The 55,714-nt window shown below is 50.1% G+C and carries 60 protein-coding genes, 1 tRNA gene, 1 other RNA gene and 1 pseudogene (1 of these 63 cut by a window edge); 27 read left to right on the top strand and 36 right to left on the bottom strand.

Going from position 1 to position 55,714, the window contains the following annotated elements:
• The 11 genes from ACT6RZ_RS11690 to ACT6RZ_RS11640 all read right to left on the bottom strand — a co-directional run.
• Window positions 1–1,270 carry the 5' portion of an O-linked N-acetylglucosamine transferase, SPINDLY family protein gene (locus ACT6RZ_RS11690; protein WP_444702275.1) on the bottom strand. It extends 503 nt beyond the left edge of the window, so only the first 1,270 of its 1,773 coding nucleotides appear in the window; it begins with the start codon at window positions 1,268–1,270; its stop codon lies beyond the left edge, outside the window.
• A complete protein-coding gene (mnmC, locus tag ACT6RZ_RS11685; protein ID WP_444702274.1) occupies window positions 1,267–3,225 on the bottom strand; it encodes a bifunctional tRNA (5-methylaminomethyl-2-thiouridine)(34)-methyltransferase MnmD/FAD-dependent 5-carboxymethylaminomethyl-2-thiouridine(34) oxidoreductase MnmC in 1,959 nt (652 codons plus the stop codon). Before mnmC ends, ACT6RZ_RS11690 begins: the two co-directional genes overlap by 4 nt.
• 37 nt (window positions 3,226–3,262) lie before the next feature.
• Window positions 3,263–4,549, bottom strand: a complete 1,287-nt coding sequence (locus tag ACT6RZ_RS11680; protein ID WP_444702273.1) for a class I SAM-dependent methyltransferase — start codon at window positions 4,547–4,549, stop codon at window positions 3,263–3,265.
• Entirely contained in the window at window positions 4,546–5,385 is an 840-nt protein-coding gene (locus ACT6RZ_RS11675) for a DUF1365 domain-containing protein (protein WP_444702272.1), read from the bottom strand. The genes ACT6RZ_RS11680 and ACT6RZ_RS11675 overlap by 4 nt, the downstream gene beginning before the upstream one ends.
• Window positions 5,382–6,626, bottom strand: coding sequence for an NAD(P)/FAD-dependent oxidoreductase (locus ACT6RZ_RS11670; protein ID WP_444702330.1), 1,245 nt, complete (start codon window positions 6,624–6,626; stop codon window positions 5,382–5,384). The genes ACT6RZ_RS11675 and ACT6RZ_RS11670 overlap by 4 nt, the downstream gene beginning before the upstream one ends.
• Before the next feature lie 8 nt (window positions 6,627–6,634).
• Window positions 6,635–7,576 carry an acyl-CoA desaturase gene (locus ACT6RZ_RS11665; RefSeq protein ID WP_444702271.1) on the bottom strand — a complete coding sequence of 314 codons (942 nt, stop codon included), beginning with the start codon at window positions 7,574–7,576 and terminating at the stop codon, window positions 6,635–6,637.
• A 91-nt stretch (window positions 7,577–7,667) separates the two neighbouring features.
• The gene (locus ACT6RZ_RS11660; protein ID WP_444702270.1) at window positions 7,668–8,192 is read right to left on the bottom strand and encodes a lipocalin family protein; all 525 of its coding nucleotides are present in this window, start codon (window positions 8,190–8,192) and stop codon (window positions 7,668–7,670) included.
• 35 nt (window positions 8,193–8,227) lie between these two features.
• Window positions 8,228–8,932 (bottom strand): DUF6134 family protein, encoded by a 705-nt coding sequence (locus ACT6RZ_RS11655; protein ID WP_444702269.1) that lies wholly within the window; start codon window positions 8,930–8,932, stop codon window positions 8,228–8,230.
• A complete protein-coding gene (locus ACT6RZ_RS11650; protein ID WP_444702268.1) occupies window positions 8,929–9,699 on the bottom strand; it encodes a DUF1295 domain-containing protein in 771 nt (256 codons plus the stop codon). Before ACT6RZ_RS11650 ends, ACT6RZ_RS11655 begins: the two co-directional genes overlap by 4 nt.
• Window positions 9,696–10,250 (bottom strand): DUF2878 domain-containing protein, encoded by a 555-nt coding sequence (locus ACT6RZ_RS11645; RefSeq protein ID WP_444702267.1) that lies wholly within the window; start codon window positions 10,248–10,250, stop codon window positions 9,696–9,698. Before ACT6RZ_RS11645 ends, ACT6RZ_RS11650 begins: the two co-directional genes overlap by 4 nt.
• 15 nt (window positions 10,251–10,265) lie before the next feature.
• Window positions 10,266–11,309: an SAM-dependent methyltransferase gene (locus ACT6RZ_RS11640; protein ID WP_444702266.1), complete on the bottom strand. Its 1,044-nt coding sequence runs from the start codon at window positions 11,307–11,309 to the stop codon at window positions 10,266–10,268.
• A 173-nt stretch (window positions 11,310–11,482) separates the two neighbouring features.
• On the opposite strand from ACT6RZ_RS11640, the gene ACT6RZ_RS11635 reads away from it, so the two are divergent.
• From ACT6RZ_RS11635 to ACT6RZ_RS11620, 4 genes are all read left to right on the top strand, one after another.
• A complete protein-coding gene (locus ACT6RZ_RS11635) occupies window positions 11,483–13,279 on the top strand; it encodes a pyrroloquinoline quinone-dependent dehydrogenase (protein WP_444702265.1) in 1,797 nt (598 codons plus the stop codon).
• Between the two features lie 358 nt (window positions 13,280–13,637).
• Complete coding sequence (locus ACT6RZ_RS11630; protein ID WP_444702264.1) at window positions 13,638–16,856, top strand: response regulator; 3,219 nt, start codon at window positions 13,638–13,640, stop codon at window positions 16,854–16,856.
• Window positions 16,853–17,215, top strand: coding sequence for a response regulator (locus ACT6RZ_RS11625; RefSeq protein WP_444702263.1), 363 nt, complete (start codon window positions 16,853–16,855; stop codon window positions 17,213–17,215). Before ACT6RZ_RS11630 ends, ACT6RZ_RS11625 begins: the two co-directional genes overlap by 4 nt.
• A 65-nt stretch (window positions 17,216–17,280) precedes the next feature.
• Window positions 17,281–18,357, top strand: a complete 1,077-nt coding sequence (locus ACT6RZ_RS11620; RefSeq protein WP_444702262.1) for a response regulator — start codon at window positions 17,281–17,283, stop codon at window positions 18,355–18,357.
• A gap of 54 nt (window positions 18,358–18,411) precedes the next feature.
• On the opposite strand, the gene ACT6RZ_RS11615 is transcribed toward ACT6RZ_RS11620, so the two are convergent.
• Window positions 18,412–18,651 carry a hypothetical protein gene (locus ACT6RZ_RS11615; RefSeq protein WP_444702261.1) on the bottom strand — a complete coding sequence of 80 codons (240 nt, stop codon included), beginning with the start codon at window positions 18,649–18,651 and terminating at the stop codon, window positions 18,412–18,414.
• Window positions 18,652–18,894: 243 nt separating this feature from the next.
• A complete protein-coding gene (locus ACT6RZ_RS11610) occupies window positions 18,895–19,200 on the bottom strand; it encodes a hypothetical protein (RefSeq protein ID WP_444702260.1) in 306 nt (101 codons plus the stop codon).
• A gap of 169 nt (window positions 19,201–19,369) precedes the next feature.
• Between ACT6RZ_RS11610 and ACT6RZ_RS11605 the strand changes: the two genes are divergently transcribed.
• From ACT6RZ_RS11605 to ACT6RZ_RS11570, 8 genes are all read left to right on the top strand, one after another.
• On the top strand, window positions 19,370–19,633 hold the full coding sequence (locus ACT6RZ_RS11605) for a hypothetical protein (protein WP_055871928.1): 264 nt from the start codon (window positions 19,370–19,372) through the stop codon (window positions 19,631–19,633).
• A gap of 73 nt (window positions 19,634–19,706) precedes the next feature.
• Window positions 19,707–20,654: a rolling circle replication-associated protein gene (locus ACT6RZ_RS11600; RefSeq protein WP_444702259.1), complete on the top strand. Its 948-nt coding sequence runs from the start codon at window positions 19,707–19,709 to the stop codon at window positions 20,652–20,654.
• 75 nt (window positions 20,655–20,729) lie between these two features.
• Window positions 20,730–20,921, top strand: coding sequence for a major capsid protein (locus ACT6RZ_RS11595; protein WP_444702258.1), 192 nt, complete (start codon window positions 20,730–20,732; stop codon window positions 20,919–20,921).
• A gap of 60 nt (window positions 20,922–20,981) precedes the next feature.
• Window positions 20,982–21,314 (top strand): hypothetical protein, encoded by a 333-nt coding sequence (locus tag ACT6RZ_RS11590; protein WP_444702257.1) that lies wholly within the window; start codon window positions 20,982–20,984, stop codon window positions 21,312–21,314.
• Window positions 21,315–21,339: 25 nt separating this feature from the next.
• Entirely contained in the window at window positions 21,340–22,686 is a 1,347-nt protein-coding gene (locus ACT6RZ_RS11585; RefSeq protein WP_444702256.1) for a virulence factor TspB C-terminal domain-related protein, read from the top strand.
• Complete coding sequence (locus ACT6RZ_RS11580) at window positions 22,683–22,952, top strand: DUF2523 family protein (RefSeq protein ID WP_444702255.1); 270 nt, start codon at window positions 22,683–22,685, stop codon at window positions 22,950–22,952. The genes ACT6RZ_RS11585 and ACT6RZ_RS11580 overlap by 4 nt, the downstream gene beginning before the upstream one ends.
• On the top strand, window positions 22,949–24,142 hold the full coding sequence (locus tag ACT6RZ_RS11575) for a zonular occludens toxin family protein (RefSeq protein WP_444702254.1): 1,194 nt from the start codon (window positions 22,949–22,951) through the stop codon (window positions 24,140–24,142). Before ACT6RZ_RS11580 ends, ACT6RZ_RS11575 begins: the two co-directional genes overlap by 4 nt.
• A 203-nt stretch (window positions 24,143–24,345) precedes the next feature.
• Complete coding sequence (locus ACT6RZ_RS11570; RefSeq protein ID WP_444702253.1) at window positions 24,346–24,633, top strand: hypothetical protein; 288 nt, start codon at window positions 24,346–24,348, stop codon at window positions 24,631–24,633.
• 488 nt (window positions 24,634–25,121) lie between these two features.
• Here the strand turns inward: ACT6RZ_RS11570 and ACT6RZ_RS11565 are convergent, their stop codons facing one another.
• The 6 genes from ACT6RZ_RS11565 to ACT6RZ_RS11540 form a co-directional block, all read right to left on the bottom strand.
• A complete protein-coding gene (locus ACT6RZ_RS11565) occupies window positions 25,122–26,351 on the bottom strand; it encodes a zonular occludens toxin domain-containing protein (RefSeq protein WP_444702252.1) in 1,230 nt (409 codons plus the stop codon).
• Window positions 26,348–26,617 (bottom strand): DUF2523 domain-containing protein, encoded by a 270-nt coding sequence (locus tag ACT6RZ_RS11560; protein ID WP_444702251.1) that lies wholly within the window; start codon window positions 26,615–26,617, stop codon window positions 26,348–26,350. Before ACT6RZ_RS11560 ends, ACT6RZ_RS11565 begins: the two co-directional genes overlap by 4 nt.
• Window positions 26,614–27,897: a virulence factor TspB C-terminal domain-related protein gene (locus ACT6RZ_RS11555; protein ID WP_444702250.1), complete on the bottom strand. Its 1,284-nt coding sequence runs from the start codon at window positions 27,895–27,897 to the stop codon at window positions 26,614–26,616. The genes ACT6RZ_RS11560 and ACT6RZ_RS11555 overlap by 4 nt, the downstream gene beginning before the upstream one ends.
• Before the next feature lie 524 nt (window positions 27,898–28,421).
• Window positions 28,422–28,613 carry a hypothetical protein gene (locus ACT6RZ_RS11550; RefSeq protein WP_444702249.1) on the bottom strand — a complete coding sequence of 64 codons (192 nt, stop codon included), beginning with the start codon at window positions 28,611–28,613 and terminating at the stop codon, window positions 28,422–28,424.
• A 70-nt stretch (window positions 28,614–28,683) separates the two neighbouring features.
• On the bottom strand, window positions 28,684–29,643 hold the full coding sequence (locus ACT6RZ_RS11545; RefSeq protein ID WP_444702248.1) for a rolling circle replication-associated protein: 960 nt from the start codon (window positions 29,641–29,643) through the stop codon (window positions 28,684–28,686).
• Window positions 29,644–29,715: 72 nt separating this feature from the next.
• Entirely contained in the window at window positions 29,716–29,997 is a 282-nt protein-coding gene (locus tag ACT6RZ_RS11540; protein ID WP_444702247.1) for a hypothetical protein, read from the bottom strand.
• Window positions 29,998–30,162: 165 nt separating this feature from the next.
• Between ACT6RZ_RS11540 and ACT6RZ_RS11535 the strand changes: the two genes are divergently transcribed.
• The gene (locus tag ACT6RZ_RS11535) at window positions 30,163–30,474 is read left to right on the top strand and encodes a helix-turn-helix domain-containing protein (RefSeq protein WP_444702246.1); all 312 of its coding nucleotides are present in this window, start codon (window positions 30,163–30,165) and stop codon (window positions 30,472–30,474) included.
• Window positions 30,475–30,502: 28 nt separating this feature from the next.
• Here the strand turns inward: ACT6RZ_RS11535 and ACT6RZ_RS11530 are convergent, their stop codons facing one another.
• Complete coding sequence (locus tag ACT6RZ_RS11530) at window positions 30,503–31,426, bottom strand: DNA-binding protein (RefSeq protein WP_444702245.1); 924 nt, start codon at window positions 31,424–31,426, stop codon at window positions 30,503–30,505.
• Between the two features lie 237 nt (window positions 31,427–31,663).
• On the opposite strand from ACT6RZ_RS11530, the gene ACT6RZ_RS11525 reads away from it, so the two are divergent.
• On the top strand, window positions 31,664–32,077 hold the full coding sequence (locus ACT6RZ_RS11525; protein ID WP_444702244.1) for a hypothetical protein: 414 nt from the start codon (window positions 31,664–31,666) through the stop codon (window positions 32,075–32,077).
• Between the two features lie 75 nt (window positions 32,078–32,152).
• On the opposite strand, the gene ssrA is transcribed toward ACT6RZ_RS11525, so the two are convergent.
• Window positions 32,153–32,518, bottom strand: a transfer-messenger RNA (tmRNA) gene (gene ssrA, locus ACT6RZ_RS11520).
• An 81-nt stretch (window positions 32,519–32,599) separates the two neighbouring features.
• On the opposite strand from ssrA, the gene ACT6RZ_RS11515 reads away from it, so the two are divergent.
• Window positions 32,600–33,469 (top strand): prephenate dehydrogenase, encoded by an 870-nt coding sequence (locus ACT6RZ_RS11515; RefSeq protein WP_444702243.1) that lies wholly within the window; start codon window positions 32,600–32,602, stop codon window positions 33,467–33,469.
• Between the two features lie 14 nt (window positions 33,470–33,483).
• Window positions 33,484–34,764: a 3-phosphoshikimate 1-carboxyvinyltransferase gene (gene aroA / locus ACT6RZ_RS11510; RefSeq protein ID WP_444702242.1), complete on the top strand. Its 1,281-nt coding sequence runs from the start codon at window positions 33,484–33,486 to the stop codon at window positions 34,762–34,764.
• Here the strand turns inward: aroA and ACT6RZ_RS11505 are convergent, their stop codons facing one another.
• Entirely contained in the window at window positions 34,765–34,983 is a 219-nt protein-coding gene (locus ACT6RZ_RS11505; protein ID WP_444702241.1) for a DUF2061 domain-containing protein, read from the bottom strand. It abuts the gene before it with no gap.
• Window positions 34,984–35,072: 89 nt separating this feature from the next.
• On the opposite strand from ACT6RZ_RS11505, the gene cmk reads away from it, so the two are divergent.
• The 9 genes from cmk to ACT6RZ_RS11460 all read left to right on the top strand — a co-directional run bounded on the left by cmk (window position 35,073) and on the right by ACT6RZ_RS11460 (window position 41,960).
• Window positions 35,073–35,741 (top strand): (d)CMP kinase, encoded by a 669-nt coding sequence (gene cmk, locus ACT6RZ_RS11500; protein ID WP_444702240.1) that lies wholly within the window; start codon window positions 35,073–35,075, stop codon window positions 35,739–35,741.
• Between the two features lie 219 nt (window positions 35,742–35,960).
• Complete coding sequence (rpsA, locus tag ACT6RZ_RS11495) at window positions 35,961–37,427, top strand: 30S ribosomal protein S1 (RefSeq protein WP_444702239.1); 1,467 nt, start codon at window positions 35,961–35,963, stop codon at window positions 37,425–37,427.
• A 15-nt stretch (window positions 37,428–37,442) separates the two neighbouring features.
• The gene (locus ACT6RZ_RS11490; RefSeq protein ID WP_379029822.1) at window positions 37,443–37,727 is read left to right on the top strand and encodes an integration host factor subunit beta; all 285 of its coding nucleotides are present in this window, start codon (window positions 37,443–37,445) and stop codon (window positions 37,725–37,727) included.
• A gap of 169 nt (window positions 37,728–37,896) precedes the next feature.
• Window positions 37,897–39,126, top strand: coding sequence for a lipopolysaccharide assembly protein LapB (gene lapB / locus ACT6RZ_RS11485; protein WP_444702238.1), 1,230 nt, complete (start codon window positions 37,897–37,899; stop codon window positions 39,124–39,126).
• 32 nt (window positions 39,127–39,158) lie between these two features.
• Window positions 39,159–39,854 (top strand): orotidine-5'-phosphate decarboxylase, encoded by a 696-nt coding sequence (gene pyrF, locus ACT6RZ_RS11480; protein WP_444702237.1) that lies wholly within the window; start codon window positions 39,159–39,161, stop codon window positions 39,852–39,854.
• A 112-nt stretch (window positions 39,855–39,966) separates the two neighbouring features.
• Window positions 39,967–40,275 carry a ComEA family DNA-binding protein gene (locus tag ACT6RZ_RS11475; protein WP_444702236.1) on the top strand — a complete coding sequence of 103 codons (309 nt, stop codon included), beginning with the start codon at window positions 39,967–39,969 and terminating at the stop codon, window positions 40,273–40,275.
• A gap of 303 nt (window positions 40,276–40,578) precedes the next feature.
• Window positions 40,579–40,968 carry a hypothetical protein gene (locus tag ACT6RZ_RS11470; protein WP_444702235.1) on the top strand — a complete coding sequence of 130 codons (390 nt, stop codon included), beginning with the start codon at window positions 40,579–40,581 and terminating at the stop codon, window positions 40,966–40,968.
• Window positions 40,969–41,003: 35 nt separating this feature from the next.
• Entirely contained in the window at window positions 41,004–41,600 is a 597-nt protein-coding gene (locus ACT6RZ_RS11465) for a hypothetical protein (protein ID WP_444702234.1), read from the top strand.
• A 138-nt stretch (window positions 41,601–41,738) separates the two neighbouring features.
• Window positions 41,739–41,960, top strand: coding sequence for a hypothetical protein (locus ACT6RZ_RS11460; RefSeq protein WP_444702233.1), 222 nt, complete (start codon window positions 41,739–41,741; stop codon window positions 41,958–41,960).
• Window positions 41,961–42,092: 132 nt separating this feature from the next.
• On the opposite strand, the gene ACT6RZ_RS11455 is transcribed toward ACT6RZ_RS11460, so the two are convergent.
• From ACT6RZ_RS11455 to ACT6RZ_RS11430, 6 genes are all read right to left on the bottom strand, one after another.
• Window positions 42,093–42,569: an arsenate reductase ArsC gene (locus ACT6RZ_RS11455; protein ID WP_444702232.1), complete on the bottom strand. Its 477-nt coding sequence runs from the start codon at window positions 42,567–42,569 to the stop codon at window positions 42,093–42,095.
• Between the two features lie 16 nt (window positions 42,570–42,585).
• Complete coding sequence (arsB, locus tag ACT6RZ_RS11450) at window positions 42,586–43,632, bottom strand: ACR3 family arsenite efflux transporter (protein ID WP_444702231.1); 1,047 nt, start codon at window positions 43,630–43,632, stop codon at window positions 42,586–42,588.
• Window positions 43,632–44,090, bottom strand: a complete 459-nt coding sequence (locus ACT6RZ_RS11445; RefSeq protein ID WP_444702230.1) for an ArsI/CadI family heavy metal resistance metalloenzyme — start codon at window positions 44,088–44,090, stop codon at window positions 43,632–43,634. The genes arsB and ACT6RZ_RS11445 overlap by 1 nt, the downstream gene beginning before the upstream one ends.
• The gene (locus tag ACT6RZ_RS11440; protein ID WP_444702329.1) at window positions 44,087–44,428 is read right to left on the bottom strand and encodes an ArsR/SmtB family transcription factor; all 342 of its coding nucleotides are present in this window, start codon (window positions 44,426–44,428) and stop codon (window positions 44,087–44,089) included. The genes ACT6RZ_RS11445 and ACT6RZ_RS11440 overlap by 4 nt, the downstream gene beginning before the upstream one ends.
• Before the next feature lie 450 nt (window positions 44,429–44,878).
• Entirely contained in the window at window positions 44,879–45,454 is a 576-nt protein-coding gene (locus tag ACT6RZ_RS11435) for a GNAT family N-acetyltransferase (RefSeq protein ID WP_444702228.1), read from the bottom strand.
• Window positions 45,455–45,739: 285 nt separating this feature from the next.
• Window positions 45,740–45,829: transfer RNA gene (locus tag ACT6RZ_RS11430), tRNA-Ser, on the bottom strand.
• 358 nt (window positions 45,830–46,187) lie between these two features.
• Here ACT6RZ_RS11430 and exaC point away from each other — a divergent pair.
• Both exaC and ACT6RZ_RS11420 read left to right on the top strand, forming a co-directional pair.
• Window positions 46,188–47,708, top strand: coding sequence for an acetaldehyde dehydrogenase ExaC (gene exaC / locus ACT6RZ_RS11425; protein ID WP_444702227.1), 1,521 nt, complete (start codon window positions 46,188–46,190; stop codon window positions 47,706–47,708).
• Window positions 47,709–47,818: 110 nt separating this feature from the next.
• Window positions 47,819–48,196 carry a DUF779 domain-containing protein gene (locus ACT6RZ_RS11420; protein WP_444702226.1) on the top strand — a complete coding sequence of 126 codons (378 nt, stop codon included), beginning with the start codon at window positions 47,819–47,821 and terminating at the stop codon, window positions 48,194–48,196.
• Between the two features lie 46 nt (window positions 48,197–48,242).
• Here the strand turns inward: ACT6RZ_RS11420 and cheZ are convergent, their stop codons facing one another.
• The 8 genes and pseudogenes from cheZ to ACT6RZ_RS11380 all read right to left on the bottom strand — a co-directional run.
• Window positions 48,243–48,929, bottom strand: coding sequence for a protein phosphatase CheZ (cheZ, locus tag ACT6RZ_RS11415; protein ID WP_444702225.1), 687 nt, complete (start codon window positions 48,927–48,929; stop codon window positions 48,243–48,245).
• A gap of 2 nt (window positions 48,930–48,931) precedes the next feature.
• Window positions 48,932–49,330 (bottom strand): chemotaxis response regulator CheY, encoded by a 399-nt coding sequence (gene cheY, locus ACT6RZ_RS11410; protein WP_055831421.1) that lies wholly within the window; start codon window positions 49,328–49,330, stop codon window positions 48,932–48,934.
• Between the two features lie 111 nt (window positions 49,331–49,441).
• The gene (locus ACT6RZ_RS11405) at window positions 49,442–50,515 is read right to left on the bottom strand and encodes a protein-glutamate methylesterase/protein-glutamine glutaminase (protein WP_444702224.1); all 1,074 of its coding nucleotides are present in this window, start codon (window positions 50,513–50,515) and stop codon (window positions 49,442–49,444) included.
• Between the two features lie 27 nt (window positions 50,516–50,542).
• On the bottom strand, window positions 50,543–51,151 hold the full coding sequence (cheD, locus tag ACT6RZ_RS11400; protein ID WP_444702223.1) for a chemoreceptor glutamine deamidase CheD: 609 nt from the start codon (window positions 51,149–51,151) through the stop codon (window positions 50,543–50,545).
• A gap of 2 nt (window positions 51,152–51,153) precedes the next feature.
• Window positions 51,154–52,050: a CheR family methyltransferase gene (locus ACT6RZ_RS11395; protein ID WP_444702222.1), complete on the bottom strand. Its 897-nt coding sequence runs from the start codon at window positions 52,048–52,050 to the stop codon at window positions 51,154–51,156.
• A 54-nt stretch (window positions 52,051–52,104) separates the two neighbouring features.
• Entirely contained in the window at window positions 52,105–52,812 is a 708-nt protein-coding gene (gene fae, locus ACT6RZ_RS11390; protein WP_444702221.1) for a formaldehyde-activating enzyme, read from the bottom strand.
• 54 nt (window positions 52,813–52,866) lie between these two features.
• Window positions 52,867–54,957 carry a methyl-accepting chemotaxis protein gene (locus tag ACT6RZ_RS11385; RefSeq protein WP_444702220.1) on the bottom strand — a complete coding sequence of 697 codons (2,091 nt, stop codon included), beginning with the start codon at window positions 54,955–54,957 and terminating at the stop codon, window positions 52,867–52,869.
• A 345-nt stretch (window positions 54,958–55,302) separates the two neighbouring features.
• Window positions 55,303–55,714: pseudogene (locus tag ACT6RZ_RS11380) on the bottom strand (methyl-accepting chemotaxis protein); the annotation flags it as partial.

Raw genomic sequence — 55,714 nt, 5'->3', positions numbered from 1 at the left:
CCTCGGCTGTGATTTTAAAACTCTGGTTAAAACTGCAAAACACAAAGCCTTGTTCGGGTAAACCGTGCTGCGCTCGCGTGCCTGCCCCGGCTTGCGGGCGTTGCGCATTATTTGGCTGGTAGCAAGGCAAAGTGACAGACCGCTCGGCAAAATCGCCTTGGCTGATGGTCTCATCGATCAGGATGACATCGAACAGCGCCTGGCCATTCAGCTTGCCCATACTGCCCGGATAACCCAGCCAGTTGATATGGCAGCGTGCCGGGCGGTAAGCCGCAACACCACTGCGGCTATTCTGTGTGAACCCGGTCAGGTCTATCAGGCAATCTATATCCGCTGCCCGCATATGGGCAGCGACTTCTGCATCATTCAGGCCAGCGATCTCGACCCAGTGGTCTGCGGCTGCGATAAATGCCGCCCGCTCACTTGAAGCATCGTCTCTGGCCTGGCTATATAAACTCACTTCAAAATGGTCGCGGTCATGGCTGGCGATCACATCGGTGACCAGGTAAGCCAGTGGATGTCTGCGGAAATCTGCCGAAAGATAGGCCAGGCGTATCTTCTGGCCTGGGCCACGCACCGCTGGCGCCGCCAGTGGCTGAATATGCCCGTAATGTTGCTGTGCCCACAAACTCGCACATTGCAATTGTTCTGCATCGCTGGTGCCAGGCATGGCCAGAAACGCAAATGGCGGGATCTGTGCTTGTGGCTGCTGCTTTAATGCCATGCGTACTTCAGCTATCGCCTGATCCAGGCCTTGCCAGTCGGCCATATGCTGCTTCTGGTGTATCCAGTGCACTTTAGCATGCAGTAACTGCGGATCATGTTTCAGCGCCTGCGCATAAGCGGCCACTGCCAGCGCCAGCTGACCTGTTTCGCGGTAGGCATTGCCCAGGTTGTTATGTGCATCGGCATCTGCCGGGTTCAGGGCCAGTGCCTGCTGGTAATGCGTGATAGACTCGCTATGCAGCCCCAGCTTGCGCAGGCTGTTTGCCAGGTTGAAGTGCACATCAGCCTGTTGCTGGTCCTGTTGCAATGACTGCCGAAAATGATCGGCGGCCAGTGCTTCATCGCCGCGCTGGCTGGCGGCATTACCCAGCTGCATTAAGATCTGCGGGTGACCAGGGGCCAATTGCAAGGCCTGGGCAAAGGACTGGTAAGCAGCTTCGGCTTGTTTGAGTGTCAGGTAGCTGCGCCCCAACTCGTAATGCAGGGCAGGGTCCTGTGGCGCTCGCGCCAATTGCTGCTGCAACTGCCTGATCGCTGGCGTCATGCTGCCACCTGGTCTTTAAACGGCTGTAAAAGCTGCTTCCAGCCCAGTTGCCTGAACAAATGGCGTTGTGGATGCAGCCCTGCCCAGAAGCTCTCTTCTGTCAGTTGCGGCAAGTGCAGATCAAAATCTCGCAACAGGCGCCTGGCCAACACAGCGGCGCAATAAGGCGCGGTCATCAGGCCTTTGCTGCCATGCGCGACATGTACGTATAGCCCTTGTGCGGCTGGCAAATCAGAAAAATCAGGGCTGGCACTTGAAGTCAGGTCGGCGGTTGGCAGCAATGGTCCGACATAGGGTAAATAATCCGGCGAGCCACAGCGGCTTGAAGCCCGGGCATAAGTCACTTCGGCCGACCCGGCCTGGTCAAACTGCGGGCTTAAACTGCGTAGCATATTCAAATTTGACTGATTGTCCTCATCACGTAACGCAATATCGGCATCGCCTGCTGCAAATGTGGCCCCCATGGCATGCGCACCATCATGCAAAGGGGTAAGGTAGCCCTCACCACATAAAATCGTTCTCAGGGGCTGCATGGCAGCTTGCGTGGCTATCATACCCATCTGCCCGCGTACCGGGTTCAGCCACATGCCGCTGTCTGGCAGCAAGGTCGCGGCATCTGCTGCATTGGCGACTATCACTGCAGCAAACCCGACATGGTTTTGCGTAGCAGACTGCAACTGCCACGCATTATCCTGCCTGGCCAAGCTATGGATCTCCTGCTGCAGATGCACATGTATATTTGCATGCGCAAGCATAGTCCGGCAGGCCTCGCCGGGGTTCACCCAGGCGGCCTCGGCAAAATACAGGCAGTCTGAGGTCAGGCTCACACCCGCCAATGCGCTGGCCTGTGCTGCATCCACCTGTGTTAACAGGCCGAGTGCACCGTAACGCGCCGCTACTTTTTGCACGCGCTTCTGTTCGCGGGCACTGCTGCCAGATTGCAACAATCCGCAGGTTTTAAAAGCATCCTGATTCAAGCCCAGATTGGCATAATGGCGCAGACTAAAGCTGTAGCTGCGCAAGGCCAGCTGGTCATTCATTGGTTTTTCGGCGTTCAAGCGTGGGTAGAGCATGCCGCGCGGGTTGCCTGAAGCGCCGTTAGCGATCTGGTCTGCCCGGTCGAACACATGGACTTCGCAGCCAGATGCCGCCAAAAACCAGGCACTACTGCTGCCGGCGATACCGGCGCCTATCACCGCCACTTTGGGCAGTGCCGGCTGCTGCCGGGTTTGTGCCGATTGCCACACCCCGGCCAGCATGTCGCGTTTGGCACCATAGCCGGTTTTCTTTTCAACCAGGAATCCGGCAGCCTGCAAACCACGCCGCACAAAGCCGGCACTGGTGAAGGTGGCAAAAGTCGTGGCCGGGCGCGAACACCTGGCCATGCAATCAAATAACGCTGACTGCCACATTTGAGGATTTTTGGAGGGCGCAAAGCCATCCAGGAACCAGGCATCTGCCATCACATCCAGTTCAGGCAATACTAGCTCCGCGTCTGCGATATACAAGGTCAGACTGGCCGAGAAAGCGGGTAATTGCAGCTGATTGATACCAGGCTGCAACAAGCGATACTGCTGGCACAAGGCCTGGCTCAGCTCGGTCAATTCCGGGAAATGCGCGTGCGCCTGCTGTAGATCCTGCAGGGTAAAGGGCGCGATCTCGATACTGACAAAATGTAAATGGGCGCCAGCCGGCGCATATTGCCGCCATAGCTGCAGGGTGGCCAGAAAATTCAGTCCGCTGCCGAAACCGGTTTCAACGATGACAAAGTGACTGGGTTTATCCACAGCAAGCTGCTGCCAGCGTTGCTGCAAAGCGTTATGTTGCAGAAACACATGGCGGGTCTCGGCCAGCCCATGCTGGGGATGCTCAGCGCTGGCAGAAAAATAAACATCATCGAATTGAGTGGAGTAGGGCAGACCCTCGCGCCACTCCAACACTGCGTGGGTAGTCATAGGCTGGCAATTTTATCATGCCCTGACGACTGCGCGGCTACACCCGTTTAAGCGCGCGATAGCCAGGTTTGGCCAGCAGCAAATGGGCGTCACCCAGGGCGCACTCGGCAAAGCCGCCTTCACAATAGCTCAGGTAGAAATCCCACATGCGGATAAACGTTTCGCTGTAGCCTAATTGCCTGACCGCAGAAATATGGGCAAAAAAGTTTTCCCGCCACAGGCGCAAGGTGGTGGCGTAATGCAGCCCTATATCCTGCAGGTCTACCAGGCGTAAATCACTGGCGCGCGTCATACTGGCCAGCAGGGCGGTGTTGGAGGGGATATTCGAGCCAGGGAAGATATAGCGCTGGATAAAATCCACAGAACGGATGGCGCTCTGGTAGCGCTGATCGGTGATGGTGATTGCCTGTATCAGGGCCACGCCGTCGGCTTTAAGCAACTGGCTGACTTTTTTGAAATAGGTATCGTAATACTGGTGGCCTACCGCTTCTATCATTTCTATCGAGACCAGCTTGTCATATTGGCCCTGCAAGTGGCGGTAATCCTGTTTCAGCAATACGATCTTATCCTGCAGACCTGCTGCTGCCACACGCTGTTTCGCCAGCACGAACTGCTGTTCCGAAATCGTGGTGGTGGTGACATGGCAGCCATAATGCCTCGCAGCATAAATGGCAAAGCCGCCCCAGCCGGTGCCTATCTCCAGCACATGGTCTGTCGCAGATAATTGCAGTTTCTCGCAGATCAGCTTTAGTTTGTGCTCAGAAGCGGTTTGCAAGCTGTCAGTCTCAGCCGCGAACACAGCCGAGGAATACATCATGGTCGGGTCCAGGAAAAGCTGGAACAACCCATTGCCCAGATCATAGTGCGAGGCGATATTTTTCTGGCTGCCAGCCTCACTATTGCTGTTCAGCCAGTGAAAAACCTTGAGCAATGGTTTGCTCAGATACTGGTAACCGCCTTCCAGCGTATCCATCACCGACTGGTTGAGCACCATCAGGCGCACCACATCGGTCAGGGTGTCGGCCTGCCAGTAGCCCAGCATATAAGCCTCGCCGGCACCTATGCTGCCGCCAAAGGCGATCTCGCCATAAAAACGTGGGTCATGCACGGTGATAGTGGCCTGGATCGCCGTTGCACTGCCATCACCGAATACATACTGCTGCTGACCATCTATCAGCGTCAGCTGACCTGTTTGCAGCCTGGCCAGACGCTTGAGCAACTGGGATTTAGCCAGTTGAGCGACCCATTTGGCACGACTTTTTGACTTTAACGGCTTGGTCAACGTGTCTGCGGCTAACGTTTTTGCGCTAGGAATTGAGTTCATGATTCATCACCAGGTTTAGAGTGTTGTTTTGGGTGAGGGTAAAAAGGCATTCTTTTGAGCCATAGGCGCAGGGCTTGCCAATAAATGGCAGCCACCACTTTCAATGTCATCCACGGGTAGCTGAATAGCATACGGTTGAGGCTGGCGGCCTGCCATGGTTGCCGTTCCAGCTTTAAAGTGGCAAAAAACATGGCTTGCTGCTGCCGCCAGTTTTGCATATGCACACTGATCGTGTCGCCCGGGGCTGAAAACTGCCATTGGTAATCTATATCCATAGGCATGAACGGCGAGACATGGAAATCTTTATCCAGTTTGAATAACAGTGACTTATCCTGTTTGACCTCATGCACATAAGCGAACTGCTCTTGCCACGGCGTATTGGTGATATGGCTGACGATGGCCTGCAATTCGCCCTGGCTATCATGGCAATAATAAAAACTGACCGGGTTGAAACATATGCCCCAGTAACGGCAGTGGGTGAGCAGGCCTATGCGGCCCAGCGGGCGCTGACCGGTGTGTGTTTCTACCAGGTCTCGCACGCATAGCTCCAAGGGCTGGTCGGGTGAGCCCAGGTAATCCTGGCGCCTGAAATAGGCACAATTTGGTTTAAGATAAGACCATAAGCTGTTATTTTTAAATAAATAAGGCAGCTCTTCCAGGTCCAGATAAAGCATGAATAGCTGGTAGCGGAAGCCATGCAGCTTGGGTTGCAGGCGTTGATGGCTGATCCAGCCGGTATAAATGGCGCTATGCAATTTTTCACCAGCCAGCTGTTTATTCAAGCTTTGCCCGACGACCGCTGCCTCATCAGGGATCACAGGTGCAGAATGAGTCATAGTAGCGCCGCCTGAAAATGCTGAATGGCTGCCAGCGCACTCACCACGCCATCTTCATGAAAACCATTTTTCCAGTAGGCTCCGGCAAATCCGCTGCGGTTGTGGCCACTGATCTCTGCATGCCTTAACTGGGCTTGCGCACCCGCCAGGGTAAACAGCGGGTGACGATAGTGCAGTTTCTTGATGACTTTGGACTGAGCTATGCCATGGGTGTGATTGAGCGTGACCAGCAAGGGCTCTGCCGAGCGTATGCCTTGCAGGATATTCATATTGTAGGTGACTTGCACCTTGCCGCTAGCCTGCGCCGTGACATGGTAGTTCCAGGCGGCCCAGGCCAGTTTGCGTCTGGGCATCAAGCTGGCGTCCGTGTGCAAAAAAACGCTGTTGTCCTGGTAGGGGATGGCGCCCAGTATCTGCTGTTCTGCCGCTGTGGCTTCAGCACCCAGTATGTGCAGGGCCTGGTCGCTGTGACAGGCAAAAAACACATAGTCAAAACGCTGCTGACCCTGCGCGGTGGTGAGGGTCACGCCATGTGCATCTCTATGCACGGCGGTGACAGCGCAGTTCAGGTGTATGCGGTCTCTATAACCGGCGGTGATTTTTTCCAGATAACTGGCCGAGCCGCCCTTGATGGTGCGCCATTGCGGTCTTTGGTTGACGCTCAGCATGCCATGATGATGAAAAAAACGCACAAAGAAGCGGGCAGGAAACTGCAGCATCTGCTCGGCATCAGTAGACCAGATGGCGGCGCCCATAGGCACGATATAGTCACGCACGAATTGCGCTGAATAGCGGTTTGCTGCCAGATAATCGCCCAGCGTGATCTCGTTGCCAGGCGCCAGCAATGCCAGCGCCTGTTTGTTAAAGCGCAGAATGTCGCGGATCATACGGTAAAAAGCCGGCGAAAGCAGGTTGCGCCTTTGCGCGAACAGGCTGTTGAGCGTCGTGCCGTTATATTCCAGCCCGCTGACTTCATTGCGCACGCTAAAGCTCATCTCACTGTTACGCCAGGCGACGCCAGAGGCAAGCAGCATGCGCTCAAACTCGGGATAGGTCTTGTCGTTGAACACGATAAAGCCGGTGTCTACCAGATGGGTCTGCCCGTCTATGCTTATCTGGTGGGTATGGGTATGGCCGCCGATATAATCATTGGCTTCAAACACCGTCACCTGGTGTTGCTGATGCAGATGGTAGGCAAGTGTATTTCCGGCGATACCACTGCCGATAATGGCAATATTCAGGCCCATGCTTAATGCCCCTTGCCTGCATGCTGGTTACGGATTTCTAGCGGCACCTGTTTGAGATTCCAGATCAGCCCCAGGGCGGCCAATATTTTCAGCCCGTAATAAGTAAAATCCAGCTCCCACCAGTAGAAACCCTGTTTCACTGCACCAGGATAGTGGTGGTGGTTGTTATGCCAGCCTTCACCCAGCGTGAAAATAGCGATCAGCCAGTTATTGCGGCTATGGTCGCGGGTCGCATAACGGCGACTGCCCCAGACATGGGCCAGCGAATTGATGCAAAAAGTCGCATGGTAGAGCACTATGGTTGAAACGACAAAGCCCCACACCAGCAACTGCCAGCCATCCGTGTGTAAGCCAGGTGCGTAGGCGTTTAGCAGCTCGCCCAGGCCATAAATCGCCAGGGCAAGGGCTACCGGCACCAGGCTATCAAACCTGTCCAGCCAGCACAGTTCGCGGAAGCGTGTCAGCTCACGCACGCGTTCAAGCTGGGTCTTAAAGTTGGCGTGGCTTAAAAACCAGCCCAAATGGCTCCAGAGAAATCCATGCTGATGCGGCGAATGAATGTCTTGCGGCTGATCAGCATGTACGTGATGGCTGCGATGATGCGAAGCCCACCATAACGGCCCGCGCTGCACTGCAGTGGCGCCGATCAAGGCGAAGACGAACTGGCCGATGCGCGAAGTCTGAAAGGTCTTGTGCGCAAAGTAGCGATGATAAAAGCCGGTGATGGCAAACATGCGCAGCACATACATGCTGACAGCGAATGCGACTGCGAAGGGGCTCCAGCCGACCCAGAACAGAGCGATCAGCGCGAGATGCAATGCGACAAATGGCAATACCCGCCACCAGTCTATACTTTCACAAGTGGCAGTGGCTGGCGCCTGGTAACGCTGGTTATCCAGCCAGCCGACCAGGCGGCCTAGCAAACCAAAAACATGGTGCTGCATGTTGCTTCCTCTCCAAATCCCTGGCGGCTGTCAGCCAGCAGGGAGGCATTTACCAGCGTTTCATTCGCTGTCATTCAGACCAGCCACTTGTTCACAGCGCCGGTTTGACCGGGGGTGGCACATTCAGGTGCGGGAAGATTTCCAGCTTGCTGATGTCGTATCCCATGGCCTTGATCTTTGCCACCAGCTGGTCAAAGCTGGCCTGGTCCATAGCTGGTTGTCGTGACATCAGCCAGACATAATCGCGTTTGTTTCTGGCGACTATGGTGTGCTGGCCGTCATCGCTCAGGTAGGCGATCAGGTATTCGGACTTGAACGGCCACAAGAACTGCATCTGCCATTCGGCATTGCCGCTGCCAGCCACCACGAAACCGGTCGGGTGATAAACTTTCTGTTTGCCATCGAAACCGCCCTGGTTGAAAGTAAAAGTGGTGGCGATAGAGCCATCTGCATTTCTGTCATAGTGCTCGACCGGGTTATATGGGTCACGCTCCATAAAGGTCGGGATAGCCGCGATCACATACCAGTCGCCCATAAAGCGGTCCACGTCTATATGTGCCACTGTCTGTATCGGCGGCAAGTTTTGACAGCCAGTGAGGCCTAAGATAGATATCATACAAATCACTTTAATTAAAATTTTTAACATATTGATTAAATGAGTTTATAAACGATTTTATAACCTTCGGGCGTCACCGATTCCAGCGCCACCCAGTCGTCTTTCTGGTCATACCAGAGCGTGATGTTCAATTTGTCTTTACCTTTGTAGCGCCCGCGCAGATGGTATTGGCGGGTAGCTGTGTCCTGGCCTTTGACCAGGATATTCTTACTGCCATCATCGGTGACCGTCACATCCAGATATTCGGCATTCTGCGGATTGAGCAGGCGGGTCTGCTTGAGCATCGCCGGGTTCCAGTAGGCAAAGGTCATGATGCAGGCGGGCAATGTCTGCTTCTCGCCGCTGTTTGCCAGCTGCTTATCTGGCTTATCCTGCTTGTCTTGTTTATTTAGGACAAACTGGCCATCTTTCAGTTGCCCACTGACATCCGTAACAGTCTTGTTTTCTTCAGTATGTGCTTTCAGGCTGCTCAGGCATGCGCCTTGCCAGGACTCATCTGCCTGATGCCGGTAGCGATAGGCATTGATAAACAGCACTTTCACATTGAAATCGGCGCGGCTTTGCAACTGCTGGTCGTTCAAAGAAAACGTATGCGTGCCTATCTTCTGTTTATCCAGCCACACCTCAAAAGACCAGTCTTTTGCCTGCACTGATGGCAGCAGGCCCAGCCATAAACTGACGATAGCCAGCAGTCGTGAATTCTTAAGGCGTGTTTTGCGGGTAGGCACTGTTTGCTTCATGCGTCGTGACCGCCTTTCGGCATGCCTGGGATAAAGGCATTGGTATTCTTAATATAGTCGGCATAGCTAGGGCGGCGGCTGTGTATGGTCGTTTCCATCAGGCTGACCCCACTGACTTTGAGCAACAGGAAAGTCATGATCAGCGGCGATATCCATACCCAATGGTCGCCGGTGGCGGCGCCAAACAGGGCGAAACCCCACCAGACCAGGCATTCGCCAAAATAGTTGGGGTGACGGCTGTAGCGCCAAAGCCCGCTATCCAGCACCTGGTTCTCATGCCCGGGCTGGTTGCGAAAGCGCGTCAGCTGGATATCGGCCACCACCTCCCAGTAAAACCCTAGCGCGAACAAAATGGCAGCCGCGCCATCCAGCCACTGCAAAGGCGCCTGGCTGGTCACAGCGGCATACAGCGGGTAAGAGATCACCCAGGCCAGCAGCGCCTGCAAGCCAAAGATGATATAGACACTTTTAAACCAGAAATGCGGTTCATTATTGTTGCGTATGGTGTCATAGCGATGATCTTCCTTGCCCCAGTTGCGCCAGGTCAGAAAAATACTCAGCCGCAATGCCCACAAGCTCACCAATGCCAGCACTAGGCAGGCGCGCACGGATAAGTCATAGTAAAAGATGGCACTGATATAGGCGGTGATCGCCATAAACAGGCTCCACATGCTATCGACATGGCTGTAATGATGGGTAGCAAAGCTCAGCAGCCAGCCACTCAGAGCAAACAACAGTATCGCGATCAGTGCATAGGTATAAATCATGTGTGCCTTATCTCAACGGTGTGGTTAAACGCAACGGTTTGATTAAACGCATAGCGCACCCAAAGCAGTAATGGCATGGCAATGGCCCATTCCAGCGCCACCCAGGCCAGGCTATAGCCGGGGGAGGGTAGACCTACTGCGCCCAGCTGCACTGCACCCAGGTAAGCCAGCGGGCCAAAAATACCGCCAAGCACGGCGGCGAGCAGCGGTTTGCACTGTAACCAGCGCATACTCACATTCAGGGTACAGGCAAAGGCCAGCCATAAGGCGATCATCCATAATGGAATATGGCTGATCCAGCTGTGGTGGTCGTTAAAACTGATCCAGCCCATGCTGTAACCGATCTGGTCGAACAGACTGCCCACTGCTGCGGTGACCAATAAAGGTAAAGCCTGCTGCCAGCTTTCTACCCATTGCAGATGAGCGGCAGTGTATAGCACAACCAGTATGAGTACCTGCCACGCCAAACCCGCTCCGGCGGAAAGCACGCATGCCCACCACAGCAGCTGGAAAGATATAAAATTAAATATAATCAGATTGTTAGAACGCATATCTGATATCAAACTTTACTTCTTTGCAAACAGATAGTGGCTGACCCACCAGGTCTGCCCATGCTGGTATGCAAACAGTTCGGCACATGCCATGAAAAAAATGCGCCAGCGCTGGCGCCAGAGCTCGGCATCCGCCTCACCATAAATGGCTTGCAAAACTGGTGTCAGCGCGGCGCGATTCTGGTCCATATTATCCAGCCAGGCATTGGCGGTCTTTTCATAATGGCTGCCGTTCCAGCGCCATTTATCTATGATCTTGAGATCATCCTGAAAATAAAGCGGCAGATCATCACTAGGCATCATGCCGCCACTAAAGAAATACTGACTCATCCAGTCATCGTCGGACTTGACGTCAAAGGTGTACGGCGCATGCCTATGCACGAAAATATGTTTAAAAAACAGCCCGTTGGGTTTCAGCCAGCGCGCCACTTTGGCATATAACACCTGATAGTTGCGCATGTGCTCGAACATCTCTACCGATACGATACGGTCAAAGCGCTGCTCGGTATCGAATACATTCATATCTGCAGTAATGATATTGAGATTGGCCAGGCCGAGCAGGCTGGCCTGCTGCAGGATATATTCGCGTTGCGAAGCAGAATTGGAGACGCCGGTGATGCTGGCATTCGGATAATGCCTGGCCATCCACAATGTCAGCGCACCCCAGCCGCAACCGAGTTCCAGTATCTGCTGACCGTCCTGGATCAAGGCATGGGCACAGGTTTTAGACAGCGCCAGGTTTTCGGCCTCATCCAGTGTTTCCGTCTCGTCTGACCAGTAACAACTGCTATATTTACGTTGCGCGCCCAGGCAATATTGATAAAAATCTGCCGCGACCTCGTAGTGTTGCGCGTTGGCTTTTTCAGGTAGTGGCGCAATGTCTGCGGTTTGCATCTGCTCGAAAAACTGGATCAGGGCTGCTTGTGCGCTCTCACAATCGTTGTCCTCTATCTCTTCCAATCGGGCCTGGCAGAGTCTCTGTATGCCTTTGCGTATGAGTAGATCTGGTAATAAGCCTTTTTCGGCAAGTTTGAGGGCAAAGGAAGTGGGCAGGCTCATAACTATTATCGCATTAACTAATATTATTTATGTCCATCATAAACCGGCTTTAGTTGCAATGTGATAAATATTTATTTTGCATGGTGGTCACGCAAATAGCCTGTGCACGCAAAAATCCTTTTCAGACGCATTTCGCATGTATACTCACCTGTATAGTCATTGGATATATAGCTATGAATAAACCTCTCATGCGGCAGTTATCAACTTATCTAGGGCTGGCGTCAGTATCGCTGTTGCTGGCTTGTTCCCAGGTCTCAAGGCCGGGCTCGCCTGCGGCACGGAATACAGACTGGCCCAGTTACGGTCTGAATCTGCAAGCGCAACGTTTTTCGCCTTTGTCGCAGATCAACCAGCAGACTGTCGGCCAGCTGGCATCTGCCTGGACCGTCAACACCGGCGTCAAAGCCACTTTCCAGGCGACGCCTATCGTCGTCAATGGCGTCATGTATGTCAGCCTGCCGTTCAACCATGTGCTGGCACTGGATGCCGCGACCGGCAGGCAATTGTGGAAATACACGCATGACCGCAAAGCCGACTGGCCTATGTGTTGCGGGCCTGCCAACCGCGGCGTTGCCGTGTCTGAGGGCAAAGTATTCATAGGCACGGTGGATGCGCGTCTGATCGCGCTGGATGCCGCCAGCGGTAAAAAACTCTGGGATATCGATGTCGCTGCCAATCAGGTGAATACCGAGCAACAAAATACGCTGAATAGCAGTGACCCGAATAAAACCAGGAAAGTCACCGGCGGCACCGGCGTCGGCATTGCCATGGCACCTGTGGTCTACAAACATAAGGTCATTATCGGCATCACCGGCGTAGGCTATGGATTACATATAGACAACCCGACCAGCGATGCGCCTTTGGGCGCGGTGATAGGGGTGACAGGTCGTTATGGGCGCCCGGGTTTTCTGGCTGCCTTCGATGTGAATGACGGCCACCAGCTGTGGCAGTTTGATACTATCCCGGCAAAAGCCTGGGAGGGGGGCTTTACTACCAGAACAGCGGATGGCAGTGTGTTTGAACGTGATATCGCGGCCGAGAAAAACGCCCTTAAAGACTACCCGGATGCGGCCAGGTTTGGCGGCGGTTCAGCCTGGAGCACACCGGCGATAGATAGCAACACCGATACACTTTACTTTGGTACGGGTAACCCGTCACCGCAAATGAACGATGTTTCCAGGCCGGGTGACAATCTGTATACCGTGTCACTGGTGGCGCTGGATACCGAGACCGGGCGCTACAAATGGCATTACCAGCAAGTGCCGCACGACTTGTGGGGCTATGATCTGGCCAGCCCGCCAGTGCTGTTTCAGTACCAGCATCAGGGAAAAGCTATCGCGGCAGTCGGGCAAGCCAGTAAAACCGGCTGGTTCTATATACACGACCGCGCTAGCGGGCAGTTTCTGGCTAAATCCGAAGCCTTTGTGCCACAGCTGAACCTGTTTAAAAAACCTGGTACTGAGGGCACCGTGATCTATCCCGGTATCCTCGGTGGTGCCAACTGGTCACCTGTGAGTGTAGATGAGCGCCAGCACAGGATATTCGTGGCCGCCATGCATAGCCCGATCAAATATACCGTGCACGAAACCGATGCCGGCAACGCACAGAAACCCATGCGCTATGCCGCGAGCGAGCCGACTGAAGATGCGCGCTGGGGCTTGCTGAGTGCGATAGATAGCCAGAGCGGCAAGATCGCCTGGCAGCATAAAACCGAGCAGCCACTGGTGGGTGGTGTGCTGTCTACCGCCGGCGGCCTGCTGTTTTGCGGCGAAGGCAACGGTCGCCTGACCGCTTATGCCAGCGACAATGGCAAAGCGTTATGGCATTACCAGTCCGAATATGGCGTCAATGCGCCGCCCATCACTTACCAGATCGCGGGAGAGCAATACATCGCGGTGGTGAGTGGTGGCAACTCGCTGTTCGGCTTTAAACAGGGTGACCGTATCCTGACATTCAAACTGGCAAAATAAAAAGCGCTGCAGGCTGCAATGGCAGCCTGCTCGCCAATCTCATCGCCACTGCCTGCAGCACAGCTGAATATTTATACGGATAAATATTTAATTTAAGTAAAAATTAGAATTGACAGGTTAATGAGGGGCGAATAAATTAGCATACATGTATCTCGCTCCCACCCTGAAACAAATGGCCTTGGCTGCAGTTGAATGTGCTCTCTCAAGGCGTTTCATATCAAAGCCTTATGAATATTTAGCGGCAGTTGAACGTTTAGCACAACGCAATCTCAAATCGGTGTAAGCACTGTACTGATTAATCCTTGATGTGAATAACAAGATGGGAATCACAAATGCTGGCTAGCAGGTTTATATCGGTATGAGTTCACCACGCACAGAGCGCTGGGCGCTTGAATCCATCATTATCTATGGGTTCATCAGTTTTTTTGCGCTGCTGGTTGTCCTGGGCATCACCAGCATTTTTTACCTGCAACGTTTTTCCGAGACCAACCGCTGGATCACACATACCAACGAAGTCATTTCAAAACTGGATAGAGGCCTTTCGCTCTTCAACCAGCTGGAAGTGTCGCAACGCGGCTTTTTGCTCACAGGTGACGACAGCTCTATCAATCGTCGCGATATCGCTTTGGCTGACCTGCAAAAGGATATTACCGAGCTGGCGGTGCTGACCAAAGACAACAGCTTCCAGCAGAAGCAGATCACGCTGTTAAGACGGCTGATAGACAGGCGACTGATCTACTTTAATCAGCTCGTTGATTCCGCACACCAGGTCCCCATCGCCAAAATGCGGGATATCCTGCGCCAAGACTCCATCCGTCGCGAGGATATGCTGGAGATCCGCGGCGTATTCAGTGCCATGTCGCTGGAAGAGCAGAACCTGCTGGCCGACCGTACCAAGCTGGAACAAGACCATGCCAAAGACTTGCTGACCCTGTTCACCTTTATGTCGGTCGCTATCCTGATCTTTTTCCCGCTGCTGATATGGCGTATCCGGCGTGATCTCAGGATACGCAAGCAAGCCTCGGCTGAACAAAGAAGGCTCACGGATATTCTGGATGCCTCACCCGACCTGATCGCCAATGCCAACCTGCAGGGCGAGTATTTTTATCTGAACAGAGGAGGGCGCAATCTGCTGGGCATAGGTGAAAACGAAGATATCGCCGCACAAGCCATCTCGCGCATGCGCCCGGACTGGGCGACTGAACTCATACATAACAAGGCCATTCCCGCCGCACTGAGTACCGGAGTATGGAGCGGTGAAACTGCCTTTATCAGCCGCACCGGCATAGACATCCCGGTTTCCCAGGTCGTGGTGGTACATAAGGATGCCAGCGGCGTGCCCACGCACTTATCCACGGTGGCCCGCGATGTCAGCGATTTCAAGCAGATAGAATACGACCTGAAAAATGCCGCGCTTTATGACCAGACGCATAGTGAAGTATTAAGGCTGTTCAACGCCAATTACGACCGCACACATATCCTGCCCAATATGCTGGAGATCCTGGCCAGGAATCACGCTTTCCCGGTTTCCGCGGTGTATGGCTATGACGAATGGGGCGGTTTTTACAATCTGGAAAGCTCACATGCGGCACCCAGCGATATCCTCACTGAATTCAAGCTCGGCCACGGCATCATAGGCGAGGCGGTACACAAGAACCAGACCCTGATACTGCGTGATGTGGAGGAGTTTCCCAGCCTGACCATAGAGACCGGGCTGCTCTCAATTAAGCCGGCCGGCATTATCATCTGTCCTGTCACTTACCAGGAAAAACGCCTGGCCGTGCTGGTGCTGGCGGCAAGCCATGCCGTGACTGACCGCGACCAAACCTTTATTGAGCGCCTGTCGGCCCAGCTTGGGGTGGCGTTGCATAATATCCAGCAATATGGCGACCTCAAGCTGCTGGCCGAGCAACTGCATCTGCGCAGTGAAGAAATAGGGCTCAAAAACGAGCAGTTGCTGGAAGCAGACAAGATGAAGTCCGAGTTTCTCGCCACCATGTCGCATGAACTGCGCACGCCGCTCAATGCCATTATCGGTTTTTCGGAGATACTGCGCGATGGCTTGATCGGTGAATTGGCGGATAAACAGAAAATCTACGTCAATGATATTTTTGAGAGCGGGCAGCACCTGCTGTCGCTGATCAATGATGTACTCGACCTGTCAAAAATCGAAGCTGGCCGCATGGAGCTTGAAGGCGAGATGATAGACGTGCAGGGCCTGCTGCAGAACAGCCTTTCCATCATCAAGGAAAAAGCCGCCAGCCAGCATATCAAACTGCTCTCTGACCTGCCAGACGCTTTAGGCCATGCCTGGCTGGATTCACGCAAAGTGAAACAGATCGTTTATAACCTGTTGTCCAATGCGGTGAAGTTCACGCCTGAAGGCGGGCAGGTCACCTTGCAGGCAAGCCTGGTTGAGCGCGACCATGTGCTGGAGCAAACCAGGGATATCCCGAAAAACCATTATTCACCTATAGGGAATGCCAGCCAGTTTATCCAGATCTCCATCACCGATACTGGCATAGGCATAGAGCCACAGGATATCAACCGTCTTTTCCAGCCATTTGTGCAGGTTGAAAGCACACTTTCACGGCGTTTCGAGGGCACCGGCCTGGGCCTGGCTCTGGTGCGAAAACTGGCTGAACTGCATAGCGGGGCGGTGGCCGTTACTAGTACGCCGGGGGCAGGCAGCACCTTCACGGTCTGGCTGCAACATAACAGCAACCTCGGCGACAGCACGGTAGCCAGCGTACAGCCCGGAGAGAGTCTACGCCCATTCGTGCATACCGATACACCGCATGTGCTGGTGCTGGAAGATGATGACAGGGCGGCCGACCTGATCAGGCTGCAACTGGAAGCAGACAATTGCCGGGTGACGCGTGCGGCTACTGCTGAAATCGCTCTGGCTATCCTGGCTGGCGGCAATCCGCCAGATCTGATCACGCTGGATATCTTGTTGCCTGGCATGGACGGCTGGGAATTTTTAACCAAACTGAAAACAGATGCCAAACTCGCCCATATCCCAGTGGTCATTCTTTCTATCATCGCAGATAGCAACCGCGGCTTGTCACTGGGCGCAGCACAGGTATTGCAAAAACCGGTCTCGGCCGACGATCTGCAAACTGCTTTAAGCACGCTGGGCTTTAGCAAACCCGGGCATAACCTGCCCGGTGCCAAGGTACTGGTGGTTGATGACGACCCCAAAGCGGTCGAAATCATTTCTTCTTATCTTGAGCACGCCAAACACACCGTGCTGCGCGCCTATGGCGGCAATGAAGCTACCAATATCGCCAAAATGCAATTACCTGACCTGATTGTGCTGGATCTGATGATGCCGGAGATCAATGGCTTTGAGGTGGTTGAGGATTTAAAGCAGGATAAACGCACGGCAAAGATCCCTATCATTATCGTGACCTCCAAATTTCTCACACCACAGGAGCATCAAGTCCTGAAAGGCCATGTGCTGGCTGTGCTGGAAAAATCCGAATTCAATCATGGCAACTTTATCACCGAAGTCCACCGCGCCTTGTCCGCCAAGAAAAAGCGCACCAGCAAGGCAAATTCGCAGAGGCAATGATGGCAAAAGTCCTGGTGATCGAAGACAACCCTACCAATATGAAGCTGGCGCATTTGCTATTGGAGACTTCAGGGCATGATGTGTTGCAGGCAGTCAACGCGCTGGACGGCATAGACATCGCACGCAAGGATTTGCCGGCAGTGATACTGATGGATATCCAGCTACCGGGCATGGACGGCCTGACCGCCACGCGCATGCTGAAACAGGAGAGCATCACCAGTCATATCAAGATAATCGCACTCACCGCATTTGCCATGAAAGGCGACGAAGAAAAAATGCGTCAGGCAGGGTGCGATGGCTATATAGCCAAGCCTATCCGTTATAAAGAGTTTCTGGAAACCGTTGATGCCTTGCTTTAAAACACCAGAATTCCACTTTAAAGCAGATCTGCGCATAAAAAAATGCTGGCGAGAGGGTTGAAACCATGGACATGAAAGTCACACGCAAGACCATACTCATCGTCGATGATGAAGAGCATAACCGTACCTATCTGGATACGCTGCTGACCTCAGAAGGCTACGCCACCTTGCAAGCCTATGATGGCAAAATGGCACTGGACCTGATCGCGCAACATCAGCCCGACCTTATTCTGCTCGACGCCATGATGCCGGTACTCAATGGCTTTGAACTGGCCGCACAGCTGAAAAGTAATGAGGCGACCAAAGTCATCCCCATCATCATGATCACCGCGCTGATAGACAGAAACTCAAAAATGCGCGCCCTGCAATGCGGGGTAGAGGAGTTTGTCACCAAGCCGGTAGACCGGGCCGAGCTCTGGATACGGGTGCGCAACCTGCTACGCCTCAAGGAATATAACGACTTTTTGAGCAACTATAGCCGTACGCTGGAAGTGCAGGTTGAAGAACGCACAGAGCAATTGCTGACCAGTTATTTCGACTCCATGTTCAGCATACTGCGCGCGGCCGAATTCCGCGATAAGGAAACCGGCGACCATATCCATCGCATCGCTTTTTTCTGTAAGGAACTGTCGGCTGACCTGGGCATGAGCGCGGATTTCATAGACACCATCTACCATGCCAGCCCCTTGCATGATGTAGGAAAAATAGGCATCCCCGACCATATTTTACTCAAACCAGGCGCGCATAGTGCCGATGAATGGGAAATCATGAAAACCCACGCTGCCCTGGGTCACAGCATACTGGGTCACGGCAAAAGCACCTCGCCGTTCACCATGATGGGCGCTGAGATCGCACTCAACCACCATGAGCGCTGGAACGGCACCGGCTACCCGAATGGCCTGAAAGGAGAGGCAATCCCGTTATCTGCGCGTATCATGGTGATCAGCGACGTATATGACGCGCTACGCAGCAAACGTCCGTATAAAACGGCTTTTACCCATGAGCGTGCCATGCAGATCATTTTGAAAGGCGATGGCCGTACACGCCCTGAACATTTCGACCCCATGATACTCAGCACCTTTGCCAGGCTGGCCGAACGCTTCAGAGAGATATTCGAAGAACATGCAGACTTGCCTGAATAAGCATGACTGCCTCTATAAAAGCGAACAATGAAAAATAGGGCGCTGATATCGGCGCTATCTGTTGCGCTTGGTTTCCATGACCAGGGTGGTCGCAGGTTTACTGTCAATAAATACCATACAGCTTAACTCGGCAGTTTTAGGGCCGGTAGGCCTGGAGTTACAAGTGCTGGAAACCCGCTTGTCCTGATAACTGATCCCCGGCAGCTCGCCAAAGCCAGTACGATCCAGTTTGCCGGTGATATGCAGCACCTCGTCAAAATAAATGAACACAGTGCTGGTCACGCTTTTTCCCAAGATCCCACTCCTAAGTGCCTGATCAACTTTACCGGTGATCTGCACAGGGTTTGTGACAGTGGACGGGGCTTGCGGATGTGCAACGGTGTGACTGTGATGCGTAGTGCATGCTGCAATAAACAAACTGGCAATGCAAACATAAACATTTTTCATCTTAAGCACCTTGTGGCATGGATGTGTCCAGATAGTAACTCAAATCACAACAGGGGGAATGCGTTTATGGCACTGAATTGCCGCATATCTTTAATTTAACATAATATACAGTGGGTTAGCTGGGAAATGGCTTGAAAGCAGGGCGATAGAAAGGGTTGCTGTCACTACCATCAGTGACACACTTGCATAGCCGCCTTGCAGCTTCGCTAGGGCTTGTGATGGTGTCAGCTTGGCTAGTTCTGCTAACTTCAATACCGTTATCGCGTCTGGCATCGTTCCCGTGTTCTTCCAGGTGCTTATATTCTGCCTGCCTACGCCGATTTCCTTTGCGATCGCATAATCGCTTTTCAAATCTGTATTTTCTTTGATTGCTTCAATCAGTCCGTATCCGGCCATTTATAGCTCCTATCAGCTTTATTTCAATAGTCAGTATTTTATACCGTTCTAAAGTATTGACAACGTCATAAACTTAGGATTAACATACGTCCTAACTTTAACACGGACTATGAACCTGCCCCCATAGTTCCGATTTACACACACAAGGGGCTATATAAGGGCTTAAATCATGTCAATTCAAATTCAAGTTTTATCTATCGGCGAAACAGAATCCGGCAAATCCCAGCGCGGTACAGAGTGGCACCGCCGCACATTCCAAGTTTATGACATAGAAGCCAAAGTAGCAGGCAATATCCCTGTTTACGGCGATTTGGACAAATTGAATTCGTACAAAGAAGGCGGCAAATATACAGCCGTGGTTCGTAACAGGGCAGGGGATAACGGGCGCTTAGTACCGTCTATTGTTGACCTCTTACCAGTAAAACCAGCGTGATAGACAACGAAAAAGCCAACTGACTGTAATCAATTGGCTTTTTCTAATTTAAACCACTCGGAATGGCTTAAACATGGACTTAACTTTAAATACCTTTGATTCAGTTGTCAACGATGACTACCTTGACCCAAAGAACCATAGAAGCATTGAAAGCGTACACGAATACAAACTTAAGACTGTGACCTTTGCAAATAACACTATCGACTTCATCATGACGCGCATTAAGCATACAATTCCAAAGCTAACTCAAGAGCCGACATACGGCGAGTTAACTACGTACGCTCGCACACTGACAGATGAAGAGAAGGCTGCTAAAGATGCAGAAAACTTAGAAAGGGCGGTAAGACGTGCAAAAAAATCTGTTCACTATGCAATCCGTCAAATCGGCGCTGATCATCTGCTCACACTCACGACCCGTGAAAACATTACAGAGCGCGCTAAATACTTCGAAATTTTCCAGCGCTTTATTAGACTTGTCCGCACAAAGATTCTGGTCAATGGTCGCCTCATTACAGTACCGCGTAAATCCTATGCTTACGTGGCTGTCCCTGAACTACAGGACCGTGGTGCATATCATCTTCACTGCGCTGTGGTTGGTCGTCAGGACATTCGTTTCCTACGTGCCTGTTGGTATGTCGCGCTGGGTGGCAATATCTCTGATGCTGGCGATACTGCGCTTGGTCAAGTTGATGTGCAATACCGCCAGAAACGCTGGGGTAATCAATCAGAAACACATAAGACTTTTTCCCTTGTTCGTTACCTTACAAAATACATTGATAAGGACTTCGCACACACTTCGGAGTTGGGGCAACACCGCTATCTAAAAGCGCGTGATATTCCTAAACCTATCGAGTTTAACCAAGTGCTTATGGCCTGTAATGCAGGCGGTAAAGACTTCATTGACGCCCTAATCGAGGTGTCACAAATAGCCCAATTTGTCACAGGGCAACATCCTACACAAATGATTCCCTGGAATAGGGGGGAGGATATTTACATCCTCCGTTCTGCTTATGTGGATTAACCGAATTATCGAATTGGCCTTTCTGGCCACTACGCTGACAGTCGTCTACTGTCGATTTTTTTAAAGGGTGTAATCATGAAACGTATCTCTTATGCATTAGGTTTGGGTTTAACTGGTCTGGCAACTTCTGCAATGGCTGCTCTGCCAGCTGGTGTAGCTGACGCGATTGCAACTGCCGAAGCTGACGGTGTAACACTTGGTGGCCTGTTTTTGGGCATGGCTGTAACCGTTGGTGTTCTGTTCTGGTTGAAGCGCAAGGCTGGTTAATAAGCTTGCTTCCTTCGAGTTTGGCGGGGTTCATCACCTCGCCATTTTTTGGACAAAATCATGGGTTATCAACTAAAAGATGTTTGTTATTCAACTGAGACTATGGCACAAGATGCATATGCACAATCTATGCAGCCTGCATTCGTTGTTAACGATTCAACAAGCGTTTTTTTCTACCCTGAAAAAGTCTCTGGTGCTTGGTGCATGGGCGCTCACAGTTTGTCTACTGGTGGCCTTACTCAATGCCCTGACATCAACTTTCCGGCGTTTTCAACATGTACAGACCATAGCGACCCAACCGCCCAATTTATAGCTGGTACTGAACTCGGTGCTGCTGTAGCTGGCGCGATCATAGTGGCTTTTCTGTGGCGCTTTTTAAGAGTGAGGTTCTAATGGATGAACTTGCAAACATTTATCTTTGGGCTGGCTTCCTTATTGTGGTTTTACCTGTTATCACTCTCACAAAATGAAGCTGCTATCTCTTCTTTTCCTCTTATTGGTTTCTAGCTCCTGTTTCTCAGCTCAGGAATACGCTAAGCCTCGTTTTTACCTGTCAGGCTTTCCTGATAACTTTTACGATACTCAGGAAGCTGCATGTTCATCTGGTGCACCTCGACAGGTTGCAAACAATGGAACATTAATTAGTGCGATTGTTTCATACCCCGGTGGACGCAATCTGCTAGGTACATGTTGGATTAAGTCTACCCCATACAATTCGACAGGCACCTCCGTTTCAAACCTGAATGTATTAGCCCAGCATTCTTGCCCGGCTGGTTATCTACTTGGTGCAGCAAACCAAACAAACATCTATCAGCGCACATGCACAATAGCAGCTTGCCCCACTGGCACCACGCTGAATACAGCTACAAACCAATGCGAGGACAACTGCCTACCAATGAAAGGCAAGATGGGCTCTTTCGGTTTGAATTGCTCAGCTGGAACTTCATCAGGTCAGGGCGTTTGTATGCCAAATAACTGTGCGGCCGTCATCGTTGACACTACAAGCGTATTTGTCACCAGTTGTTATTATGGTATTAATACAGCCAGATATTCGGGAGAGGGTTGTAGCGGACAACCTTCTGCGGCTTCCTTTTCAAACCCTACAAACGCCCCAGACCCTACCGATAAGCCAGAAACTGATTGCGTACGAAAAGGGCAAAGTTTCGGTTATGTAAACGGTGTTCCAGTTTGCGTACCTAAAGGCTCAGCTAGTGCTGCGCCCGTTACCCAAACAAACCAAAGTACCACAACGACGACTAACACAGATTCAGCCGGAAACAGTACTTCTAATACCTCCACTGAAACAAAGAACGCCACACAGGATGGCGATCAAGTAACAAGCCAGACTATAAAAACGAATCCTGACGGCACAAAAACCGAAGAAACAAAGACAGAGCCTGTCTATCAATTTTGTGCATCAAACCCTACGCACCCGATATGTAAGAAACCTGCCAGTGAGGATGAGGAGGGCGAAGATTCCTGCGAGGACAACCCAGACCTGCCTAGATGCATGAAGGTTGGTGAAGCTGAGGAGGGCGATAATCTCACTACAGACGCACGAACAATCAACTTTTCACCTGTAACCATTACCTCAGGCGGTTCATGCCCTGCCGACAAGTCAGTATCTATAGCTGGCAAGTCAATCACATTCAGTTATACATGGCTTTGTAATTACGCATCCATGTTTAAACCGTTCATGCTTGCATTCGCTTATCTGTCTGCGGCCATGTTCTTATTTATGGGTTTGAGAGGGGCTAATTCATGACTTGGGCTGCTTGGGTTCTCGCACTAGTCGCACCAATCGCAAAAAGGGTTATGGTCGCACTAGGCATAGGCATTATTACGGTTACTGGCTTCGATATGGCAATAGGTCAGTTAACCACAATGATTAATCAATCGATTGGTGGCACTACATCTGACATACTCGGTATAGCCACAATGATGGGTATTCCTGAATCGATAGGAATAATGCTTGGCGGCATTACCTCTGCGGCTTCTCTCATGGTCGTTAAAAGGCTGGGTATCCTATGATTACAATAATCACTGGCGTGCCTGGCATGGGCAAAACTGCGTTACTCGTTCAAATGCTCCTAGCAAACGACAAGGCCTCAAATGCGAGGCCTGTTTTTGTTATGGGCATACCTGACTTAAGAATCGAGCATGTAAAGGCGCCACCTGTAGAAGAGTGGACAGAGAAGCGGCCAGACCCTGATGACCCGTCATTAATGCTTGATTACTTTACCTTTCCTCCTAACTCATACCTGATACTGGATGAAGCTCAGAGGGTCTACCGCCCACGCTCTGCAGGAACCAAAGTACCGCCATACGTTGCTGCACTTGAAACGCACCGCCATACGGGCTTAGATATAATCCTGCTTACGCAAAAGCCTAACCTTGTAGACGTCAATGTTCGTCACCTCTGCGGCCGCCATATCCACATCAGAGATACTATCCTCGGCCGCAAGCTTTACGAATGGCCGGAATATAACGACACGGACAATAAGGCAAACTTAGATGCAGCGGCGAAGAGGGCATTTAAACCGCCTAAAGAATCCTTCAAATACTACAAGTCCAGCGAGATGCATACAAAGCAACCTCGGCGCTTTCATCAGGTCTGGATATATCTTGCTCTAGCTGTCGTTTTTATGGGTTATATGGGCTATCGAGCTTTTACAAGTATTTCTGGCCGCATGAGTGATAAACCTATACAGGAAGCGGCTTCCAGCGCACCCAGCAAAGCCGGCACAGATTCAAAAAAACCTCGTCGGGATCTAATCGATGGTGAATTGCACGAATCCCCGGGGGCGCAAGAGTACTCAGGACCAGACCCAGCTTTTAACGTCTCAAATGACATTCATCCATACTCTGGCTTTACTTTCGTTCTGGTGGGGTCAGTGAAGGGCGCTAGAAAGGAAATTAGCTACTATAGGCTTTTCAATGGTGAGTATGGATTCACGGCCACAAGTGATGAGCTGCAAGAGCTGGGCTACTCGGTTAAGGTAGCAAACAACTGCACCTCATATCTGATATACGAAAAGGCCAAGATAGTAGCTATCTGCGCCCTGCCACAGGACCCACAAAAGCCCCAAACCATCGAAGCTAAGGCCAAGGATACCTTGGGGGATATTAGGGGGCGACAGCCCCCTGATGCAGACAACATCAATCTGGATTCGAGAAGCTGGGATACGTATCACGCACCGTCGCCAGCTACAAAGTACTGACCCCCTTGCCGAACAAAGCACCTTTTAGGTGCTTTTTTTACAACTCTTTATCTTAAACCAATGATTACACTAATTAACATTCTGTCGTTTCCTAGTGCGACAAGCTGGCAGCGGGCACCGCGGACGGCTGGGCGCAACGTCTGGCGGCTGTGGCCGCCACTAGATTTATATTACGGACGTTTTACAACAGAACAATAAAAACCATGGCATTTGACGGCAGCAAATATGTAGAGCTTCCAGACTGGTCGGAAAGTCTCCGGCACCTGTATTGGATTATTCGAGTAGAAGGACGTATCGAGTCGAAACGTAGGAAGTATTACAGGAAGGTCGAGAAAGAGAAATTGCGGTTGGCCGAAGCTGGGATAGCACAAATAAAAATAGCGGCTGTTTGCCGCTATCTTTGTAACTTCAAAAACGCTAGTACATTGCGAAAGACGCTGGCAGAACCAGATTATCAGTTGGCCTTAGCTTTCTTCTGCGATTTAACATAATATACATTATACGAAATAGGAGGTCAGAGAATAAGAGGCCTTCATACCGTTCTAAAATCTATCGTCATTTGGGCCTCAATCTCGGCCAATATCCGGCTTAAAGTTTCTGCATTCTTGAAGTTTGATAAATAGCGGCATACAGCCGCTATTTTTGTTTGATTGATACCAAGTTCAGCTAAACGCAATTTCTCGCGTTCTACCTTCCTGTAATACCTTCTACGCGTCGCTACATTCCGGCGTTCAAATCTAATCATCCAATACAGATGCCGCAACTCGTCCGACCATTTCGGCAACTCAATATATTTTGATTGATCAAAACCCATGCTTTTTTATTATTCTGTTGTAAAACGTCCGTAATATAAATTTAGTACGGCGCGCCTAGCGGCGCGTGTAATTTGCAGCAATTGTTAAGAATTGTAGTGTTCCTGCAGTTAAGCGAAGGTGTAAAAAAAGCCACATAAGTGGCTTTTATTTGTTTAGCAGGGGGCCTAGTACTTCGTAAGGGGCGACGGTGCATGATAAGTTTCCCAGCTCTTCGGAGTTATATCGATACTGTCTGCATCAAGGGGCTGTCGCCCCCTAATATCCCCCTTTGGGTCTTCTGTGTCACTGCGGGCAGTTTGAGGCGCTTTAGGGGCTTCTGGGAGGCCGCAAATAGCTACTATCTTGGCCTTCTCGTACACCAAGTATGCTGTGCACCTGTTTGCTACCTTGATGGAGTAGCCTAGTTCTTTTAGATCAGTGCTGGTTGCTGTGAATCCATACTCACCATTTGAAAGCCTGTAATAACTAAGCTCGTTTGCTTTTGACTTCACCACGCCAACGAGAACAAACGTAAATCCAGAATAAGGGTGTACCTCATTCGAGACATTGAAGGCCGGATCACCGTGTACGTCCTGAGTGGTTTCCGGTGCATCTGGGTTAGGGTGTACCCCGATGGGGAGACTGTGCTGTATAGCTTGTGAAAGAGCCTGTCCTGCATTATTAGTTTCCGCGCCCTTCTCGACCACTTTGAGGTTTTGGCCAACTTCATTTTTTGCCTCTTTATTGAATAATTGTGGATGCGTCGTGTAATAACGGTAGGAAAGGCCTGCAAGCATTATTGCTAAGAGAGGCAGCGCGAATATTAAGGGGTTAGTTCTGGCTTGTTGCTTCGTGTGTAGCTGTGATGATGTGTAGTATTTGAAGGCCTCTCTAGGTGGTTTGTATGGCCTCCTGATGGCTTCTTTTAGTGCCGCCTTACTGTTTACATCTGAGTACTCCGGCCATTCGTAAAGTTTTCTCTGCAGGAAAGACTTCCTTAAGTGTATGTGGCGGCCGCAGAGTGCACGAACATCTGCATGCATGAGCATGGGTTTTTGGCTAATGAGGATTATATCAAGGCCGGTATGACGATGTGTCTGCAGGGCTTGGATGTGGGGTGGCTTCCTTGAGCCGGATGACTGTGCCTCAAAATATAGCTGAGCCTCGTCAACAATCAGTAGTGAATTAGGCGGGAATGCGTATTCAGCCCTGTCTTTTTCTGGCTCTAGTTCGAGTGGTTTTAATACAGTCCACTCTTTTACAGGGGGCGCTTTGACGTGCGGGATTTTGAGATCTGGAATGTTACAGGCAAAGACTGGTCTTGCAGATTCCATTAGCCTGTCATTGTCGAGTAGCATTTTTACTAATAAGGCTGTCTTACCTTGTCCAGGCGTTCCAGTAATTATAGTGATCATAGTAGTGCGAACCTTTTAGCCTGCATCAAAGCTGCACTAGAGGCGTATGCACCTAGGATGATGCCGAAGGATTCAGGAACGCCCATTAGTGAAATGGTCTGGAAGACTTCTGTAGCTAAGCCAGACATTTGGTTATTTATATAGCCCTGTATCTGGCCGATCATCAAGTCAAAGCCTGTATATGTGATTATTCCGACACCTAGGGCGAGAAGCACCTTCTTTACTACAGGCGAGACTAGTGCAATAACCCATGTATACCAAGTCATGAATTTTTCCATCCATTAAACATGATGCCGGCAGCAGTCATGTATGCAAATGCCAGTATCAAAGGTTTGAGAGAGGCGACCAGCGTGCAGAACCTGTCGAAAGGAACTGTAAATGAGCGGCCAGAAAGAACAAATACACGGTCTGCTGGGCAACCTGCGCTTGATGCCATGGCAAGGGGTGCAAAAGAGAAAGACTTATTTACACTGGATATTGTGTCTGTATCGGTGGGTTCACCCCTGTCATAACACTGTGGTAAGTCTGGCCTGTCCTCACAGGGGTCTACACCCTCCTCCTCCTCGCTTGCAGGTTTCTTGCATATCGGGTGAGTGGGGTTTGTTGCGCAAAATTGATAGACAGGCTCTGTCTTTGTTTCTTCGGTTTTTGTGCCGTCAGGGTTTGTTTTTATTATCTGGCTTGTAACTTGGTCGCCTTCTTGTGTCGCATTTTTCGTTTCTGTTGTTGTGCTCGATGTGGTGTTGCCGCCTGAATCGGTGTTTGTAGTTGTAGTGGTGTTTTGGTTTGTTTGTGTAATAGGTGTTGCGCTTGCAGAACCTTTAGGCACGCATACTGGTACACCGTTCACATAGCCAAAACTTTTCCCCTGTTTGATGCAGTCTGTTTCAGGCTTGTCTGCTGGCGGCGGATTTTCGTTTGAGGGGTTTGAGAATGAACTTGACGACCGTTGACCATTACAACGTTCGCCGGTGTATCTAGCTGTATTTGAACCATACCAACAGTTTCCGAGCCTTACACTTGCTGTATCTATAACGTTAGCCGCGCAATTATTAGGCATACATACTGGCATAGCTTGGGAGGTTTCTGAGGAACAGTTCAAGCCAAAAGAAGCTAGCTGGCCTTTAATGGGTAAGCAGTTGTCATCGCATTTATTTGTGGCCGTATTTAGCGTGGTGCCTGATGGGCAACTTGCAATTGTGCAGAGGCGCTGGTAGATGTTTGTTTGGTTAGCTGGGCCAAGTGTATAGCCTGCAGGGCAGCTATGTTGCGCTAGTACATTGAGGTTTGAAACAGAGGTGCCTACCTGATTAAATGGCGTGGACTTAATCCAGCAGGTTCCTAGCATGTTGCGGTTTCCGTTGGAATAAGCAACGATAGCACTTGTTAGAGTACCGCTATTGGCTACTTGACGGGGTGCACCTGCAGAACAAGCAGCTTCTTGTGTATCGTAATAAATGTCAGCAAAGTTTGATAAGTAGAATCGTGGTTTTGCGTATTCCTCTGCTGAATTAGAGATTACTGGGGTCAGCAGGAGGAGTAACATAATGAGCGGTCCGCGTCCGCATATCCAGTGGGTAGCGCCCACGCACCACTCATAAAAACTATTCGATGGATTCATGATGCTAGGACGTATGCCGGTAAGACTGCACAAAGAAAACCTGCCCACATATAGAGGTTGCCTAATTCGCTCATTTATATAGCCTTTTCTCTGATGACTTTGCCAATTGCTGCGATTGCAATAACAGCGGCCACATAGCCACCCAGCTCTAAACCAGTCATGAAATTTGATACAGGGTCACTTGCGTATACGCACTCTGAGAGAACGGGGTTTTCTATGGTTGAACACGTTGAGGGAGTGTTCGTGTTTGTGTTTTGCCTACATATAGACCACTGGTTCTGGTACTTCTGAAAATAGAAAATACTCGTATCGTCAGGTGTTGACTGTAGGTGCATTTGCTGTGACAAGAAAAACGCATCAACTGCAGTTTGTTGATCAGGGTAACAAATATCTTTTAATTGGAATCCCATGGAAAAAGGGCGACTTTTTTATGCCGCCCTACCCTTGCATTATGCGCGGTTACGAATGATGCGGATTGTTGTACCAATGAAGGCTACAACAGCCAGGCCCCATGCTACGGTAGCGATATCGGTATTTGCTTCTGAGAAGGCGGCGGTAACTGTTGCCGGAACTTCTGCATGTGCAAGACCAACGACCAAGAGACCAGTTACACCTGCTACTACTTTGTTAATCAATTTCATGATTCATCCTCAATAAAAACGCAGTAAAGTGACTGCGACCACACTTGCCAGAAAGGCAAATTCTGTTGCTTTAGTCTTCCAGCTCTTCATGAAAGACCGAACGTAATACATATACATCTTGCCCCCTGTTCCACTGAATCATGCCTGCAGTGTTTTGCCCTGTGACAAAGGCGGCAATACTGTTAACCTCAATGATCGCGTCAAGAAAATCGTTTCCATGGTAGTTACAGGCCATGAGGACTTGGTCGAACTCGATTGGCTTAGGAACGTCTTTTGATTTACGGTAGCGGTGTAGGCGAAGTGCCTTATCTGCCGCGAAATCCTTATCAATGTATTTCGTGAGGTAACCGACAAGTTGAAAGGTTTTAAAGGTTTCTGATTGACCACCGAGCCGCCTTTGTTTGTACCTGACATTAATAGCACCAAGCGCAGTATCGGAAGAATCACCAACAGAGCCACCAAGCGCAACATACCAACAAGCACGAAGCAGCTTAACGTCCTGAAAGCCAGCAACTGCACAGTGCATATGATATGCACCACGGTCTTGGAGCTCAGGTACAGCAACGTAATGGAACGGGCGACGCGGGGTCGATACAAGGCGGCCGTCCACAAGGATCTTGGTTCTAACGAGCCGGATAAATTTAGTAAAAACCGTAAAGAATTTTTCACGGTCTTGGATGTTTTCACGAGTTGTAAGGGTAAGCAGATGATCTGCTGATATTTGCATGACAGAGAAGTAAACAGCCTGTTTTGCACGCCTGACTGCGCGACTGAGGTTTTCTGCATCTTTTGCCGCCCTTTCTTCATCGGTTAGGGTTTTGGTGTATGAGGTCATTTCCCCGTAGATAGGGTCGCTGTGGAGCTTCGGTATTCGATGCTTTATGCGTGACATGACAAACTCAACCGTATTATTTAAAAATGTTCGTGTTTTTAATCTGTATTCAAAGGGTTTTTCAATGCCTGTATTGCCTCTAACATCTAGCGCTGCATCATTGATATGGTCAAAACTTTGGTCTATACTTAGTTCCATGTTTTAGCGATTCCGAGTCGTTAAAATTAGAAAAAGCCAATTGATTCGAGTCAGTTGGCTTTTTTGTTATCTCTAAGCTGCAGCCTTTTGTGGTGCAGTCATCAACTGCAATGCAGTGATGCGAAACTCAAACGTGCCGCCATCGCCCTGTGACTTAGTAACAGTCGCTACATATTTGCCGTTTTGCGTATAAGCCTTTAATTCGTCTTCTGGCGCGTACAGGGTAATAGAACCGACTATCTGATCATCTAAATCAAAGCATTGGAATGTGCGGCGGTGCCATGGTCTGCGGGTTGCTTGACTAGTGCCTGATTCGATTGCGCCTATGGAAAGGACTTGTAGGTTCATTTGCATTTTTGATTCCCTTATATAGCCCCTAATTGAATTTGCAGAACAACGGGGGCAGGTTCGTTGTCTACATAGTATGAATTTAGGGACATAGTATTTATTTAGGGACGTTGTGTCAATAGATAGATACTAATAAAATGCATCCATTAATTAATAAGTAAGGAGTGACGTATGTCAGGCTATGACTTAGTAGAAGAAGTTAAGAAGAACAAAAACATTGAGAGCGATTACAAGCTAGCTCAGGCTTTAGGAAAAACGAGAGGAACGGTTTCTAATTGGAAACAGGGATTGTCTAAACCAGACGGTGAGACAGTATTAAAACTTATGATTCTTGGAGATGTAGAAGCTAGAAGGGCCTTGGAATTAATGCAAGGTGGATATGCAAAAATGTCACTGATGGCAGTGACAGCCATGCTCTCAGGGGCTGTAATACTGGCATCAAACCCCGTTATTTACGACTTGCTATACATTATGCGAAATTAAAGATGGTTAGACTTGGGCCCAGAGTTTTTCATTTCAACAATGGCTTTTTTCTCTCTATCTGCTTTAACTTGTTAGACGCTACCAGTTGCTGGCGTTGTGATTCTTTTAACTGACCTTTGATCAGGCCGACATTTTCCCGCAGCTCATTCACCAGCTTTTGATTTTTGGCTGACTGGGTTTTGTTGACTGCATGTTCTTTGAGTATGGTTTTTTTCAACTCCGCGATTTCAGACTCCAGCTTGTATGTGCGCTGTCTCTCTCTGTCTACATCGGTAAATGATTTTGACTCCAGTTTTCTAAAGCGGTCTTCTGACAACTTCAAGGCGGCATGCAGTTTATTCAGTTCGGTATCAAACTCGTTATTGATGCTCTTTAGTGACCCTTCCAGCGCCGATTTTTCGTATTGCAGCGTTTTGACGGATTCTTTGTGGGTGGCTGATACCTGATGATCAATGAGGAATCTTTTGTCGCTCTCCTGCAACTGCTTTCTCAGCGTCATCAGTTCCGAAGACTGCTCTGCATTCACAGTTTCAAGTTTACGGAGTTGAGCCTTGCAACTTTCCAGCTCAAGCCTGTAAGCATTTTCAAGGACATTGGTGGCAGACTGTTTTTCTTTCACATTTTGTCTGGCGACTTCCAGCGCAGATTTCCATAAGGTACTGAGGGCTTCGCCTGCAAATTCGCGCAAGCTGTCTGGCAAGCCAGATTGCTCGATATCTACCCGGTTTTTAAGTCTGAGTTCGGACCAGAAATTACTGACCGCCTGCGCCGGTATCGTCATGGTGCCTTTACGCACCAGCTGGTAAAGCTTGTTTGCTGTTGGCTGAATGCCGTATCGAAAGAACATCACACGACAGACTTCTCTGTATAGGTCTTTTGCCTGCGGGAATTGAATGCGTAAATTTTCTACGTCCTGGATGAGTTTGGTTTCAGTGGTATGCGTAATGGTCATGTTATTTCAAAGGCTATCAGGTTGCTTGGTTTCCCTTTTGTGACAGATTTATAACGCATTTAGTTTGCAAAAAATTTCCTGCACGCAATTTTCCAACATTTTTATTGGTAGAAATGTCGGATGACTGATAGAGTGGTAACACATGAATATTATTGTATAACCAATTGATTTAAATAGTTTATTTATATTTATAAATCTAATTTATGAATATTACATTTATAAAAAAAGGGAAATCATATGCACAATAAAACCATGCAAAATAAAAGCAGAATTGAAAAGCTGCAGACGCAATATTCCCTTGAATGGAGCTTGAAAATCGGCGCCTATCTGGGGACTTTAAATCTGCATCAGGCTATCAAAGTGGCGAATGTGAAGCCGGCCATATTTCACCGCTGGATATCAGGCTCATTGGCGGCCCCGGCTGACAAACTGGATAGCATCAAGCAGCATGCCTATGCCGCCTTGAGAACGCCACAACGAAAGCGACGCAAACAGCATCAGATCGCAGACACCAACGAGCAGGTCATCAAGGCACAGTTCGTATGGAAACAATTGATCTTTGATCAACTCAGGGTGGTGGCAAAACGCAGGTTTTGTACGCGCATGAAAATACAATATCGTGCATTGAATCAACGGCTTGATATGCATTGATACCTGCTTGAATAACAAAAAACCCGCATATAAGCGGGTTTGTGAGGTGTTTTGGTACTTCTTGATTTTGGTAATTGGTGGAGCTGGGGGGAATCGAACCCCCGTCCGCAAGCCCTCCACAGACAGTTCTACATACTTAGCTGTGTTGTTTATATTTAACCGTACACTCACCAACGAGCAAGCAAGTGCAAAGCGAGTTGCCTTGGATTTAATGCGTGATTAAGCAACCCAACCACGCACGATTCTCTCTAAATGACGCTGCTGCCGGTTACCCGGCCCGACCGAGAGACTCTTCGGGGCAGCGTTCAGCCGGGATTAAGCGGCTAAAGCGTAAGTTTCGTCGTTTGCGACTATACTTTTTCAGATGGATTTACGAGGGAACCTGAATCCTCGGTATGCCCTGCACTGCTTTGCAACCCACGTCGAAACCTGGTCAGCCCCAATGCAAGCTGGCAAGTATACGCCTGAAACCCATACTAGCCAAACTTCAGGCGCAGTTGTATGACATGATACAATTCCTGAATGTTCAATAAAATCGTGATCTTCGGCGTAGGATTGATAGGCGGCTCAGTCGCCCTGGCGCTGAAAAAATTACCCAATCCACCACAGATCATAGGCGTAGGCCGTTCAGATCACAGCCTGCAGGAAGCATTGAGTTTAGGGCTGATAGACCAGGCCGTGACCGACATTGCAAGCGCATTAGAAAATGCAGATCTAGTCTTGATCGCAGCCCCGGTCGCGCAAACGCCTGCCATCTTACGTACTATCCGCCCTCACCTTGCCGCACAAACAGTGGTCACCGATGCCGGTAGTACCAAATCTGACGTCATGGCGTATGCCCAGGCTGAACTGGGAGATCAATTCAGCCAGTTTGTCGGTGGCCACCCTATCGCCGGTGCTGAAAAAAGCGGCCCCGGAGCGGCCATGGCTGATTTATACATAGGCAAAAACGTCATTCTTACACCAGCGACTGTGACTAGCACTGCGGCTGTACAAAAAGTGACTACGCTGTGGCAAAACTGCGGTGCGCTGGTGTCCAATATGCCTCCGGAAGAACATGACAGTGTATTCGCCGCAGTCAGTCATTTGCCGCATTTATTGGCATTCGCCCTGGTTGAGGATTTAGCCAAGCGTGGAAATGCAGAATTACTGTTTAAATTTGCCGCCAGTGGCTTCCGTGACTTTACCCGTATTGCTGGTAGCCACCCTGAAATGTGGCGCGATATTGCGTTGGCAAATAAACAGGCCTTATTACAAGAGCTCAGCTCCTATCAACGAGCGGTGAGTGAAATGACGGCATTGCTTGAAAGTAATGACGCTGAAGGTTTGTTTGCGTTATTTGAACACGCCAGCCAAGCCCGCAATGCCTGGGCGAAATCCAAAATTCAATAGTAGACTCAATATATATGGAACAACTGCATTTAGCTGCCGCTGCACAAGCAACAGGGGCGATCACTCTACCAGGCTCAAAAAGCATTTCTAATCGCACCCTGTTGCTGGCGGCGCTTTCTGACGGGGTGACAGTGATACGCGACCTGCTGGATTCGGATGACACGGCCCGCATGCTGGAGGCGCTGCAATCACTGGGCGTGAAACTGGAAAACATCGCTGAGCATGCCTGGCGCGTGACTGGCTGTGGCGGAAATTTCCCCAACAAACAGGCGGATTTGTTTTTAGGCAATGCCGGCACTGCCTTTCGCCCGTTGACAGCAGCTTTGGCTTTCTCAAACGGCGATTACCATTTGCATGGTGTGCCGCGCATGCACGAGCGCCCCATCGCTGACTTGGTCACCGCCTTACGACAGGCAGGTGCCAAGGTGGCTTGCCTGGCTAATGAGGGCTACCCGCCCCTGCAGATCTCCCCGTCTACACTGGATGTCAGCCAGCCTATCCAGATCCGCGGCGATGTTTCCAGCCAGTTTCTGACCGCTTTGCTGATGGCGTTACCGCTGACTTGCCAGGCAGCCAGTATTGAAGTGGTCGGTGAGTTGATTTCAAAGCCCTATATTGAGATCACACTTAACCTGATGCAGCGTTTTGGCGTCAATGTAGAGCGGGACGGCTGGCAAAGATTTCACATTCCGGCTGCCGCCCGTTATCAATCGCCAGGCGAGATTTACGTTGAAGGCGATGCCTCCAGCGCTTCTTACTTTATTGCGGCAGGTATTGTGGCAGGCGATGTCACCGTGCACGGCGTGGGCCAGCACAGTATTCAGGGCGATATTCTGTTTGCTGAAGCAGCCAAACTGATGGGTGGCCGTATCAGCTATGGCGACAACCATGTGCGCGCAGAAAAAACCGGCGCGCTAAAAGCGATAGACCTTGATTGCAACCATATCCCCGATGCGGCGATGACGCTGGCGGTGATGGCGCTGTTTGCGCAAGGGACGACTACCCTGCGCAATATCGCCAGCTGGCGCGTGAAAGAAACTGACCGCATTGCTGCCATGGCCACAGAGTTACGCAAAGTGGGCGCCAGCGTGATAGAGGCAGAAGACGCGATCCAGATCACGCCACCTGCGCAGCTGATTGAAAATGCGGTGATCGATACTTATGACGACCACCGCATGGCCATGTGCTTTTCATTAATCAGCCTGGCGGGTGTGCCCATCACCATTAATGACCCCAAGTGCGTCGCTAAAACCTTTCCTGAATACTTTAAGGTGTTTGCCAGCATTGCGCGTTGATCAGGCGGCATAAGCCCATTCGTGTTCATCGGCTTCCGCGGTGGCAGCATGTGCATGGTGATGGTTCCACGCCCGCTCATGAAAATAAAACACTACAGTATTAATGGCTGGCTCTATCAGCGCCATCAGGCCACCGATCAGTATGCTGCCGGTGAGCAGATAAGCGATGCTGAAAGCCACACTGAAATGCAGGATAGCGAAAGAAAATGTTTTGATCATGCTGTGCTCCTTAATCGTTAGGCACATCATATAAACCGCTGACGATTTAATCCAATTCATTGTTTTTAAGTATCTGATAAGCAAAATTTATGACCGAACAGACTTTATGGCCAGTGATCGCCATTGATGGCCCATCCGCTTCCGGCAAAGGCAGCGTCGCAGAACGCGTCGCCCAGGCTTTTGGCTTTCATTACCTGGATTCAGGTGCCCTCTACCGCTTGCTGGCTTATGCAGCGCACACGCGATCAGTCTCATGGTCAGATGCAACAAAACTGGCAGAGACTGTCTCTTCTATGGAGATCAGGTTTGAGGGCGGTGAAGCATTTTTAAATGGCGAGCATGTCAGCGCTTATATCCGCACCGAACAAATGGGCAAAGGCGCTTCCGAGGTCGCGGTGCATCCTGAAGTACGTACAGCGCTGCTGCAGACGCAAAGGAACTTCAGGAAAGCGCCCGGCCTGGTCGGTGATGGCCGCGATATAGGCTCGGTCATCTTTCCTGACGCAGTGTTGAAAGTGTTTCTGACTGCGGCTGTGGAAACCCGTGCCCAGCGTCGTTATGACCAGCTGATCAATCGCGGTGAAACTGCCAATTACGACACGATTCTGCAAGATTTAAAGCAACGCGATCTGCGTGACACACAACGTTCTTCCGCGCCATTGCTGCAACTGCCGGATGCCATGCTGGTGGATACCACGGAAATGAATATCGACCAAGCCGTCGCCATGATTATTGCAGCCTTTAAAAAGACGGTCTAAATCAGATAAAAAACGCTTTAAGTCATTGAAGCCAATAAATTTTTTGTGTATAGTTCCAGATTCGCGTTATATTTGGCGCCAGCCGGATATGGCAACTTTTAACTTTATCCATTGACTGCTTTCTTTAGGTAGCAATGGCTCGTTTGGCAGCATGGGCTGTTTGGCGAGTAAAACTTGGACAATTTTTTAATGGCTTCTATTTCTAATACATCCTCCTCCATGGAATCTTTTGCAGCGCTCTTCGAAGAAAGCCTGGCCCGCCAGGAAATGCGTGCAGGTGAAGTGATCACCGCCGAAGTGGTTTCTGTAGATAATGATTTCGTTATCGTGAACGCTGGCCTGAAATCTGAAAGCGTGATCAACGCTGGTGAATTCAAAAATGCTCAAGGCGAGCTTGAAGTTGCAGTTGGCGACTTCGTTAAAGTAGCGATTGAAAAACTGGAAGACGGTTTTGGTTCTACACAACTCTCTCGCGAAAAAGCGAAGAAAATGCAAGCATGGCTGGATCTGGAAGAAGCCATGAACGAAGGCCGCGTAGTTAAAGGCTTTGTCAGCAGCCGTGTTAAAGGTGGTCTGCGCGTTTCTGTCAGCGGCATCATGGCATTCTTGCCTGGCTCACTGGTAGATATCCGCCCGGTAAAAGACACCACTCCTTACGAAAACAAAGAGTGGGACTTTAAAGTCATCAAACTGGATCGCAAGCGTAACAACATCGTGGTTTCCCGCCGCGCAGTCATGGAAGACACCCTGGGTGCTGACCGTGAAGCCTTGCTGGGTAGCCTGACTGAAGGTGCTGTGATCAAAGGTATCGTTAAAAACATCACTGACTACGGCGCGTTCGTGGATCTGGGTGGTATCGATGGCCTGTTGCACATCACTGATCTGGCATGGCGCCGCGTGAAGCACCCATCAGAAGTGCTGACCGTTGGTGAAGAAGTTGAAGCCAAGATCCTGAAATTCGATCAAGAGAAAAACCGTGTTTCCCTGGGCATCAAGCAATTGGGCGACGACCCATGGGTAGCATTGAGCCGCCGTTACCCAGTAGGCACACGCCTGTTCGGTAAAGTGTCTAACCTGACTGACTACGGTGCGTTCGTTGAAGTAGAACCGGGCATTGAAGGTCTGGTACACGTGTCTGAAATGGATTGGACTAACAAGAACATTCATCCGGGCAAAATCGCTCAACTGGGCGACGAAGTTGAAGTCATGATCCTGGAAATCGACGAAGACCGTCGTCGTTTGTCACTGGGTATGAAACAGTGCAAACCAAACCCATGGGATGATTTCGCTGCTACCCACGCTAAAGGCGACAAAGTATCAGGCCAAATCAAGTCTATCACTGACTTTGGCGTGTTTATTGGTCTGCCAGGCGGTATTGATGGCCTGGTTCACTTGTCTGACCTGTCATGGACACAGTCTGGCGAAGAAGCGATCCGCAACTTCAAAAAAGGTGACGAGCTGCAAGCCGTTATTCTGGCGATTGATGTTGAGAAAGAGCGTATTTCTCTGGGCGTGAAACAGCTGACTGAAGATCCAAGTGGCAACAGTGCGCCTATCGGTGACGACAAAGGCGGCAAACCAAAAGCCAAAAAAGCAAAAACTGATGATGTCCTTATCGATGAAGCCTCAGCAGGTACCACTAACCTGGGTGCTTTGTTGAAAGCTAAATTGGACAGCAAAAAATAATAAAGGCTTTAGGTCATGACTAGATCTGAACTCATTGATTTACTTGCGCAGCGCTTTCCGCAATTAGTGCTGAAAGATGCCGAGTTATCTGTTAAAACCATCCTCGATGCGATGACAGAAAACCTGGCGACTGGCGAGCGTATCGAGATCCGCGGTTTTGGTAGTTTCAGTTTGAATTACCGCCCGCCCCGTTTGGGACGCAATCCTAAAACTGGTACCAAAGTACAGGTGCCGGCCAAGTATGTGCCCCATTTCAAGGCAGGTAAAGAACTGCGCGACCGCGTAGACGCTATGGAGTAAATCAGCCTTTGCTGACAAAAACGGCATCTCATTGAGATGCCGTTTTTTTTCGCCCTGCCTGGCCAGAATACATGGTCATGACACCACTATCTGCATGGCGCTATTATATTCATGACAATGCCACAGGCGCTTAAGGTAAAATAGGCGCTATCTAAAAAAGAGACCTTGTATGCTGGTTGAATTTGAATATTGGTGGCTGTTGATCCTGCCACTGTTTTTCACGCTGGGCTGGATCGCCGCCCGTGTGGATATCAAACAGTTGATTGCAGAATCGACCTCCCTACCCGCCACCTATTTTAAAGGCCTGAACCTGCTGATCGCCGACCAGTACCACAAGGCGGTAGATGCATTCAGTGAAGCGCTCTATCTGAATAAAGACTCCCTGGAACTGCATTTTGTATTGGGCAGCCTGTTCCGTCGCACTGGTGAAACCGACCGCGCTATCCACCTGCACATGAACCTGTTGGAAAACTACGAGCTGACAGAACAACAATCAACTTCGATCAAAGTCGAGCTGGCGCAAGATTACTTTAAAGCCGGTTTGTATGACCGCGCAGAAGAACTGTTCCTGGCATTGCGTCACACACGCTATGAACAAGCCGCGCTACGCCATTTGCTTGAAATATATGTGAAAGAGCGCGAATGGTCGCAAGCGATCGCCATTGCTATTGAGCTGGAAGGCTCGTCCGGCATTTCTTACCGCAAGGAAGTCGCCCAGTATTACTGTGAACTGGCCGTCAACGCCATTATTCAGCAAGACTGGCACAACGCCAAAGGCCACCTGGCCCAGGCCCTGGATGCCAACAAGAACTGTGTGCGTGCCAATGTGCTTTTGGGGGACATGGCAGCGCAGCAGGAAGACCATACCGCAGCCATCGCATTCTGGAAAAGGATAGAAATGCAGGACCCGGAGTATCTGGGCCTGGTAGCCCAGAAAATGCTCAAAAGCTATGCCGCTTTGCATGCAGGTGATGCGCTGACTGTGGGCAATCAGTCCAAAGGCCTGAAAGAAGGCTTGGACCAGTTGAGCCAATACCTGGAATCCTACCAGTTAAGCAGCATGATGTCGGTGTTATACGAAGCCACTTTGCAAGCAGAAGGCGCAGAGACAGCCGCCAAGCTGGCGCGTAATGAGCTGATACGCAAACCCAGCTTAAAATCGCTGGACCAGTTGCTGCAAGCGCGCGCCATGCTTGAAGACGAACAGCATGATTTACAGCTCATGCAGCAGACCGTGCGCAATGCCATCGGTGACCGTGCCGCCTATTATTGCGACCAGTGCGGTTTCCGCGCCAAGCAATACCATTGGCAATGCCCGGCCTGCAATGCCTGGGAGTCACTGCCGGCCGAGCCGACTGAAGCGACTATCCGTGATATCAAATTGCTTAAACGCAAATAACCGTTCGTTTATTTTTTCTGTACCCATCACCCATGACTGATAGCAAAATTATTGTTGCCCTGGACTACGCCGACGCTGCCTCTGCACAAGCACTGGTTGCCAGGCTGGACCCAGCGCTGTGCAAATTAAAAGTCGGCAAAGAGCTGTTTACCGCAGCCGGGCCGGCATTTGTCGAATCGCTGGTCAAACAGCAATACGATGTTTTTCTAGACCTGAAATTCCATGATATTCCCAACACCGTGGCCAAGGCATGCCAGGCGGCGGCAAACCTGGGCGTCTGGATGCTGAATGTGCACGCCAGCGGCGGTCTGCCCATGATGCAAGCTGCGCGTGAAGGCCTGGATAAAGCTTTTGGTGCCCAAGCCCCCCTGCTGATCGCAGTGACTGTTCTGACCAGTATGGATGAGCCCACGCTGAATAGTCTGGGTATACAGCGCTCTTTAAGCGACCATGTACTGGCGCTGGCCAGCCTGACTCAACAAGCCGGCTTACACGGCGTCGTCTGTTCCGCACAAGAAGCCGCCATGCTGAAACAGGCGCTGGGCCAGGCCTTCTGTCTGGTCACCCCGGGCATCCGTCCGGCGGATGCCAGCCAGGATGACCAGACCCGCATTGTGACACCTAAGGATGCCATCGCGCTTGGCTCCCACTACCTGGTGATAGGCCGTCCGATAACGCAGGCAGCAGACCCGATTGTTGCTTTAAACACAATTATTAAAAATATTTAACATTTATTAATAAAATAAAAGTGGCTGTCGGTGACAGCTGCTTACTGCTCGTTAGAATAAAAGCAGGCTGAACAGTCAGCCTGCTTTTTTCATTCAATGATGAGGAGAAACCATGAGACACGCATTTTTAGTTTATTTAATATTCTTGCTTTTATCGCCAGCAGCATTTGCTGTCGTAGATATCAATACCGCCAGCCAGGCAGAACTGGAGACCCTGAAAGGCATAGGCCCGGCAAAAGCACAGGCCATTATTGACTACAGAAAAAAGAATGGCGATTTTAAAACAGTGGAAGCGCTGGATCAGGTACCCGGGATAGGCCAGGCGACCCTCAGCAGCCTGAAGAAAGATATTAGCGTGGGTGGCAAAAAAGCAGCGCCGGCAGACACTGTGAAAAATACAACAGAAAAAAAGAAACCTTGATGCTTTGCTTGCAACGGCATGCAGCTTAAATCAAGAATCCCCATACAAAAACACCCATCCGGGTGTTTTTTACTGTTAGCTAGAGGCATACCCCTGCCCTCCCCAATGATCTCTGCCCATAGCCGGATTAAATCAGCACTTAACAGGTCGTGAAAAGCGCAAGCGATCGCTACTTGTTATTCAGTTGTGATCAGCTAGTGTTTGAGCATCCAGCAAACAATGGCCTGGCTATACTTTAACTCTGCCGGCATAGTAGAATCCTTTTCATCAGCGATCTCCTAATAAATCACAATAAAAAAAATGATGAAAATCGATACCATCAAAAATGTAGTTCTTTTGTTTATCCTGATTCAATTTGGACTCACTCTGCAATGCGCGCGCATCATTTACATACTCTCGAGTACTGGTGCCATTGCCGTGTTGCCATTTCTATTCTGGATAATCGGCAGCCTGAGTCTATATATTGCAGCGATCAGGCTACTGCTCAAGCGTAAGAGCAATGGCAAATTATTTATCATCGCTGCCGGTCTGTTACTCATTTTTATTCCATCACTGCTGCCTTCCCCTCCTCTATACGTATTGATGGTGACTTTAGGCGCGCTATCAGGCGTGGCTGGCTGGTGGGTGAGTAAAACCCTGAACCAGCGTGTAGAACAGCCAAGGCTCGAATCAGGTATCAGGTCGAATAAATAGTCACGTTAACGTTAATCAGAAGACCTGCAGGTAGGATGAAAAATACACTGATCATGCATTTACTTATTACAGCCGCAATCGTATTTCTCACTTCGATCACAGCCTTTGCAGAGCGTTTCAGCATAGAGGAAAGCTTTACGCATCCGGTCAAGATTCCTGCCGCCATCCAATCTCGCCTGAATGCAGAAATGGGGGAGGATATCAAACACTGTGAAGATGTGCGACCAGATACCAGATATGAAGCCCAGATGGTCAAGTTAAGCCAGTCCTTAAGCGCCTATCTGCTTAAACCGACCAACTTTTGTCTGTGCGGCGTTTACTATTGCCCTGTCTGGCTTTATCAAATGCAGGGTACTCAAGCCAGGCGCATCTGGAGTACACCCGCTACCGGGAATTTAGAAATAATGCCTGCAAAAACTAACGGCTATCATCAGCTCAAAGAGTTTGGTGGCACAGCTGGACATGGCTATAAATCAGTTTGGTCCTGGAATGGAAAGCAGTATCAGGAAGTCTATAGACAAACCTACATGACCGGCTCTAAAGCTTGCGCTGATGTAGAGACTTTTCGTTTAAAAAGCGGGAAGCTGGTCAGTGTTTCGAATGAATGCCTTGAGGAGCTACCCGCACCCTAGCATTCACCACAGACTTTCGTGGCGATATCCATAGTTTTAAGGCTCGCGAAGCAGCTTCCCATGACGGTCTCAAGCTGACGCCACAGGCAACCCTTGGCTACCCCTTTAAGATACAACTTTCTTTACTTGAGGTGTTTTATGCTGCGCTATCAGTCTATGGGCATGCTGGCCTTGGAAACTGCAGGACTGCTCATCGTTATCGCTTTGACCTTGCTAGCGCATCGTCTATTAAAATCCCTGCCACCTGATAGCAGGATAAAGAGATACTTGCAACCACCACTCACTGAAGAGCAACTCGGATGGTATGCATTGCTGCTGATCATCCTTTGTGCGGTCGGACTGACCTTTTATTACGCTTAACTAGCCCGGGCTAGGCCTAAAGCCAGCACTATACTTTTGTAAGTCTTTATCTTGCAGTCGTTAACTTTCTGCAAACCGTCCTATTTCATGCTCAGATCAAAGCGTCTGCCCGGGCATGCCTTTCAGCAAATCTCAAACGATGGAACCAGCGATCAGCTGCAACGCTTTCTGAAGTTTGCTCTTGTCTGCAAAAGACTCGGCATCTAATTTTAAGAATGCCTCAATGCGTTTGCGTAGTATCGAATAAGCTTTGACGAATGCAGCGTCTATTTCAGCTTCTGTACCCGTTGCCCGGGCGGGGTCATCAACGCCCCAATGTGCTCTTAACACATTGCCAAGATAAGCTGGGCAGGTCTCACCCGCTGCATTGCCGCATACGGTGATCACGATGTCTGGTGTCACTGGCAGCTTATCCCATGACTTGCTGTAATAACCGTCGCTGGCGATACCCTCACGCTTGAGCAAGGCGATAGAGCGCGGGTGCACTTCACCTGCAGGCTGGCTGCCTGCACTCATTGCTCTCATGCCGTCTGGCGCTAATGCGTTGAATGTGGCTTCGGCCAGGATGGAACGGCAGGAGTTTCCTGTACATAAAAATAGGATGTTCATTGATCACTTTCGATTATTAGGCTTTCTCATACCAGTCACGGCTACGATTAACGATGGCGACGACAGACAGCATCACTGGCACTTCAATCAGCACACCGACGACAGTCGCCAGTGCTGCCCCTGAATTGAACCCAAACAGCGCAATCGCCGTCGCTACCGCCAGCTCAAAGAAGTTAGAAGCACCGATCAAGGCCGAAGGGGCCGCGACACTATGAGCCACCTTGAGCTTTTTATTCAGCCAGTAAGCCAGCATGGAATTGAAATACACCTGAATAATGATAGGCACAGCCAGCAAGGCGATGATAAATGGCTGAGCGATGATCTGCTGGCCTTGAAATCCAAACAGCAAGATCAGTGTTGCAAGCAATGCAGATAGGGAAACAGGCTGAATGCGCTTGAGCAATGTTTCAAGAGCTTTAGGACGGCCTGCCAGCACAACTTCACGCACAAACTGACTGATGACCACCGGCACAACAATGAACAACGCCAGAGACAACAAAAGCGTGTCCCATGGTACGACAATGCTGGACAGCCCTAATAGCAACGCTACAAGCGGCGCAAAGGCAAACAGCATGATGGCATCATTTAATGCGACCTGCGAAAGCGTGAACTTTGGCTCTCCACCACAGAGGCCACTCCAGACAAACACCATGGCAGTACATGGAGCAGCAGCCAGAAGTATCAAGCCTGCTATGTAGCTGTCTATCTGCTCTGCGGGCAACAAGTCACCGAATAGATGACGAATGAATACCCATGCAAGTAAAGCCATAGAGAACGGTTTCACTATCCAGTTGATGAACAAGGTCACGCCTATGCCTTTGCTGTGCACCAAGACATCGCCCATGGTCGTGAAGTCGATCTTTAGCAGCATAGGGATGACCATCAGCCATATCAGAACAGCGACAGGAAGATTCACCTCCGCGATCTTGAGGCCGCCTACAGCTTGAAAAGCCTCAGGAAACATCTGGCCTAAGGCAATGCCGACCACGATGCAGCCTATCACCCACCATGTCAGGTTGCGTTCAAAACTGCTGATCGGGCTTGGTTCAGTGATGTTATTCATTAACAGCAGCTCTTTCGGCTTGCAGTTTCAATCTTGTGCGCCACAGGAATGCAACACGCCGCGCTAGGCTCTGGTGATTCTTGACCGCTGAATGTGGGCGCATTGCCTAATGTGCGATAGGTTTCCCAAGCGATGCCCGAAGGGTCTTGCACCCAATGCTTGTCTGATTTTGCATAGCAGCAGGTGGTGCCCTCTTCTGTCAGCAGGCTAAGCTCGGCCTTCTCTAAACGCTGTTTTATCTCCTCAAGCTCAGCTTCATTCTCGACCTGAATGCCGATATGATCTAAGCCAGCCTTAGCGCCACGCTTGCTAATGGCAAAGTTTACTAACGGGTCATCCAACATCCATTTGGCATAGTCGGGCTTGGAAACCGTTGGAGATGCACCGAAGAGGTTGCTATAAAAGCCGACACTTTGAGTGATGTCTTCTACCGAGACATGCAAATGCATACGTTTCATTGTTCATTACCTTTCGCGGGGTTGCAATTTGTCACATCGGGGCAGCAGTCAGTGATACCGGCACAGCAATTTTCAGTGAGGTATGCCAGCAAGCCATTCATAGCCGTATAGTTTGCCGTATAGTAAATAAACCTGCTGACCTGGCGTGAATCTATCAGTCCGGCGTTGCTCAACTCTTTGAGATGAAACGAGAGCGTGCTGGGCGGTATCTTGAGTTTTTCTCCTATGCTTCCCGCTGGTAGCCCTTCAATGCCCGCTTGCACTAACAGGCGGAATATCTCCAGGCGTGCTTCTTGAGCGATGGATGAGAGTTGTGTCACTGCTGATTTAATGTCCATAGATTCTATATTTCCATAAATATAGAAATAATGCAACCGCCTTTTTGTTTGATTGCTCATCTACAAGCAGCAAGCCATTAGATCAGTTCCTTGCAGGAGCTTAGGGCGCAAGCAATAGATATCATGCAATTACTACGCATTAGACTTCACGGTCGCGGCTGGCCGGTGGTGTCTTTCAGGGTTGCCAAGTGCGTAAGCGATAGCGCACTGGCTGGCATTGGCTTTACTGGTGATAGTGCCCCATCAAATCGGGAAAAACTCCTATATGCATAGGCTAAGAATTTCTTCATGATATGTTACTGGGCTTGAGTTTGCCACTAGGACTGTCTGAAGTAAGGTCACTTATTTTAGACAGGGTGAAATCAAACCCTCCAGCATTCACTAATCTGCATATTGGTCTCAATGCTTAAGCGAAAGGCATCTCTTTGGGGATGCCTTTTGTTTTTATTGCTATCCATCCACAGGCTTCAAGGGCGTGTTGAGATTGAGCTGATAGAAAGCAGCATCTAGCCATCTACCAAACTTAAAGCCCACCTCTTTGATTGTGCCAGAATGTGTAAATCCGAATTGAGTATGTAAATGGATGCTAGCTGCATTTGAAGCATCAATGCAACCGACCAAGACATGAACTTCAGCCTGGCAAGCACTATTGATCAGCGCTTGTAGTAAAGCCTTGCCCAGCCCTTTGCCGCGATGGGCCGGATGGACATAAAGGCTATGCTCAACCGTGTACTTATATGCCGGGAAAGCCCTGAATGATCCCCATGTTGCAAAACCCATTAGCTGATCAGAGTCATCCACAGCCCCGATAACAGGGAAGTTGCCCTTTTCTTTCACATCAAACCACTGATCCATGGACTGCAGCGTACGTGGGCTGTAATCATAGAGCGCCGTAGAGTTAGCAATCGCATCATTCAAGATAAATAAAATCTCGTCTGAGTGCTTGAGCCTGTTGCAGTTGATTAATTTCATAGCGGCGAATCGTTTATATAGAAAAAGGTATTCATCGATGACTTTAGCTTTCACCCAAGCATCACATTAAGCGCTCTGCCCTTGCTCCATCCCTGGATGAATCCAAACGAGCCTGAAGCCTCCCTCAATGGCGATACGATAGGCGAAAGGGTAAGGGTTAAAGCATAGCGCTGCATTATGCTTCCTCATATATCACTTGTTTTGAATTTACATCAACGAGTCAAGCAACGTCACGCAACACTTTAAGGTAAAAGCGCAAAAGAAAAAGAAAGTGAAAAAGAAAAAGCCCGTGTTCTGTACTTTTTGATCAGTCACAGAAAACAGGCTTCACTTTACTGCTGGCGGAGAGAGAGGGATTCGAACCCTCGATAGAGTTGCCCCTATGCCACCTTTCCAGGGTGGTGACTTAAACCGCTCATCCATCTCTCCGAAAGAAGGCGCGATTATAGCCGATTCCCAATTACGCGCCAAATGATTTATGGTGGGATAGGCAGATTAGAAAAATGCGCGGTTTAACGCCAGTGCGCCACGGCTAAGGGATTGAACTTTTCAGGATTAAACGTACTAACTCAGTTATCTTATAAATCATCAAAAACACAGCAAAAACGCTTGATTTTGTGGGTCTTAAGGGTTAATGTTTATCCCGTTAATCATCTTAAAAGCCTTATTTTAAGCGGCTTGGCAGATGATTTATCAGGTTATTGAGTTCAAGTTCAATCTGGGTTCAATATGGCGGTTTGGAGAGCAGTTCTGCTATAACATCTATACAAAAAGTACAGGAGTGATTATGAGTTTGGATCTATTGAAAGCCATGGGGGTAAAAGTCCCTTACAAGGCAAAATATGACAACTTTATCGGTGGCAAATGGGTTGCGCCGGTGAAGGGTGAGTATTTTGATGTGATTTCCCCCATTACTGGCAAGCCTTATACGCAGGCTGCCCGTTCCAGTGCTGAGGATGTGGAGCTGGCGCTGGATGCCGCGCACGCCGCAACCGACAAATGGGCGAAAACTTCTGCGGCAGAGCGCTCGAATCTGCTGTTGAAGATCGCAGACCGTATTGAACAGAACCTGGAGCTGATCGCGACTGCTGAAACAGTCGATAACGGTAAACCTATCCGCGAAACATTGAATGCCGATATCCCGCTGGCTGCTGACCATTTCAGGTATTTTGCCGGTGCCCTGCGTGCGCAGGAAGGCAGCCTGAGTGAGCTGGACGAGACTACAGTGGCTTACCATTTCCATGAACCATTGGGCGTGATCGGTCAGATCATCCCTTGGAACTTCCCAATCTTGATGGCGGCCTGGAAACTGGCACCAGCTGTTGCTGCCGGCAACTGTGTGGTAATGAAGCCAGCGGAATTCACGCCTATCAGCATCCTGATCTTGATGGAAGTGATTGGGGACATATTACCGCCAGGTGTGATGAACATCGTCAACGGCTATGGCCGTGAAGTTGGCGCCCCGCTCTCTAACAGCAAGCGCATCAACAAGATCGCCTTCACCGGCTCGACCGCGACCGGCCGCTTTATTGCACAGGCGGCAGCCAACAATCTGATCCCGGCCACGCTGGAACTAGGCGGCAAATCGCCTAACATCTTCTTTGAAGACATCATGTCTGCCGACGATGACTTTCTCGACAAGGCAGTCGAAGGCCTGGTGCTGTTTGCCTTTAACCAGGGCGAAGTCTGTACCTGTCCATCACGCGCATTGATACAGGAATCCATTTACGACAAATTCATGGAACGTGTGTTGCCACGTGTCGCCGCAATCAAGCAAGGCAACCCGCTGGACCCCAACACCATGATAGGTGCGCAAGCCTCACAAGACCAGATCAACAAGATCCTGTCTTATATGGATATTGGCCAACAGGAAGGTGCGCAACTGCTGTGTGGCGGTGAGCGCAATGTGCTGAGCGGCGATCTGGCCGAGGGCTATTATGTGAAGCCTACGCTGTTCAAAGGCCACAATAAAATGCGTATCTTCCAGGAAGAGATCTTTGGGCCGGTGCTGGCAGTGACTACCTTTAAAGATGAAGCCGAAGCGCTGAGCATCGCCAATGACACTATCTTTGGCCTGGGTTCTGGCGTCTGGTCACGCGATGGCAGCCGTGCTTACCGTATGGGCCGCGGCATCAAAGCTGGCCGGGTCTGGACCAACTGTTACCACGCCTACCCTGCTCACGCCGCTTTCGGTGGCTATAAAGAGTCTGGCATAGGCCGTGAAACGCACAAAATGATGCTGGACCACTACCAGCAAACTAAAAACCTGCTGGTCAGCTACAGCCCGAAAAAACTGGGTTTCTTCTAAATTCAGGGTCTGGCATCACCTGATTTGAGGTAGTTGTAAAAAGGGGCGAATCTTTCGCCCCTTTTTTGTCTATAAGTTAACTATTGAAGATAAATATTGAGGGCAAGACCATGGCTGAACGACTTTCCGCGACACCCAGTGCCATCACATTGATAGAACAGCTGACAGCGCAGCACGGCCCTATCGTGTTTCTGCAATCTGGCGGCTGCTGTGAAGGCAGCGGCCCCATGTGCATGCCTGCTGCCGAGTTCAGGCCCAGCCCGTCCGATGTCAGACTAGGCGTGCTGGCAGGCGCGGTGTTTTACATGGGTGACAGCCATTTCAGTTTTATGGCGAATACACATACCATACTGGATGCAGTGCCCGGCTCCAGTGGCTCGTTTTCACTAGACTGCGGCAGTGGCTTTGCTTTTATCACGCGTGGCCGTGTCTATACCGATGAGGAGCTGGCAGCACTGCCAGCCGAAGATCGGGTGGGTTATGCATAAGCAAAAAGGGCCTGACGGCCCTTTTTTATTGCAATAGTTCCAGCGATTAAAAGCCTAAACTATCCAGCAGATCATCTACCTGCTCCTGGTTAGAAACCACATCCACGGTATTGTGCGGGTCGATTTGCGGGCCATTGAGCAATGAGTCTGAAGGCTCCTCTTTTTTCGCGGCTGGGGAAAAGTCCACCAGCACCTGCACCAGTTGCCTTTCCAGCTCTTGCACCAGAGTGGTGATCTTTTTGATCACTTGTCCGGTCAGGTCCTGGAAATCCTGCGCCATCATGATATCCATCAGCAGCGACTTGGTGGTTGCCGTATTCTTATCTGCGAGTGACAGGTATTCCAGCGTCTCATGCACCACAGAGTCGTATTCGGACTTGAGTGCCGATTTCGCCATCACATCCTGCCAGCGCGCCTTTAACACACTGGCCTTATCTGCCAGCTCAGACTGCAATGGCGTCGCCAGATCTGTGGCATTCAATACCCGCTCAGCTGCCTGTTCTGTCATTCTGGCAACATAGTTCAAGCGGTCACGCGCGTCAGGGATCTCCTGCGCGACTTGTTCCAGCACTTTATCGTAACCCAATGCACTCAGGCTGTCGTGCAGCGTGCGTGTCATGTGGCCAATCCGGCTGATCATATCTTCTTGTTGGTTATCGTTCAGGTTGTGCATCAAGGCAGAAGCCATATCTACCATGACGTTGTCTTGCTTCGGATTGACAGCTTCGGTCATGATTACGCCTCGCCTTTTTCCAGTTTCTCAAAAATTTTAGATAATTTCTCTTCCAGCGTGGCGGCAGTAAAAGGTTTGACTACGTAACCGTTCGCTTTTGCCTGCGCGGCTGCAATGATGTTTTCTTTTTTCGCTTCTGCCGTCACCATCAACACCGGCAACTTGGATAATTTCGCATCTGCACGGATATTCTGCAGCATGGTCAGACCATCCATATTCGGCATATTCCAGTCAGAAACGACAAATTCGAAATCACCACTGCGCAGCTTGCTCAATGCATCAGCACCATCTTCGGCCTCCTCGACATTGTTGTAGCCCAGCTCTTTGAGCAGGTTACGCACAATTCTGCGCATGGTGGAAAAATCATCAACCACCAGAAATTTAGTATTCGGATTGCCCATTTGTTACTCCGCTATCATTAGTGACATATTTTACAGTTAGCATTATCAACCCTAAGGCTGTCAATGCTTGCGCCAATAAAGCGCTGAATTGCCTGTTTGTTCTTTGAGGATTTAAACACGCATGGAGCGTTCACTATTGGTTGCCAGGTGATGCAACACCAGCCTGGGCAGGTCTTTCAGGTGCGCAACCTCATGCACACCACCATGCGCCACCGCTTCACGCGGCATACCATAGACGACACAGCTCTCTTCATTTTGTGCAAAGTTGTGAGCGCCGGCCTCTTTCATGCGCAGCATGCCGACCGCGCCGTCTTTACCCATGCCGGTCAGGATGATGCCTATGGCATTCTTACCGGCATTCACCGCCGCAGATTCAAACAATACATCCACAGAAGGCTTGTGTCTATTGACCGGCTCACTGTCAGACAAACGGGTGACATAGTTGGCACCACTTCTGGCCAGCAGCAGATGCTGGTCACCCGGGGCAATGTAGGCATGGCCAGGCAATATGCGTTCGCCATCTACCGCTTCCTTGACCGAGATCTTGCACAGGCTGTCCAGACGGCTGGCAAACGATTTGGTAAAACCTGCCGGCATATGTTGTGTGATCAATACACCGGGACAGTCTGAAGGCATTTGCGTTAAAAACGCCTTGATGGCTTCGGTACCGCCGGTCGAAGCCCCTATGATCAGCAATTTCTCACTACTGATCAATGGGTTACGGATGGCATTCTGCACCTGGCCGCCGCTCGCTGAGGCTTTGGCTATGCTTTGCAAGGTGCTGACTTTGGCCTTGGCCGCCGTGCGTATCTTATCGGTGATCTCATCGGCATATTGCTGCATGCCCTGGGTGATGCCCATTTTAGGTTTGGTCACAAAATCGGTGGCGCCCAGTTCCAGCGCACGCAAGGTGATCTCAGAACCTTTTTCTGTCAGTGTGGATACCATCAATACCGGCATAGGCCGCAGACGCATCAGTTTTTCCAGGAAATCCAGCCCGTCCATCCTCGGCATTTCCACATCCAGTGTCAGCACATCCGGGTTCAATTGCTTGATCATTTCACGCGCCACCAGAGGGTCTGGTGCGGCACCGACGACTTCCAGGTCTTTGGTATCGTTGATCAACTCGGTTAACAGGCTGCGTATCAGCGCCGAATCATCAATGACTAATACTTTCGTTTTCATGTGATTTCCTTTTTATAATTATTATTATCAAAACAAATCGATATCGCCACCCACATCGTTGGTTTTCAGCTTGCTGGAGTAAGCCTGCTCGCGCTTGACCAAAGTGTAGTTGTTCAGTTGTTTCAGTTTTTTTACCAGCACCTTGCCGGTTTTGGGAAAGTAATAGACTTTACGCGGATAAATATCCAGCAGGTCTTCCCCGGTCACCCTGATACCTTCATCCTTGAGGTATTTTTTAACGAACTCGGCATTGCGATCACCGACGTTATTGGTGGTGAAACTGCGCAGCACATTACCGCCGCCAAAGATCTTGGCTTCAAGGTTCTCGCGTCTGGCGCCATTTCTCAGCAACTGGTTGATCAGTACTTCCATGGCATAGGTGCCATAGCGCATTGATTCTGAAACCGGGCTATCTCTATCGGCACTGCCACTCTCGGGCAACATAAAGTGGTTCATGCCACCGATGCCGGACTTGGTATCGCGGATACAGGCAGACACGCATGAGCCTAGCACAGTGACGATCAGCATATCCTTATCGGTATAGTAATACTCTCCTGGAGAGATCTTGGCCGCATCGCAATTAAATGTTCTGTCAAAGTAGAGGGTGTTTGCAATATCTTCTTGTGAAACACTCATGGCTATTTCCGATTCATTAACAGGCTGGAACGAGCCGCGCCATTAGTTTTTAGTTTGTAGACGGTTTTACCCAGCAACTGCAGCTGGTTGGATACATAGAGGAAGTTCTCCGAGTGCCCGGCCAGCAACAAGCTGTCTTCATTCATCAGTGTGATGAATTTTTCAATAATTTTGCTTTGGGTGGGTTTGTCAAAATAAATCATGACATTACGGCAGAAGATCACATCATAGGCCTCACGAAACGGCCATTGCTGATCCAGCAGGTTGAGCTGGTGAAAGTGAATCAGATCGCGTACCGATTTTTTTACCCTGACTAAACCCTCATGCTTGGCAGTGCCTTTTTCAAAGAACTTGCGCAGTCGGGATTCGTCCATTTTCTTGATGCGGTCTATCGGGTATACACCCGCACTCGCAGTCGCTAATACATTGGTATCGATGTCAGTGGCAATGATCTCTACCGGGGGTTTGAGCGAATTAAACGCCTCACACGCGGTGATGGCAATAGAATAAGGCTCTTCGCCGGTCGAAGCCGCAGAACACCAGATACGGATAGGTTTTGCTTGCTTGTGTAAAGCAGCAAGCCTGGTCAGATGCTCAGCCAGGATGGGAAAATGATGCTCTTCCCTGAAAAAAGAAGTCAGGTTGGTGGTCAACGCATTGGTAAATGCCTGCCACTCATCTGAGCTCTGGTTTTGTTCAAGCTTATCCAGATACAGCTTGAAACTTTGCATATCGAGTGCACGTAAACGCCGGCCTATCCGGCTGTACACCATATCCGTCTTTGCATCGGACAATGAAATGCCTGCATGGCGATAGATCAGACTTTTAATTCTGACGAAATCATCGCGCGTAAACAAAAACTCGCGCTCTTCTTGTTCTTGTTTCTTCAAGGCAGTCACTTCGTTATCCTATGCAAATCCGTTGGGTTGCCATCGACTTAAGTCAGACTTAAATTAAGCCTTTGTCGTGTTGATGCGGTCTTTCATTTGATCGATCGCTAATTCAACTTGCTTCTCTTCACGCGCTTTAGCTTCAGCACTTGTGCGTGCATACTTGCTGCGCTCTTGCATTTGAGTGATGGCTAAAGCAGCAGCTGTGTCATCAGCACGACGGTTCTGTGCTTCTGGTGTTTGTGCTGCAAACGGGTGCAATGCTTCTTTGTATTGTTTTACTACGTCAGCGGCCTTAGGCTCGCGGGCGATAGCAGCTTTCAATGCGATTTTTGTCGCACGATAGTTCCAGTCCTGAATACGGTCATCCATATCAGCCTTGCTATCGATAAATACGCCTACGCAAATAAATACGTCATCGGCTTCTTCCAGTGGGATAGTGCCATCAGCCACACAATCCATCACAGCCATGGCTACGCCACGTTGTGCCGGGCCAAACATCTGGGTTGCCTGGCGACCATCTTTGATCGTCACCTTGTTAAACATCACGGTGTTTGGTTTTACCATCATGTTTGGCGCTGCAATCGCCAATAAACCGTTTACTCCTTGTTTTTGATCGGTGAGCGTACGACAAAATGCGTCTTCTGCAGCGCTACCGCGTGGTCCCAAGATCAAGTCGATGTGGGCCACATTTTTCAAATCCAGACCACCTTCAGGACGGTCCTCAATGACCAAACCTTCACCAATCAAAACTCTATCAATCACTGCCATTTTTATGCTCCTGTTAATTAAAAGTACTACTTTATAAAGGGCTTACAGCGTGCCCTATCCATTACTGACTTGCCGGAAATCTTCCGACCAGCCGGCATTCTCTTGACGCGTATGCTTCGCGTTGCCTTCGACGATGAACACACTCACGGCGGTTGCCAGTTCATTCGAGTGATCCATCAGTGATTCGGCAGCCGCAGCGGCCTCTTCAACCAGCGCGGTGTTTTGCTGGGTCACATCATCCATACGGATCACGGCATCATTCACCAGGGCAATGCCTGCACTCTGCTCGTTAGAAGCCGAGGCGATCTCGCCGATGATGATGCTGACACGTTTGACCGAGCTCACAATCTCATGCATGGTTTTGCCGGCTTCTTCCACCTGGCGGCTACCTTCTGCAGTCTTGTTGACCGAGTCATTGATCAATTCTTTAATTTCACGCGCAGCGACAGAAGAGCGCTGTGCCAGGTTACCTACCTCGGAAGCCACCACTGCAAAACCACGACCCTGCTCACCGGCACGCGCTGCTTCAACCGCGGCGTTCAGTGCCAGGATATTGGTCTGGAAGGCAATGCTGTCGATGACAGAAATAATGTCTTCGATCTTGCGTGCGCTTTCATTGATGTCGCTCATGGTATGCACCACGGCATTGACCACATCGCCACCCTTGACTGCCACTTGCGAAGCCTGCGCTGCCAGTTCATTGGCCTGTTTTGCGTTGTCTGCGTTCTGTTTAACGGTTGAAGATAGCTCATCCATGCTGGATGCTGTTTTTTCAAGGTTAGCCGCCTGGTCTTCAGTCCTGCGGCTTAAATCGGCGTTGCCCTGAGCGATCTCTTTGGCTGCGATACTGATGGACTCTGCTGCGGCTTTCACCGTCAGCACCGGCTCCACTATCATATCCAGCGTGTTATTCATGCCTTCCACGATACGGCGGTAATCGCCTGGATGACGGCTGGCATCGGCACGTACAGTGACGCGCCCCTGTTTCGCTGATTCGGCCAGCAACTCTGCATCATGATTCAAGGCTTTCAGGTTGCTGCGCACTTTTTCTATGGTCTGGTTTATTTCGGCTTTCTGGCCAGGGAACTGCTCTAAAGGCGCATCGAAATTGCCATCACCAAACGCTTTGACGCATGCCATGGCTTTTTGATTCAATTCAATATGGCCGGCCACGATTTTGTTGATAGAGTCTGCCAGCACCGAGAATTGGCCTTTAAACATATCAGCACGCAAGGTCATATCGATATTGCCTTTTTCGTGCTCGTCATTGACCCAGTTCACAGAATCCACAATGCCTTTAAGGTTGCCGCGTATGCGATCTACACTCTTGTTCATGGCGGCTTTTTTGCCTGGCAGTGGTTCCAGCTGCGCAGTGAGGTCACCGCGACCTATGCTGTCCATCACGGCGATGAATTTTTCGGTATCCGCTCTATAACCGGACACCATGCTATTGATGCTTTGTGCGACCTGTTTAAAATCGCCATCAAATCTGGCGACTTCTAGCAGGGTCTCATCCTCGCCCTGCGCATGTGCATTGCTCATATGGGTCAAATCTGAGATCAGGGCAGTGACATTGGTTTTCAGGCCATCAAAGTGCTGATTCAACACTGCAAGCTCACCTGGCAATGGCGCTAACTGGGCAGCGAAATCGCCCTGGCCCAATGCCAGCATCGCGTCGCCGGTTTTGTGCAGGATATCGACAGGCAAAGCCAGGGTCTGGGTGATATCGGCAGCCATCTGGCGATATTCACCATGAAACTGGCTGAGATCTATACTGGCTTTAAAGTTGCCACTTGCATGTTCTGCAGCAACATAAGTGATTTGCTGGCTCAGTTTGGCCAGTGTCGTTTTTGCCTGCAGCAATGCACTCAGCACATCGGTACCATCTGCGCTCGCTGAGCTATCGTTATCGCCGAACTCACCATTGGCGATACTGTTCGCGATCACACCAGCCTCGCCATCGAACTGGCTTTTGGCGCTATAAACCAATAAGGCACCCAGCCCCGCAGCACAGAGCAGCAAGCCCGTCCCCAGGCCAGCATGAATAAAACTGCCGGCGACACCTGCGCCGGATATTGCCAGCAACAAGCCTAACTGAGACGAGAGATTGAGACGACCAAACACACCCAATTTTCCTGACAACATGTTGTCACTCCTTTTTTCTAATTTCCAAAACCCGCTTAACTGGATTTTTTCTACTATTTATCGGTATATAGCGCTCATTATTCAATAACAGCTCAACTTTCGAATGATGTGAAAAAAGGGGAAACTTGGCTCTATTTTGGTAATTGCAGGCCTAAAGAAATCAGAAATAGCCTATGCGGCACCGGCGGGAGAATCCTTTGTTAGCCTATGATTATTTTTGTAAACCGGGCTTTAAAAACCTTACAGGCGACCGCGTTCACACCCGGCAATAAAACAAAAAAGCCGACTGCAATGGCAGTCGGCTTTTGCTATCGCCAGGACTTAATTAAAATCCATGCGGCTTTATCAAAACTCTTCCCAGTCCTCATCGTCAGTGCCTGTCCTTCGCGACATGCCTGGCGGTTTCGCCGCTGTACTGGCGCTGCCTGCTGCTTTGCCGAACGAGCCTTCAGACACTGGCCGGGCAGGTGGCCCGCTATCCCGCTGCTGGGCAACATGTGACACAGCAGTCTTGATAGGCGCATGCCTGGTAGCTGGCTTGTGCGTCACCGCCTGCCCGCCACCAAAACTCTTGCCTTCCAGCTTGAACTGGCTGATGGCACCTGCCAGCTGGTTCGCCTGGTCTACCAGGGATTCAGCTGCCGCTGCCGCTTCTTCTACCAGTGCCGCATTCTGCTGCGTGGTCTCATCCATGCTGGTCACCGCCTGGTTGACCTGGTCGATACCCGTGGTCTGCTCGGCAGAAGCCGCGGAGATC

Origin of the sequence: Methylophilus sp., from assembly GCF_052437885.1 — a bacterium.
In the GTDB taxonomy this organism is placed as follows: Bacteria; Pseudomonadota; Gammaproteobacteria; order Burkholderiales; family Methylophilaceae; genus Methylophilus.
The sequence above is the reverse complement of the archived record's forward strand: the minus strand, read 5'-3'. Positions and strand labels throughout refer to the sequence as shown.

Excerpts from the sequence above, each read along its gene's own strand:
- ACT6RZ_RS11460 (WP_444702233.1), top strand. The coding sequence starts at position 41,739 with ATGCTGCGCTATCAGTCTATGGGCATGCTGGCCTTGGAAACTGCAGGA.
- ACT6RZ_RS11550 (WP_444702249.1), bottom strand. The coding sequence starts at position 28,613 with ATGAAATTGATTAACAAAGTAGTAGCAGGTGTAACTGGTCTCTTGGTC.
- ACT6RZ_RS11385 (WP_444702220.1), bottom strand. The coding sequence starts at position 54,957 with ATGTTGTCAGGAAAATTGGGTGTGTTTGGTCGTCTCAATCTCTCGTCT.
- ACT6RZ_RS11445 (WP_444702230.1), bottom strand. The coding sequence starts at position 44,090 with ATGAAACGTATGCATTTGCATGTCTCGGTAGAAGACATCACTCAAAGT.
- ACT6RZ_RS11650 (WP_444702268.1), bottom strand. The coding sequence starts at position 9,699 with ATGATTTATACCTATGCACTGATCGCGATACTGTTGTTTGCTCTGAGT.
- ACT6RZ_RS11530 (WP_444702245.1), bottom strand. The coding sequence starts at position 31,426 with ATGACCATTACGCATACCACTGAAACCAAACTCATCCAGGACGTAGAA.
- ACT6RZ_RS11580 (WP_444702255.1), top strand. The coding sequence starts at position 22,683 with ATGACTTGGGCTGCTTGGGTTCTCGCACTAGTCGCACCAATCGCAAAA.
- ACT6RZ_RS11590 (WP_444702257.1), top strand. The coding sequence starts at position 20,982 with ATGGGTTATCAACTAAAAGATGTTTGTTATTCAACTGAGACTATGGCA.
- ACT6RZ_RS11505 (WP_444702241.1), bottom strand. The coding sequence starts at position 34,983 with ATGATCAAAACATTTTCTTTCGCTATCCTGCATTTCAGTGTGGCTTTC.
- ACT6RZ_RS11405 (WP_444702224.1), bottom strand. The coding sequence starts at position 50,515 with ATGAAAACGAAAGTATTAGTCATTGATGATTCGGCGCTGATACGCAGC.
- arsB (WP_444702231.1), bottom strand. The coding sequence starts at position 43,632 with ATGAATAACATCACTGAACCAAGCCCGATCAGCAGTTTTGAACGCAAC.
- ACT6RZ_RS11475 (WP_444702236.1), top strand. The coding sequence starts at position 39,967 with ATGAGACACGCATTTTTAGTTTATTTAATATTCTTGCTTTTATCGCCA.
- ACT6RZ_RS11525 (WP_444702244.1), top strand. The coding sequence starts at position 31,664 with ATGCACAATAAAACCATGCAAAATAAAAGCAGAATTGAAAAGCTGCAG.
- ACT6RZ_RS11655 (WP_444702269.1), bottom strand. The coding sequence starts at position 8,932 with ATGAAGCAAACAGTGCCTACCCGCAAAACACGCCTTAAGAATTCACGA.
- ACT6RZ_RS11665 (WP_444702271.1), bottom strand. The coding sequence starts at position 7,576 with ATGCAGCACCATGTTTTTGGTTTGCTAGGCCGCCTGGTCGGCTGGCTG.
- ACT6RZ_RS11540 (WP_444702247.1), bottom strand. The coding sequence starts at position 29,997 with ATGCAAATGAACCTACAAGTCCTTTCCATAGGCGCAATCGAATCAGGC.
- ACT6RZ_RS11570 (WP_444702253.1), top strand. The coding sequence starts at position 24,346 with ATGGCATTTGACGGCAGCAAATATGTAGAGCTTCCAGACTGGTCGGAA.
- ACT6RZ_RS11440 (WP_444702329.1), bottom strand. The coding sequence starts at position 44,428 with ATGGACATTAAATCAGCAGTGACACAACTCTCATCCATCGCTCAAGAA.
- ACT6RZ_RS11630 (WP_444702264.1), top strand. The coding sequence starts at position 13,638 with ATGAGTTCACCACGCACAGAGCGCTGGGCGCTTGAATCCATCATTATC.
- ACT6RZ_RS11620 (WP_444702262.1), top strand. The coding sequence starts at position 17,281 with ATGGACATGAAAGTCACACGCAAGACCATACTCATCGTCGATGATGAA.
- ACT6RZ_RS11680 (WP_444702273.1), bottom strand. The coding sequence starts at position 4,549 with ATGAACTCAATTCCTAGCGCAAAAACGTTAGCCGCAGACACGTTGACC.
- ACT6RZ_RS11545 (WP_444702248.1), bottom strand. The coding sequence starts at position 29,643 with ATGGAACTAAGTATAGACCAAAGTTTTGACCATATCAATGATGCAGCG.
- aroA (WP_444702242.1), top strand. The coding sequence starts at position 33,484 with ATGGAACAACTGCATTTAGCTGCCGCTGCACAAGCAACAGGGGCGATC.
- ACT6RZ_RS11535 (WP_444702246.1), top strand. The coding sequence starts at position 30,163 with ATGTCAGGCTATGACTTAGTAGAAGAAGTTAAGAAGAACAAAAACATT.
- ACT6RZ_RS11660 (WP_444702270.1), bottom strand. The coding sequence starts at position 8,192 with ATGATATCTATCTTAGGCCTCACTGGCTGTCAAAACTTGCCGCCGATA.
- ACT6RZ_RS11605 (WP_055871928.1), top strand. The coding sequence starts at position 19,370 with ATGTCAATTCAAATTCAAGTTTTATCTATCGGCGAAACAGAATCCGGC.
- cheD (WP_444702223.1), bottom strand. The coding sequence starts at position 51,151 with ATGAGTGTTTCACAAGAAGATATTGCAAACACCCTCTACTTTGACAGA.
- ACT6RZ_RS11600 (WP_444702259.1), top strand. The coding sequence starts at position 19,707 with ATGGACTTAACTTTAAATACCTTTGATTCAGTTGTCAACGATGACTAC.
- ACT6RZ_RS11560 (WP_444702251.1), bottom strand. The coding sequence starts at position 26,617 with ATGACTTGGTATACATGGGTTATTGCACTAGTCTCGCCTGTAGTAAAG.
- fae (WP_444702221.1), bottom strand. The coding sequence starts at position 52,812 with ATGGCAGTGATTGATAGAGTTTTGATTGGTGAAGGTTTGGTCATTGAG.
- cmk (WP_444702240.1), top strand. The coding sequence starts at position 35,073 with ATGACCGAACAGACTTTATGGCCAGTGATCGCCATTGATGGCCCATCC.
- ACT6RZ_RS11420 (WP_444702226.1), top strand. The coding sequence starts at position 47,819 with ATGGCTGAACGACTTTCCGCGACACCCAGTGCCATCACATTGATAGAA.
- ACT6RZ_RS11555 (WP_444702250.1), bottom strand. The coding sequence starts at position 27,897 with ATGTTACTCCTCCTGCTGACCCCAGTAATCTCTAATTCAGCAGAGGAA.
- ACT6RZ_RS11675 (WP_444702272.1), bottom strand. The coding sequence starts at position 5,385 with ATGACTCATTCTGCACCTGTGATCCCTGATGAGGCAGCGGTCGTCGGG.
- ACT6RZ_RS11595 (WP_444702258.1), top strand. The coding sequence starts at position 20,730 with ATGAAACGTATCTCTTATGCATTAGGTTTGGGTTTAACTGGTCTGGCA.
- ACT6RZ_RS11565 (WP_444702252.1), bottom strand. The coding sequence starts at position 26,351 with ATGATCACTATAATTACTGGAACGCCTGGACAAGGTAAGACAGCCTTA.
- ACT6RZ_RS11455 (WP_444702232.1), bottom strand. The coding sequence starts at position 42,569 with ATGAACATCCTATTTTTATGTACAGGAAACTCCTGCCGTTCCATCCTG.
- ACT6RZ_RS11640 (WP_444702266.1), bottom strand. The coding sequence starts at position 11,309 with ATGAGCCTGCCCACTTCCTTTGCCCTCAAACTTGCCGAAAAAGGCTTA.
- ACT6RZ_RS11635 (WP_444702265.1), top strand. The coding sequence starts at position 11,483 with ATGAATAAACCTCTCATGCGGCAGTTATCAACTTATCTAGGGCTGGCG.
- exaC (WP_444702227.1), top strand. The coding sequence starts at position 46,188 with ATGAGTTTGGATCTATTGAAAGCCATGGGGGTAAAAGTCCCTTACAAG.
- mnmC (WP_444702274.1), bottom strand. The coding sequence starts at position 3,225 with ATGACTACCCACGCAGTGTTGGAGTGGCGCGAGGGTCTGCCCTACTCC.
- ACT6RZ_RS11575 (WP_444702254.1), top strand. The coding sequence starts at position 22,949 with ATGATTACAATAATCACTGGCGTGCCTGGCATGGGCAAAACTGCGTTA.
- ACT6RZ_RS11610 (WP_444702260.1), bottom strand. The coding sequence starts at position 19,200 with ATGGCCGGATACGGACTGATTGAAGCAATCAAAGAAAATACAGATTTG.
- ACT6RZ_RS11515 (WP_444702243.1), top strand. The coding sequence starts at position 32,600 with ATGTTCAATAAAATCGTGATCTTCGGCGTAGGATTGATAGGCGGCTCA.
- pyrF (WP_444702237.1), top strand. The coding sequence starts at position 39,159 with ATGACTGATAGCAAAATTATTGTTGCCCTGGACTACGCCGACGCTGCC.
- ACT6RZ_RS11625 (WP_444702263.1), top strand. The coding sequence starts at position 16,853 with ATGATGGCAAAAGTCCTGGTGATCGAAGACAACCCTACCAATATGAAG.
- ACT6RZ_RS11645 (WP_444702267.1), bottom strand. The coding sequence starts at position 10,250 with ATGCGTTCTAACAATCTGATTATATTTAATTTTATATCTTTCCAGCTG.
- cheY (WP_055831421.1), bottom strand. The coding sequence starts at position 49,330 with ATGGGCAATCCGAATACTAAATTTCTGGTGGTTGATGATTTTTCCACC.
- cheZ (WP_444702225.1), bottom strand. The coding sequence starts at position 48,929 with ATGACCGAAGCTGTCAATCCGAAGCAAGACAACGTCATGGTAGATATG.
- ACT6RZ_RS11470 (WP_444702235.1), top strand. The coding sequence starts at position 40,579 with ATGAAAATCGATACCATCAAAAATGTAGTTCTTTTGTTTATCCTGATT.
- ACT6RZ_RS11490 (WP_379029822.1), top strand. The coding sequence starts at position 37,443 with ATGACTAGATCTGAACTCATTGATTTACTTGCGCAGCGCTTTCCGCAA.
- ACT6RZ_RS11465 (WP_444702234.1), top strand. The coding sequence starts at position 41,004 with ATGAAAAATACACTGATCATGCATTTACTTATTACAGCCGCAATCGTA.
- lapB (WP_444702238.1), top strand. The coding sequence starts at position 37,897 with ATGCTGGTTGAATTTGAATATTGGTGGCTGTTGATCCTGCCACTGTTT.
- rpsA (WP_444702239.1), top strand. The coding sequence starts at position 35,961 with ATGGAATCTTTTGCAGCGCTCTTCGAAGAAAGCCTGGCCCGCCAGGAA.